This is a genomic window from Corynebacterium sp. HMSC064E08 (genome assembly GCF_001811805.1).
Lineage (GTDB): Bacteria > Actinomycetota > Actinomycetes > Mycobacteriales > Mycobacteriaceae > Corynebacterium > Corynebacterium jeikeium_D.
The window spans coordinates 485,084-542,754 of record NZ_KV806700.1; the positions used below are offsets into that span (position 1 = coordinate 485,084).

At 59.7% G+C, this 57,671-nt stretch carries 46 protein-coding genes and 1 tRNA gene (2 of these 47 running past the window's edge); 22 read left to right on the forward strand and 25 right to left on the reverse strand.

The annotated features are described in order from the left end of the window. On the forward strand, positions 1-153 hold the 3' end of the coding sequence (locus HMPREF2820_RS07815; protein ID WP_070439088.1) for a DUF3109 family protein. Its footprint begins 780 nt before the window's first position; the window shows 153 of its 933 coding nt (coding positions 781-933); its start codon lies beyond the left edge, outside the window; the stop codon is at positions 151-153. A gap of 51 nt (positions 154-204) precedes the next feature. On the opposite strand, the gene HMPREF2820_RS07820 is transcribed toward HMPREF2820_RS07815, so the two are convergent. The 5 genes from HMPREF2820_RS07820 to mshA all read right to left on the reverse strand — a co-directional run bounded on the left by HMPREF2820_RS07820 (position 205) and on the right by mshA (position 4,967). Next, complete coding sequence (locus HMPREF2820_RS07820) at positions 205-900, reverse strand: response regulator transcription factor (RefSeq protein WP_005510057.1); 696 nt, start codon at positions 898-900, stop codon at positions 205-207. Between the two features lie 3 nt (positions 901-903). After that, on the reverse strand, positions 904-2,211 hold the full coding sequence (locus HMPREF2820_RS07825; RefSeq protein WP_070603568.1) for a sensor histidine kinase: 1,308 nt from the start codon (positions 2,209-2,211) through the stop codon (positions 904-906). A gap of 131 nt (positions 2,212-2,342) precedes the next feature. After that, positions 2,343-3,089 (reverse strand): phosphoglyceromutase, encoded by a 747-nt coding sequence (locus HMPREF2820_RS07830; protein ID WP_016421977.1) that lies wholly within the window; start codon positions 3,087-3,089, stop codon positions 2,343-2,345. A 70-nt stretch (positions 3,090-3,159) separates the two neighbouring features. Beyond that, complete coding sequence (locus HMPREF2820_RS07835) at positions 3,160-3,645, reverse strand: type III secretion system chaperone family protein (RefSeq protein ID WP_049172367.1); 486 nt, start codon at positions 3,643-3,645, stop codon at positions 3,160-3,162. Between the two features lie 59 nt (positions 3,646-3,704). Beyond that, positions 3,705-4,967 (reverse strand): D-inositol-3-phosphate glycosyltransferase, encoded by a 1,263-nt coding sequence (mshA, locus tag HMPREF2820_RS07840; RefSeq protein WP_172620248.1) that lies wholly within the window; start codon positions 4,965-4,967, stop codon positions 3,705-3,707. Between the two features lie 259 nt (positions 4,968-5,226). On the opposite strand from mshA, the gene HMPREF2820_RS07845 reads away from it, so the two are divergent. Then, entirely contained in the window at positions 5,227-7,062 is a 1,836-nt protein-coding gene (locus HMPREF2820_RS07845) for a long-chain-fatty-acid--CoA ligase (RefSeq protein ID WP_083308455.1), read from the forward strand. A gap of 305 nt (positions 7,063-7,367) precedes the next feature. Here the strand turns inward: HMPREF2820_RS07845 and HMPREF2820_RS07850 are convergent, their stop codons facing one another. Beyond that, complete coding sequence (locus HMPREF2820_RS07850; RefSeq protein WP_070603666.1) at positions 7,368-8,543, reverse strand: UDP-N-acetylmuramate dehydrogenase; 1,176 nt, start codon at positions 8,541-8,543, stop codon at positions 7,368-7,370. Positions 8,544-8,628: 85 nt separating this feature from the next. Here HMPREF2820_RS07850 and HMPREF2820_RS07855 point away from each other — a divergent pair, with 85 nt between their 5' ends. The 3 genes from HMPREF2820_RS07855 (at position 8,629) to purU (ending at position 10,918) form a co-directional block, all read left to right on the forward strand. Then, the gene (locus HMPREF2820_RS07855) at positions 8,629-9,126 is read left to right on the forward strand and encodes a DUF2505 domain-containing protein (RefSeq protein WP_048732343.1); all 498 of its coding nucleotides are present in this window, start codon (positions 8,629-8,631) and stop codon (positions 9,124-9,126) included. Positions 9,127-9,224: 98 nt separating this feature from the next. Beyond that, the gene (locus HMPREF2820_RS07860) at positions 9,225-9,995 is read left to right on the forward strand and encodes an LmeA family phospholipid-binding protein (RefSeq protein WP_016421971.1); all 771 of its coding nucleotides are present in this window, start codon (positions 9,225-9,227) and stop codon (positions 9,993-9,995) included. 17 nt (positions 9,996-10,012) lie between these two features. Continuing rightward, positions 10,013-10,918 carry a formyltetrahydrofolate deformylase gene (gene purU, locus HMPREF2820_RS07865; protein ID WP_016421970.1) on the forward strand — a complete coding sequence of 302 codons (906 nt, stop codon included), beginning with the start codon at positions 10,013-10,015 and terminating at the stop codon, positions 10,916-10,918. Positions 10,919-11,100: 182 nt separating this feature from the next. Here purU and HMPREF2820_RS07870 read toward each other — a convergent pair whose 3' ends face one another. The 9 genes from HMPREF2820_RS07870 to HMPREF2820_RS07910 all read right to left on the reverse strand — a co-directional run bounded on the left by HMPREF2820_RS07870 (position 11,101) and on the right by HMPREF2820_RS07910 (position 23,330). After that, positions 11,101-11,457, reverse strand: a complete 357-nt coding sequence (locus HMPREF2820_RS07870) for a DUF2516 family protein (RefSeq protein WP_016421969.1) — start codon at positions 11,455-11,457, stop codon at positions 11,101-11,103. A gap of 79 nt (positions 11,458-11,536) precedes the next feature. Further along, entirely contained in the window at positions 11,537-12,886 is a 1,350-nt protein-coding gene (locus HMPREF2820_RS07875) for a DUF445 domain-containing protein (RefSeq protein ID WP_070429268.1), read from the reverse strand. 190 nt (positions 12,887-13,076) lie between these two features. Further along, a complete protein-coding gene (locus tag HMPREF2820_RS07880; protein WP_016421967.1) occupies positions 13,077-13,475 on the reverse strand; it encodes a hypothetical protein in 399 nt (132 codons plus the stop codon). Positions 13,476-13,515: 40 nt separating this feature from the next. Then, positions 13,516-14,265: a succinate dehydrogenase/fumarate reductase iron-sulfur subunit gene (locus HMPREF2820_RS07885; protein WP_016421966.1), complete on the reverse strand. Its 750-nt coding sequence runs from the start codon at positions 14,263-14,265 to the stop codon at positions 13,516-13,518. Further along, positions 14,265-16,283, reverse strand: coding sequence for a fumarate reductase/succinate dehydrogenase flavoprotein subunit (locus HMPREF2820_RS07890; RefSeq protein ID WP_070603569.1), 2,019 nt, complete (start codon positions 16,281-16,283; stop codon positions 14,265-14,267). Before HMPREF2820_RS07890 ends, HMPREF2820_RS07885 begins: the two co-directional genes overlap by 1 nt. Positions 16,284-16,302: 19 nt before the next feature. Next, positions 16,303-17,043: a succinate dehydrogenase cytochrome b subunit gene (locus HMPREF2820_RS07895; protein ID WP_070603570.1), complete on the reverse strand. Its 741-nt coding sequence runs from the start codon at positions 17,041-17,043 to the stop codon at positions 16,303-16,305. A gap of 413 nt (positions 17,044-17,456) precedes the next feature. Further along, the gene (locus tag HMPREF2820_RS07900) at positions 17,457-20,072 is read right to left on the reverse strand and encodes a glycoside hydrolase family 65 protein (protein WP_070603571.1); all 2,616 of its coding nucleotides are present in this window, start codon (positions 20,070-20,072) and stop codon (positions 17,457-17,459) included. A gap of 15 nt (positions 20,073-20,087) precedes the next feature. Beyond that, positions 20,088-20,861 (reverse strand): HAD family hydrolase, encoded by a 774-nt coding sequence (locus HMPREF2820_RS07905; protein WP_179078196.1) that lies wholly within the window; start codon positions 20,859-20,861, stop codon positions 20,088-20,090. A gap of 258 nt (positions 20,862-21,119) precedes the next feature. Further along, entirely contained in the window at positions 21,120-23,330 is a 2,211-nt protein-coding gene (locus tag HMPREF2820_RS07910) for a malate synthase G (protein ID WP_048732321.1), read from the reverse strand. Positions 23,331-24,347: 1,017 nt separating this feature from the next. On the opposite strand from HMPREF2820_RS07910, the gene aceA reads away from it, so the two are divergent. The 5 genes from aceA to ramB all read left to right on the forward strand — a co-directional run bounded on the left by aceA (position 24,348) and on the right by ramB (position 30,619). Next, positions 24,348-25,640 carry an isocitrate lyase gene (aceA, locus tag HMPREF2820_RS07915; protein ID WP_070603572.1) on the forward strand — a complete coding sequence of 431 codons (1,293 nt, stop codon included), beginning with the start codon at positions 24,348-24,350 and terminating at the stop codon, positions 25,638-25,640. 447 nt (positions 25,641-26,087) lie between these two features. Further along, on the forward strand, positions 26,088-26,867 hold the full coding sequence (locus HMPREF2820_RS07920) for a hypothetical protein (protein WP_141751991.1): 780 nt from the start codon (positions 26,088-26,090) through the stop codon (positions 26,865-26,867). Positions 26,868-26,935: 68 nt separating this feature from the next. Continuing rightward, positions 26,936-27,787: a hypothetical protein gene (locus tag HMPREF2820_RS07925; protein WP_048732315.1), complete on the forward strand. Its 852-nt coding sequence runs from the start codon at positions 26,936-26,938 to the stop codon at positions 27,785-27,787. 108 nt (positions 27,788-27,895) lie between these two features. Continuing rightward, positions 27,896-29,101 (forward strand): Ig-like domain-containing protein, encoded by a 1,206-nt coding sequence (locus tag HMPREF2820_RS07930; protein ID WP_048732312.1) that lies wholly within the window; start codon positions 27,896-27,898, stop codon positions 29,099-29,101. Positions 29,102-29,194: 93 nt separating this feature from the next. After that, positions 29,195-30,619 carry an acetate metabolism transcriptional regulator RamB gene (gene ramB, locus HMPREF2820_RS07935; protein ID WP_038629316.1) on the forward strand — a complete coding sequence of 475 codons (1,425 nt, stop codon included), beginning with the start codon at positions 29,195-29,197 and terminating at the stop codon, positions 30,617-30,619. 238 nt (positions 30,620-30,857) lie between these two features. Here the strand turns inward: ramB and lpdA are convergent, their stop codons facing one another. Next, positions 30,858-32,273, reverse strand: a complete 1,416-nt coding sequence (gene lpdA, locus HMPREF2820_RS07940) for a dihydrolipoyl dehydrogenase (protein ID WP_049189521.1) — start codon at positions 32,271-32,273, stop codon at positions 30,858-30,860. An 82-nt stretch (positions 32,274-32,355) separates the two neighbouring features. Here lpdA and HMPREF2820_RS07945 point away from each other — a divergent pair, with 82 nt between their 5' ends. The 7 genes from HMPREF2820_RS07945 (at position 32,356) to HMPREF2820_RS07975 (ending at position 40,457) form a co-directional block, all read left to right on the forward strand. Beyond that, positions 32,356-34,530 (forward strand): prolyl oligopeptidase family serine peptidase, encoded by a 2,175-nt coding sequence (locus HMPREF2820_RS07945; protein WP_083308456.1) that lies wholly within the window; start codon positions 32,356-32,358, stop codon positions 34,528-34,530. A gap of 10 nt (positions 34,531-34,540) precedes the next feature. Next, on the forward strand, positions 34,541-36,001 hold the full coding sequence (locus HMPREF2820_RS07950) for a M1 family metallopeptidase (RefSeq protein ID WP_070603574.1): 1,461 nt from the start codon (positions 34,541-34,543) through the stop codon (positions 35,999-36,001). An 18-nt stretch (positions 36,002-36,019) separates the two neighbouring features. Then, on the forward strand, positions 36,020-37,375 hold the full coding sequence (locus tag HMPREF2820_RS07955; protein ID WP_070603575.1) for a hypothetical protein: 1,356 nt from the start codon (positions 36,020-36,022) through the stop codon (positions 37,373-37,375). Positions 37,376-37,455: 80 nt separating this feature from the next. Next, positions 37,456-38,277: a glycosyltransferase gene (locus HMPREF2820_RS07960; RefSeq protein ID WP_049192969.1), complete on the forward strand. Its 822-nt coding sequence runs from the start codon at positions 37,456-37,458 to the stop codon at positions 38,275-38,277. A 23-nt stretch (positions 38,278-38,300) separates the two neighbouring features. Further along, positions 38,301-38,993 carry a glycosyltransferase family 2 protein gene (locus HMPREF2820_RS07965; protein WP_048732520.1) on the forward strand — a complete coding sequence of 231 codons (693 nt, stop codon included), beginning with the start codon at positions 38,301-38,303 and terminating at the stop codon, positions 38,991-38,993. Next, positions 38,990-39,412 (forward strand): DUF2304 domain-containing protein, encoded by a 423-nt coding sequence (locus tag HMPREF2820_RS07970; protein ID WP_070603576.1) that lies wholly within the window; start codon positions 38,990-38,992, stop codon positions 39,410-39,412. The genes HMPREF2820_RS07965 and HMPREF2820_RS07970 overlap by 4 nt, the downstream gene beginning before the upstream one ends. Before the next feature lie 49 nt (positions 39,413-39,461). Beyond that, on the forward strand, positions 39,462-40,457 hold the full coding sequence (locus tag HMPREF2820_RS07975; RefSeq protein ID WP_070603577.1) for a DsbA family protein: 996 nt from the start codon (positions 39,462-39,464) through the stop codon (positions 40,455-40,457). Positions 40,458-40,519: 62 nt separating this feature from the next. Here the strand turns inward: HMPREF2820_RS07975 and HMPREF2820_RS07980 are convergent, their stop codons facing one another. Both HMPREF2820_RS07980 and HMPREF2820_RS07985 read right to left on the reverse strand, forming a co-directional pair. Next, complete coding sequence (locus HMPREF2820_RS07980; protein WP_070603670.1) at positions 40,520-41,485, reverse strand: GDP-mannose 4,6-dehydratase; 966 nt, start codon at positions 41,483-41,485, stop codon at positions 40,520-40,522. A gap of 129 nt (positions 41,486-41,614) precedes the next feature. After that, positions 41,615-42,904, reverse strand: a complete 1,290-nt coding sequence (locus HMPREF2820_RS07985) for an MFS transporter (RefSeq protein ID WP_070603578.1) — start codon at positions 42,902-42,904, stop codon at positions 41,615-41,617. A 750-nt stretch (positions 42,905-43,654) separates the two neighbouring features. Here HMPREF2820_RS07985 and HMPREF2820_RS07990 point away from each other — a divergent pair. Together HMPREF2820_RS07990 and HMPREF2820_RS07995 are read left to right on the forward strand one after the other, a co-directional pair. Then, positions 43,655-44,998, forward strand: coding sequence for an MFS transporter (locus HMPREF2820_RS07990; RefSeq protein WP_070603579.1), 1,344 nt, complete (start codon positions 43,655-43,657; stop codon positions 44,996-44,998). Positions 44,999-45,215: 217 nt separating this feature from the next. Beyond that, positions 45,216-47,267: an acyl-CoA dehydrogenase family protein gene (locus tag HMPREF2820_RS07995; protein ID WP_070603580.1), complete on the forward strand. Its 2,052-nt coding sequence runs from the start codon at positions 45,216-45,218 to the stop codon at positions 47,265-47,267. Between the two features lie 16 nt (positions 47,268-47,283). On the opposite strand, the gene HMPREF2820_RS08000 is transcribed toward HMPREF2820_RS07995, so the two are convergent. The 3 genes from HMPREF2820_RS08000 to HMPREF2820_RS08010 all read right to left on the reverse strand — a co-directional run bounded on the left by HMPREF2820_RS08000 (position 47,284) and on the right by HMPREF2820_RS08010 (position 50,016). After that, the gene (locus HMPREF2820_RS08000) at positions 47,284-48,255 is read right to left on the reverse strand and encodes an N-acetylmuramoyl-L-alanine amidase (protein ID WP_070603581.1); all 972 of its coding nucleotides are present in this window, start codon (positions 48,253-48,255) and stop codon (positions 47,284-47,286) included. Between the two features lie 210 nt (positions 48,256-48,465). Next, positions 48,466-48,538, reverse strand: a tRNA-Thr gene (locus HMPREF2820_RS08005). 134 nt (positions 48,539-48,672) lie between these two features. Next, on the reverse strand, positions 48,673-50,016 hold the full coding sequence (locus HMPREF2820_RS08010; protein WP_070603582.1) for a DNA polymerase III subunit delta': 1,344 nt from the start codon (positions 50,014-50,016) through the stop codon (positions 48,673-48,675). Between the two features lie 82 nt (positions 50,017-50,098). On the opposite strand from HMPREF2820_RS08010, the gene HMPREF2820_RS08015 reads away from it, so the two are divergent. Beyond that, positions 50,099-51,625 (forward strand): adenylate/guanylate cyclase domain-containing protein, encoded by a 1,527-nt coding sequence (locus HMPREF2820_RS08015; protein WP_210398709.1) that lies wholly within the window; start codon positions 50,099-50,101, stop codon positions 51,623-51,625. Positions 51,626-51,674: 49 nt separating this feature from the next. Here the strand turns inward: HMPREF2820_RS08015 and HMPREF2820_RS08020 are convergent, their stop codons facing one another. Both HMPREF2820_RS08020 and HMPREF2820_RS08025 read right to left on the reverse strand, forming a co-directional pair. Continuing rightward, positions 51,675-51,878, reverse strand: a complete 204-nt coding sequence (locus tag HMPREF2820_RS08020; protein WP_005511351.1) for a helix-turn-helix domain-containing protein — start codon at positions 51,876-51,878, stop codon at positions 51,675-51,677. After that, positions 51,879-52,469 (reverse strand): hypothetical protein, encoded by a 591-nt coding sequence (locus tag HMPREF2820_RS08025; protein WP_070603584.1) that lies wholly within the window; start codon positions 52,467-52,469, stop codon positions 51,879-51,881. Between the two features lie 210 nt (positions 52,470-52,679). Between HMPREF2820_RS08025 and HMPREF2820_RS08030 the strand changes: the two genes are divergently transcribed. Then, the gene (locus tag HMPREF2820_RS08030) at positions 52,680-53,993 is read left to right on the forward strand and encodes a DUF418 domain-containing protein (protein WP_370546024.1); all 1,314 of its coding nucleotides are present in this window, start codon (positions 52,680-52,682) and stop codon (positions 53,991-53,993) included. Between the two features lie 3 nt (positions 53,994-53,996). On the opposite strand, the gene topA is transcribed toward HMPREF2820_RS08030, so the two are convergent. After that, positions 53,997-56,957, reverse strand: a complete 2,961-nt coding sequence (topA, locus tag HMPREF2820_RS08035) for a type I DNA topoisomerase (RefSeq protein WP_070603586.1) — start codon at positions 56,955-56,957, stop codon at positions 53,997-53,999. Positions 56,958-57,245: 288 nt separating this feature from the next. Between topA and HMPREF2820_RS11075 the strand changes: the two genes are divergently transcribed. After that, the gene (locus HMPREF2820_RS11075; RefSeq protein WP_255468755.1) at positions 57,246-57,377 is read left to right on the forward strand and encodes a hypothetical protein; all 132 of its coding nucleotides are present in this window, start codon (positions 57,246-57,248) and stop codon (positions 57,375-57,377) included. Between the two features lie 253 nt (positions 57,378-57,630). Here the strand turns inward: HMPREF2820_RS11075 and HMPREF2820_RS08040 are convergent, their stop codons facing one another. Continuing rightward, positions 57,631-57,671 carry the final stretch of a cold-shock protein gene (locus HMPREF2820_RS08040; RefSeq protein WP_005511370.1) on the reverse strand. Its footprint extends 163 nt past the window's final position, so only the last 41 of its 204 coding nucleotides appear in the window; its start codon lies off the right edge, out of view — the gene reads right to left on this strand; it ends in the stop codon at positions 57,631-57,633.

Here is a 57,671-nt window from a genome sequence, read left to right on the forward strand (position 1 = left end):
GGCGAAGAGTGCTACGAAATTCTCGCGGAGCACTGCCGTGCCCGAGAAGCAGCGGGCGCGGCCAAGGTTTTCGGGCCGAGTGGCTACCCACTGCTGGCGATTCACCCGGCCACACGCGCAGCGGCCGAGGGGCTGGCACCGGACGAGGTTTAAGTCGAGGTTTCTCAGACCGCCGGCGGAGATCGTCGGCAGCAGTCTGCTGAGCTAGTCCTCGAACTTGTAACCCAAGCCGCGAACGGTGACCAGGAATTCTGGCGAGGAAGGATTGCGCTCAATCTTGGAGCGCAGGCGCTTGATGTGTACGTCCAGCGTCTTGGTGTCGCCGACGTAGTCGGAGCCCCAGACGCGGTCGATGAGCTGGCCACGGGTGAGCACACGACCACGGTTGCGCAGCAAGTACTCCAGCAGGTCGAATTCCTTGAGCGGCATTGCGACATCATCACCGTCAACGGTGACTACGTGGCGCTCGACGTCCAGCACGACCGGGCCGCCGCGCAAGACCTCCTCGTAGAGATCCTCGACATCGTCGGAGTCGTCGTGACGACCGCGGCGCAGCACAGCGCGGATACGGGCAATAAGCTCGCGGGAGGAATACGGCTTGGTCACATAGTCATCCGCACCAATTTCGAGGCCGACGACCTTGTCAATCTCAGTGTCACGGGCGGTGACCATAATCACTGGGACAGAGGACTTTAAGCGGATGTTTTTGCAGACCTCGGTGCCACTCATACCTGGCAGCATGAGGTCCAGCAGCACAATGTCCGGTTCTGCCTTGGAGAATTCTGCAAGTGCTTCCTGGCCGTCAGCGGCCATCCGCACCTCGAATCCTTCGCGCTGCAGCAGAAACGCAAGCGGCTCCGCCAAAGCCGTCTCGTCTTCGACAATAAGTACCTCAGTCACGGATTAGTTCATTCCTTCCTTGGAATCCTTGTTCTGGGAATCCTTATCCTTGCCACGGGTTTTGCCCGTACCTCGCTGCGCGTTTTTCTTAGCCGCAATTTTACCCGCAGGCGGGGTGTGGCCGATTGGCAAACGTGCAGATACATCGCCATCATTCGACGTGGAACCGTTCTTTTCCATCAGCGGGAGCTCAATGGTGAAGGTCGATCCGGTGCCCAGCCGACTCCACAGCTTGACGGTTCCCTTGTGATTCGCTGCAACGTGCTTAACAATTGCCAAGCCCAGACCGGTACCGCCTGTCGCCCGCGAGCGTGCCTTATCCGCACGGAAGAAGCGCTCGAAGATACGCTTCTGATTCGCCTGGGAAATGCCGATACCGCGGTCAGTGACGCGGATAGCGACGGTGTCGTTATCCTCCTTGACCGCAGTCACAGATACTGGCGTGGCCTCTGGCGAGTAGTTGATCGCATTTGAAATCAGGTTGGACACTGCGGTGATCAGCAGGCTGCGTTCACCTTCAACCACCAAATCCGGTTCACAGTCAACGGTGATTTCAATACCCGCCTGCTCAGAGAGCATCTGGTTACGACGCACAGCTCCCTGGACAATCTCTTCAACCTTCACGGGAGACATGTCCGGCAGCGGCTCTGCCCCCTGCAGCTTCGACAGCGAGATGAGCTCCGTAATCATGGTCGACATCCGCTTAGACTCCTGCGTCAGGCTCTCACTAAAGTGACGCACGGCAACCGGGTCGTCGGTAGCTTCATTCAGCGCCTCGACCAAGAGACTGATGGCACCTACCGGCGTCTTGAGCTCGTGGGAAACGTTAGCCACAAAGTCACGTCGCGCGGCCTCCATACGGGCCTGTTCGGAGACATCCGCCGCATAAATCACCACAAAACGGTCGTCCACCAGTGACAACGGAGTTAGCTGACAGCGGACAATTGTGTCCGGCGCCCCCGCCCGGCGCGACGGCAGCACGAGTGTCAGCTCCTGGTCCTCCTGCGAGTCAAAGACCCTGAGCGCAGCTTCCCAGCCCACGTCATTGAGGCGGCGCTCATAGACCAGCCCCAACTTGTGCGCCATGGAGTTCGACAAAATCAAATCACGTGAGATGTCAACGACCACCACACCCGTCGGAGACTTCTGAATGGCCAGGTGCATGACCTGCGCCATGGTGGTTATTGAACTTTCCTCGTCGCTCTTCTGACGCCGAGCGGCGTTATAGGCACCCGAGACAACTCCACCAAGAATCAGCACAGCTGCCATAACCGCAGCACCTAATAGAGCGGCGATAATGATTTTTGACACGGGTCTTACCCTAAGCTCTTTTCACAGTCCGCGCGCGCTGAAAAATCATTGCGCTAGCTAGCTCTAAATAGACCAAGGAGCACAGCCTCACTTGGCTGCGCCCCTTATCGGCCTATCAAACACCTACATATTTACTTGTTGCCCTGAGCGGCAACAGCAGCAGCACCTGCAGCTGCAGCTTCCGGATCCAGGTAGGTGCCACCCGGGTTCAAAACCTTGCCCTCAGCATCAAAGTCGTAAACCAGCGGGATACCGGTCGGGATGTTCAGAGCGGCAATGTCCTCGTCCGAGATGTTGTCCAGGTGCTTGACCAGTGCACGCAGGGAGTTACCGTGAGCTGCCACCATGACAGTCTCACCGGCCTTCAGACGCGGCAGGATTTCCTCTTCAAAGTAAGGAATGAAACGCTTGACGACGTCCAGGAGGCACTCCGTGCGCGGAACCTCATCCAGGTTGGCGTAACGCGGGTCATTAGCCTGCGAGAACTCGCTGTCATCCGACAGCTCCGGCGGCGGAGTGTCGTAGGAGCGACGCCAGGACATGAACTGGTCCTCGCCGTACTTCTCCTTGGTCTCTGCCTTGTTCAGACCCTGCAGAGCACCGTAGTGGCGCTCGTTCAGACGCCAGTCACGGATAACCGGAATCCACAACAGGTCAGCGGTATCCAGGGCAATGTGTGCGGTGTTAATTGCGCGACGCAGCAGCGACGTGTAGAGAACCTGCGGCTTCAGGCCTGCCTCTACGAGCATCTCACCGGCACGTACTGCCTCAGCGCGGCCCTTGTCGGTCAGTGCAACGTCGACCCAGCCCGTGAACTGGTTGGATGCGTTCCACTCACTCTGGCCATGACGGACAAGAATCAGTTTTCCATTGCTCATACCCCTAATTGTGCCCCAAAACGGGAAAGCCCGCCGTTCGTTGCCCCGCTATGTGGGTTGCTACCCCCGGCTACTCAACCATGTGGCGGAACTGCTCCAGATTGGCCAGGTTTTCCCCACGGTCAACCCGCCACTCCCACTCGCGCTTAATTGCCGATGCAAAGCCGCGTTCGAGGATCTGGTTGAAGTCCCCATCGGCCGTCTCGAGCAGCTGACCGAGGAGGCGGTCGAGGTCATCGTCGGAAAGCTCAGCCGGCAGTTGACCGACCAGGTAGATGTCGCCGGCGGCGTCGATGGTGTAACCGATGCCGAACAGGCGGCGGTTGCGCTGCAGCAACCACTTGTAAACGGCCTCGTGGTTTTCTTCGACCGCGCGACAGACGAAGGCTTCAACACGCAGGGAGTCCGGTGCCGGGATGAGGCCGACGACAGTCTTGAGCTTCTTCTTACCAGGCAGGACCACCACGGCGGCATTGTCTGCAATACCATGCTCGACACCGAGGCGTTCCAGCTGCTCACCGAGGGATTTCAGCTGTACTTGGATGTCCGTGCTCATCGTGAATCATCTCCCTGCTTTTGTGGCTACGGCTCTGGCGGTACTGAAGCTAACGAAACCTACCGGGAGCCGCCCGCATCCCGGATAGAGCCGGGACAATTTTCCTTTTGGAGTTCGGTTCGATGATAGACATCGGCCAACCGATCCACGGTCTTTTGCCAGGAAAACTCCAAGGAGTGCTCACGCGCCTGGGTGGCCAATTTAATGCGTAGCTCGTCGTCCTCCACCAGGCGACCGAGGGCATCGGCCCAGGCTGCGGGCTCGTGACCGTCGACAAGCAAACCGCTGACCCCATCGTCGACAGCGATGGAGAGTCCGCCGACATTCGCCGCGACGACGGGAGTTCCGGTGGCTTGAGCCTCCATCGCCACCAACCCGAAAGTTTCGTTGTAACTGGGCACGGCGACAATATCTGCGGCCTGGTAGAGCTTCGCCAGATCCTGCGGCGGGCGCGGGGGCATGAACCGGACTAGGTGATCAATCCCCTCTTCCGCGGCGAGATTGGTGAATTCGTCGGGCGCGTGCAGCCCAGAACCGGACAGGCCACCGCAGATAATCACTCGGACATTAGTGGCGGGATGGCGACGCATGAGCTCACCGACACCCCGCAGCAATACCTGCGGGCCTTTCAGCCGCTGCAGCCTACCGACGAACAAAATGACCTTAGTGTGCAACGGGATGCCCAGCTCACGACGGGACCGCTCGGTGGCACGATCACTGCCCGGCGAAAAGAGCTCCACGTCCACCCCGGGCGGCACGACATTGATGCGCCACGGGTCGGCATCGTGGAGATCCGCGAGCTGCTTAGCCTCGGCATCGGTGTTGACGATGAGCCGGCACGCATTGTCCACAATCTGCTGCTCACAGATACGCCGAGACTCCGGCTCCGGCGTATCTCCCTCCGCCAGATGGAGATTCTTCACTGCCGCCAGCGTGTGCGCCGTGTGCACAAACGGAATGTCAAGCAAATCCGACAGCAGCCACCCCACCTGGCCAGAGAGCCAGTAGTGCGAATGGATCAGGTCGTATTCAATCCCCTGTTTGCGGGCGAATTCAATGACCCCACCGGCAAAGGCCGGCATCTGCGTAGCCAGGTCTGACTTCTCTAACCCCTCATAGGGACCAGCCACAATGTTGATGACGCGGAAGTTCTCACTGACCTGAATCACCGGCCCATCGCTGGAACGCGTGGCGCGGGTGAAAACATCCACCTTCACACCGCGTCGTGCCAGCTCCTCGCAGGTGCGCAGCACGTAGACATTCATGCCACCAGCGTCACCGATGCCCGGTTGCTCCAGCGGAGAGGTGTGCATGGAGATCATCGCGATGCGGTTCGGCCACGCCGGGGTGTTAGAGGTGGCTGCGTCTGCGCCCGCCGTTGCCGCCGGAAATGTTTCGCTCATACTGCCCAGAGTGCCTACGCCAGGGGCAACCCCGCAAATGAGTACCTCAAATACGTGTATCGGAATTCCGGCATCGCAGTGCGACGTACGGCACAATAGAGGTCGATACCTACTACGTCGTAGGTTATTATCACCTCACGACATATTCAGGTGCTAAACAAAAATTTAGGAGGACCCCATGGCCGATACATCCAGCTCACACGCTGCAAATGACTCTGCCCCAGCTCACGGTTCCGCACCCAACGCTGCGGTTTCCAAGGCCTGGCTGAACTTGTATCCGGAGTGGACCCCACCCCACATCGACTACAACTTCGACACCCTCCTAGACGTCTACCGCCACACTCTGAGCAACCACCCGCGCCGCAAGGCACTGACCTTCTTCGGTCGCTCCACCTCGTATGCGGAGCTGGATGCCAAGGTTCGCAGCGTTGCCGCCGGCCTGCGCGCACTTGGCGTACGCAAAGGCGATCGCGTGGCACTGCTCATGCCGAACTGCCCGCAGCACGTCATCGCCTACTGGGCAGTTCTGCACCTCGGCGCTGTTGCCGTAGAGCACAACCCCCTCTACACCGCCCACGAACTGCGCCACCCATTCAACGACCACGGCGCCCGCTTTGCCATCTGCTGGGACAAGATCGTCCCCGTACTTGAAGACCTCCGCAACAACACCCCGCTCGAGACCATCATCGCGGTCAATATGCTGCAGGACCTGCCGTTTGTCATGCGCACCGCCCTGTCGATCCCGCTGCCGAAGCTCCGCGCCGCCCGCGCTAAGCTGCACTCCTCCGCACCGCAGGTCATGGGTTTTGACGCTTTGCTTCACGACGCCGTCGGCGGAGATGGCCACGACCTCCAGGCCGATGAATCCATCACTGCCGATGACACTGCAGTGATGATGTACACCTCTGGCACCACGGGCTCGCCAAAGGGCGCACAGTTGAGTCACCAGGGGTTGGTAGCGAACATTCTGCAGGGTAAGGCCTGGGTGCCGGGCCTTGGCAAGGAGCGGGAAATCTCCCTCGGCATCCTGCCAATGTTCCATGCCTACGGCCTGACCATTGTCACCAACTTGTCCATGCTGATTGGCGCTGAACTGGTGCTGGTGCCGGCACCGGAGATTCCGCTGATTATGAAGGTGATGAAGAACAATCGCCCGACATGGGTGCCTGGTGTGCCGACTCTCTACGAGAAGATTGTCGAAGCAGCCGAGCGCGATAATGTCGATCTCTCCGGGGTAAAGTTTGCCTTCTGTGGCGCCGCTACCCTGCCGGTTTCCCTTGTACAGAAGTGGGAGAAACTCACTGGCGGGCGCCTTGTCGAAGGCTACGGCCTCACCGAAACGTCACCGATTATCGTCGGCAACCCGATGGACGGCAACCGCCGCCCGGGCTACGTTGGCCTGCCATTCCCCGACACCGAGGTTGCCATCGTTGACCCCGAAAATCCCACCAAACTCCGCGCTGACGGCGAGGAGGGCGAGGTCATCGTCCGAGGCCCACAGGTTTTCGCCGGTTATCTCAACCTCCCGGAGGCAACGGAGAAGTCCTTCACCGATGGGCCTGCTGAGCTTCCCGCTGGCGACCGTTGGTACCGCACCGGCGATGTCGGAGTCATGGAGTCGGACGGCTTCATCAAGCTGGTTGCCCGCATCAAGGAGGTCATCATCACCGGTGGCTTCAATGTCTACCCGGCCGAGGTCGAGGAAGTACTGCTCTCTCACCCGGACATCACCGATGCCACGGTCGTCGGCCTGCCGAAGAGTGACGGCTCCGAGATGGTCGTGGCCGCGATCACCCTTGCTGACTACGCCCGACTGGATTCCGACGCCTACCGCGACCACTGCTACGACAACCTGACCCGGTACAAGGTGCCGCGCGCATTCTTCCACCTGGAGGAACTTCCTCGCGACCAGATGGGCAAGGTCCGCCGCCGCGATGTCCGCGACGTGCTGCTCACACAGCTGGAGCAGAAGGGCCAGAGCGTCGATTCGCTTTCCCACCGCAAGTCCCATTAGTTCACGGTGGTTTTGTAGTTGGGATAGGGGCCTGAGTAGAGCGGGCTCCTATCCCTTTAAGGCGGACCCCGGCTCCCCCCCCCCCAGACTTAGTGACTAGGTTTATGACAAAAAACTAAGGGTGAATACTATTCACATGTCATAAACCTAGTCACTTTCTCTATCCCCGCCATTGGGAGAAGGCCCGGGAGCGCAAACTGAGGACTACCCGGCGGTTCTATCAGCCCCAGCACCCCCGTTAGTCCCATCAGGCACGCTAGCCTCTCCAGTCCGCCCCCACTGGCCATCAGCCACCCGCCGCGGGCCTAATCGATGCTCACGCCGACCCACACCGGCTCGGGCACCAGGGTCACGCCGAAGGCCTTTTCCACACCAGCGCGCACATCGCGCGCTAAAGCCACCAAGTCGGCGGCGGTCGTAGGCGTACCATCGCCGGACTCCCCGCGGTTGGTCAGGGCAAGAGTGTGCTTAGTCGACAGTCGCGCGGGCGCACCGTCACCGGGGTAGCCCTTGGGGAACCCGGCGCGCTCGATAAGCCACGCCGCCGAGAGCTTCACGGCTCCCTCGTGGCCGGGGCCAGCGGGGAATGCGGGCATATTCGCGGCCTCATCGGCCCCACGCAGCGCGGCAACCTTTGCACGCACAGCCTCCACCGAGTTCTCCGGAATGATCGGGTTGGTAAAGAAAGAACCCGCGGACCAGGTATCGCGGTCAGCATCTTCGAGCACCATGCCCTTGCTCCGGCGCAGCTCAAGCACCTTTTCACGCACCAACTCAGCCGGCCTGCGAATCTCGCCAGCCGCAGCCTCGGCCTCGTCGACGCCCAGGCGCCGCGCCAGTTCGCCATAGCGAAGTGGCACGGACATGCCATCCACACTGAGCTCGAACCGCACGGCCAGCACCACTGCCCGTGCGGTGAACTTCAGGTTCGAGTAGCGGTAGGAAAGGTCGAGAGACTCCGGTTCCACCCACTCGACCGAGCCGGTTGCGCGGTCGTAAAGCTGCACCGCGTCCAGGACCTGCGACACCTCAGCACCGTAGGCGCCCACGTTTTGCACCGGAGTGGCTCCGGCCGATCCCGGAATACCCGACAGGCATTCAAGGCCGCCAAAACCTGCGTCGACACTCATCTCCACGACCTCGTCCCAGACCGCACCGGCCTCGGCCTCCACGATTGCCGACACGGACTCCAGCCCGTGTCCGCGAGTGCTCATGGTCACGTTGTCGGCCTCGATCACCACGGCCACCAGCGGCTCGAGTTCATCGGCTACCACCAGGTTGGATCCGCCTCCCACGATGAGGAGGGGCACGTTAGCGTCGTCAAGCGCGCGTACAACATCGACCACAGCGTCCGTCGTGCTACACCGGACGACGGCACGCGGCATCCCGCCGAGGCGGAGCGTCGTCAAATCTGCGAAAGCGGTATGCGTGCTGAGCTCCACCCCCTCTAGCCCCGCAAGCCCATCGATGGCTTCTTCCATGTCGGAGGTCAGGTGAATTGGGTTCGGCGATTGGTCGAGATTTTCCACGCCCCTAGCGTAGTGCAAATTACGTATCATCAAGCGCATGACTACGACTAACACGCACACCGTCAACTTCGACCAGCCGATTGAGAAGGTTTACGAGGCCCTCACCGACGCCGGTTTCTGGGAGAAGGTCGCAAACCGTTTCTCGGCAGCTGACGGCAAGGTGGAAAAGTTCGAGACCACCGATGCTGGCACGACCGTCGTGATTCGCCAGACCGTCTCTGCTGACAAGATTCCGGCGCAGGCGCAGAAGTTCGTCAAGTCCGGGGTCGGCATGACGCGCACGTTCGTCATCAGCCCGCTTAACGACGACGGCGCGACCTCTACCGTGACCACAGAAGCTTCGGGCGTACCGGCGTCTTTCAGTGCGTCCCAGAAGCTCACCGCCCAGGGTGAAGGTTCCGTGCTGACCACCAACTCCGAGTTCGCCATCAACGTGCCGCTGCTCGGTGGCAAGCTCGAAGAGAAGGCAGCTCCGTACCTGGAACGCGTCCTCAACGCTGAGACCGCTGTGCTGGCGGACTACGTCGCTAAGTAGGTTGCGCAGCGGGGCACTCCGGGGCGACACCGAGGGGACGGATACCGGGCGAAGATAAGTGGTAGCGACGGAGCCGTCGTTAAGCAAGACTGGGAACCATGAGTTCTGCTAAACGCTCGTCGAGCGTCAAAGTCCTGCCCACCGTCCTCGGTGTCATCATCGTGGTGGCACTCATTGCGATTGCCGGCGAAATCGGCGTCCGGATGTTCGTGAGCAAGGAGATTTCCGACGGCTACCGCACCTCCGCCGAAGAGCGTGGTGCGACGGTCACTGAAGACCCCAAGGTTTCTTTCGGCACCCGCCCGATGCTGCTCGCCTTGGCCACCAAGTCAGTGCCCTCGATGGATCTGTCCACTCCGAACACACTGGAGGTCAAGAACCCGGAGGCGCTGGGTGGCGCACCGGAGATCAACGGTGACCCGGCAGCGGAAGTGCACCTGGAAAACGTGGATCTGAGCAATCGTGCGGATCCGACCGCAGAGTCGCTGCGAGTAGACGTCACAATCCCACCTCAACTGCTGCAGGCGCTAATTAACCGGGAAAGCGGTGTACGCGCTTCCACAATCACGCCGTTGCCGGACGAAGGCCTGTTCAACATTGAATTCGCCTCCGGATTTGCGACCTCCAAGTTCCGCCCGATTGCCAACGGCGGTCATATCGAAATCAACTTGGAGGGCGGCTCAATCCTCGGCTTAAACCTCGATGGCCTGGCCGGCTGGCTGGGAGAAGCGAGCGGTACGCTGTTGAGCTACGACATCGGCCACGGTATGCAGGTGGAGGAAGCACACGTCACAGGGGAGGGCCTGGCGTTGACGCTGACGGGCGCAAATCTGCCTTTGTCGACCGTGAGCGAACTTACCTTTAGCTAGCAGGTAAGATACCGAGAATGACTCGCTCTCTCATCACCGCAAATAGCGGTACTCCCACCGAGCGCCAGTACATCTTCTCGCTCGGCTGTCCAGACCGTACCGGTATCGTTTCCACCCTGTCGACCTTCCTGTCCGACATTGGTGCATGGATTACCGAGGCGGACTTCTTCTCCGACCCGGAGACCGGATGGTTTTTCACTCGCCAGGCGGTCCGCGCCGACGCTCTCGACCTGACGGTAGAAGAGCTGCGCGAGAAGTTCGCTGAGCTCGTCGGTGATTGGGGCCCTGAGGTCCGCTGGAAGGTCACCGACAACGCTGTCCCGAAGCGCGCTGTCATCCTGGTGACCAAGGAAGGCCACTGCCTGCAGGATCTGCTCGGCCGCGTCGCACAGTCCGACTATCCGATGGAAATCGCTGCAGTAATTGGTAACCACCGCGATCTGGAGCCACTGGTCGCAGCGTATGACATTCCCTTCCACCACGTGCCCTTCCCCAAGGATGCCGTCGGCAAGCGTAAGGCATTCGATGAGGTCGCCGAGATTGTCGATGCCGAAAACCCGGATGCCATCGTGCTCGCACGTTTCATGCAGATTCTGCCGCCGGATCTGTGCGAGAAGTGGGAAGGCCGCGCAATCAATATCCACCACAGCTTCCTGCCGTCGTTCATGGGCGCGCGCCCGTACCTGCAGGCTTATCGACGTGGTGTGAAGCTCATCGGTGCCACCTGCCACTACGCCACTGAGGACCTCGACGACGGCCCGATTATTGAGCAGGACGTCATGCGTGTCTCCCACAAGTACACCGCTGCGGACATGCAGCGTGAGGGTCGCGATGCGGAGAAGCAGGTCCTCGCCCGCGGTTTGCGCTGGCACCTGGAGGACCGTGTGCAGGTCTACGGCAACCGCACCGTGGTGTTCCAGTAGATTACCGTGGTGTTCCAGTAGGTTTTCGGGGAGCCAGACCTATCCCTATCCCCTCCCCCAGAAAGAAAGTGTCTGGGTTTATGACAAAATAACCGGGTTTTTCACCCAGAAACTGTCATAAACCCAGACACTTTCTCAGTTGTGCGGGCTAACACCCGCCCTGGGCTAGCACCCGCCCGGGACTAATACCCGCCCTGTGCGTTCGACAAAATGTCCTTGATCTGTGGGCGAACATCCAGCCAGTAAATACCCGTGATGACTAGTCCGGCAATCAGCGGGATGCCCAGCATTGCCCAGCCCAGCCACGGCAAGAGCAGGAAGATAGCCGAACCGACCAGCATGCCGGCCCAGACGTTGCGGCTCTTGCGGTCTGCAGCGTCAAAGGCATCCGCGCGGGTGGTGATGACAAGCACCGCACCGATTAGCGCCAAGATGCCGATGACAAACGGAATGGCGAACTGAAACAGGACGTCCACATAGACGGAAATTGCCATCAGCGGCGAATCCGCAAGACTGGGCAAAGATGGTAACAGGCGCACCGGGGGAACAACTCCTTTAACAGGGATGCATTGCTTTTTACATGCTAACGCACACGGTCTGATGTGCTGGGTTGTGCTGCTAAATAGCCCCAAACACCAAGGTCGACAGGGTGTAAATAGCCAAACCGGCCAGTGATCCGACAACGGTGCCGTTAACGCGAATGAACTGCAGATCGCGACCGACCATCAGCTCAATCTTGTCGGAAGCCTCATCGGCATCCCAACGCTCGACGGTCTCGGAAATGATCGACGTAATCTCGCCCGCGTAATTCTCAGCGATGAAGACGACAGCCGCTTCCAAACGGCGATCCATTCGCTTGCGCAACTCAGGATCGGACTGGATCCGCTCGCCGTAGCGAGCGGCCGTTTCCGAGACCTTCCGACGGAGCAGGGAGTCCGGGTCGCGGGCAGCGTCGACAAGCTTTGCGGATGTCGATGCCCAAATCTTCGCCGGTGCCTGTGTGACGGCAGCGGACGAAAGAATATCAGTCTTAATTTCTTCGACCTTGGCGATGGTTTTCTCGTCGTTCTGCAAATCAACGGCGAGCTGTGTGAGGAAGCGGTGGAGCGCCAGGCGCGCGTCGTGCTTAGGGTCATGCTGCACCTGCCAGGTCCAATCAACCAGCTCGCGATAGACCTTGTCGCCGATGAGATCGTTGACAAAGCTCGGCGCCCAGGATGGGGCACGCTCTCCGACGAGACGGTCGATAAGATTCTGCGAGCCCAGCGACTTCCGGTGCAGCCACTCAGCCATCTGCTGGACAATAGGCTCGGTGCGCCCCTCTTCGATGAGCTGCTCGAGAACCTTACCCGCTGGTGGCCCCCACTCCGGGGCTGCAACTTCGTCGATGACTGCTGACTTCAGCACTGCGGCGGCATCGTCAGGATTAATCGCCTCCAGCACATTTCCGGTGAACTTACCGACCTCTGCGGACACTTTGTCGGCGTTTCCCGGCGCTACCAGCCATTCGCCGATACGCTCAGGAATCTCGGCCTTACGCACCTTGTCCACAATCAAAGCGGGGTTCAGGAAGTTATCACCGACGAACTGCGCCAGGGACTCACCGACCTGGTCCTTCTTGCGGCGGACGATAGCGGTGTGTGGGATAGGAATGCCGAGCGGGTGGCGGAACAGGGCTACGACTGCGAACCAGTCGGCGAGGGCACCGACCATGCCAGCCTCAGAAGCAGCGCGAACGTAGCCCACCCACGCGGGCACAACTTCGCCTGCGGATAAGTGTGAAGACTCAATACCGCGGCATGTGAAATACACAGCGGTTGCGATGACCAGCAGCATCGTAGCGAAGGCCTTGGCCTTACGCAGTTGCGCACGTTTTTCCGCCTCAACCTCTGGTGATGGCCCGGGAACTTCGAGACGGCCCGAGACCGTATCTACAGCTGCCGGGAGCTTAGCGGGGTTGTTATCCATGTGTATAGATTAGGCGCCGAAAACGCGAAAATGCCACCGCGCCGCAGTCCGCTGTTGGTGAGAGAGGTACTTCTCAATACTTCCCTACCCCAGCGCACTGTGCACAGTGGCATCAACTGTGGAGGTGCTAGTTCAAAAGGCTAGCGTTGCATCCGCCTAGAGGCGAGCCCCTTTAAACTGGGGCAAGCCTTTAGTGGTGAGTGCCGAATTCCTTTCGGTAAGCCTTGTAGTCACGACGACCGATGGAGATGCAGGCCAGACCCGCAATAACCATAACCAGTCCGACTACCAGGCCAGCCCACATGAACACGCTGCCGTCGAAGTTCCAACCACCGGTGTAGTCGGTGTAGTTGGCGGCATCCTTAGCCAGGAAACCGTTGCTGTGAGAGGCAGCAGTCTGGTCGGCAAAAACGGTCGTTGCGAGACCGAAAATGAAGGTGCCCCAAGCCGCCAGAGAGGCGAGCATGAGTCCCATGCCAATCCAGGTAATGCTCTTGTGAAGCGAGGAGTATTCGGCATTCATGCTCTGAGGCACGTAACCGTCGACGAAGTGCTCTTCGCCCTGGTAACGCTTGACTGCATTCGCCATAATCTATGTCCCTTCTGGAAAACTCTAATCGAGAAAGAGTTTAGTCGTCCTTACCGCGGAAGAACGAACGAGCTCGTTCCTTGGTAACGGCGGCAACCGCAGTCAGCGGGATACCGGCCGGGCAGACATCAGCACATTCACCATAGAGGGAGCACGGACCGAAGGTGCCTTCGACCTCGTCAACCATCTTGCGAGCACGCTTGCCACGCTCTTCCTTACCCAGCGGGACCAGGGAGAGGTGAACCAGCTTTGCGCCGGTGAACAGGTGTGCAGCACCGTTCGGGCAAGCTGCCACACAAGCACCACAGCCGATGCAGGCTGCGTGGTCAAGTGCGAACTCAGCCGTCTCGTGGTTCAGGTGCAGAGTATCTGCATCCGGAGCGGTACCAGCGTTGATGGAGACGTAGCCACCCTGCTCGAGGACACGGTCCAGAGCGGAGCGGTCAACGACCATGTCCTTGATGACCGGGTATGCGGCGGAGCGCATCGGCTCGATCTTCAGGGTGTCACCATCGCTGAACTGGTGCAGACGCTGCTGACAGGTCGGGGTGTTCTGGCCCGGGCCGTGCGGACGACCGTTGACGTTCAGACCACAGGTACCACAGATACCCTCACGGCAGTCAGATGCGAACGCGAACGGCTCCTTGCCGGACTCGACGTACTTGGAGTTGACGTGGTCAAGCAGCTCCAGGATCGACATCTCTGCGACGGCGTCGTCAACGTCAACGGATTCAAAGTGTCCCTCGACGTTCGGACCTGCTTGGCGCCAGATTTCAAGGTGCAGTTTCATTACTTGTAGTTCCTTGTCATGAGCGGGACGGCTTCGAAGGTGAGCGGCTCGGCGTGGCGAATGAATTCGTAACCGGACTGATCCCATGCAGGACCGTTGTTGCCTCGCTCCCATGCGGAAACGAAGCACCAGTTAGCGTCATCGCGCTCTGCCTCGCCATCTTCGGAGATGTGGTCATCGCGGTAGTGAGCACCGCAGGACTCATCGCGGTCGAGGGCGTCGACACACATGAGCTCACCGAGGTCGATGTAGTCAGCAACGCGGTTAGCGTACTCGAGCTGCTGGTTCATCTCGTTCGGCTCACCCGGAATGAACAGGTCAGACCAGAATGCCTTACGCAGTTCGCGGATCTCCTCGATACCGCGAGCCAGGTCTTCCTTGTTACGGGCCACACCACAGTCGCGGTAGAGAATCTCACCGAGCTGGCGGTGGAAGTACTCAGCGCCGTGCTTACCCTGGATGCTCATCAGCTTGTCCAGGCGAGCCTGAGCGCGGTCCAGTGCTTCCTTGGCCTCCGGGGCATCCTCAGCCAGGCGGTCGGTACCGAGCAGTGGGCCAAGGTAGTTCGGAATGGTGAACGGCAGGGTGAACCAACCGTCGACCGAACCGGACAGCAGGGAGTTCGCACCCAGGCGGTTTGCACCGTGGTAGGTCCAGGATGCCTCGCCACCGGTGAACAGACCCGGGATGGAGGTCATCTGGTTGAAGTCAGACCACAGACCACCCATGGTGAAGTGGCAGGTCGGAGCAATACGCATCGGAACCTTGTACGGGTCCTCACCGATTGCCTCTTCGTACATCTGAATCAGGTTCGAGTAGCGTTCCTTGATGACCGGCTGGCCCAGGCGCTCAATTGCGTCACGCAGATCCAGGTAGACGGAGTTCTTCAGCGGGCCAACACCGTAGCCGGCGTTAATCTGCTGAGAGTTGGCACGGGAAGCGACGTCACGCGGGACGAGGTTACCGAATGCCGGGTAGCGACGCTCCAGGAAGTAGTCGCGCTCGTCCTCCGGGATGTCGTTGGCCGGGCGCTCGTCGCCCTTCTTCTTCGGGGTCCAAATACGTGCGTCGTTACGCAGGGACTCGGACATCAGAATGGTCTTCGACTGCCAGTGCGCGTTAACCGGAAGACCGGTCGGGTGGAACTGGATGAAGGACGGGGATGCGAAGTAAGCACCCTGGTCGTATGCACGCATGATGGCCGAAGCGTTGGAGTTCTTGGCCAGCGTGGACATGTGGTAGACGTTGCCGTAACCGCCGGTAGCCAGAATAACTGCGTGAGCAGTGTGAACGGTCAGCTCACCATTGATGAGGTTACGCATGATGGCACCCTGGCAACGGCCGTCGGCGACGATGATGTCAACCAGCTCGTTGTGGGTGAAGATCTCGACGTTGCCGAGACCAATCTGACGCTGCAGAGCCGAGGTAGTCGACAGCTGCAGCTGCTGACCCGTCTGACCACGGGTGTAGTACGTACGGGAGACCTGCACACCACCGAAGGAACGGGTTGCCAGGGTACCGCCGTACTCGCGAGCGAACGGAGCACCGATTGCATTCAGGTGGTCGATGACGCGGACGGACTCGACAGCCAGACGCCAGCAGTCGTTCTCGCGGCAGCGGTAGTCGCCGCCCTTAACGGTGTCCTTGACGTGGCGGTAAGCGCCGTCGTTGTCGACCTTCTTACCGCGAGCGGAGTTGACACCACCCTGTGCAGCAATGGAGTGCGCACGGCGCGGAGCGTCGTGGTAGGTGAAAACCTGCACGTCGTAACCGAGCTCGCCGAGGGCAGCAGCGGCAGCGCCACCAGCCAGGCCGGTACCGACGACCATGACGCGGAACTTACGACGGTTCAGCGGCGAAACCAGGTTGGCGTGATCCTTCTGGTACTGCCAGTGGTCCTTCATGGAGACCTTGTCACCCGGGGAGTTATCGGACAGAACCTTGCCGATCTTGACCCCGTCGACAACGCTTTCCGGCGCGCGGAAGTCCGCAGCGACGGTTGCTTCAGTGTTAGTCATAGTAAATTTCCTCCTCGACCTACGAGACCAGACCGGTCAGGACGGCGACTGGGATGAAGATGTTGCCGACAACAACCAGCAGCGGCAGCAGGCCGGACAGGAACAGCAGAACCTTGCGCCAGCGCTTACCGGTGATACCGAGGTCGGAAGTAGCAGTCCACAGACCGTGGGACAGGTGCAGCAGCAGAGCGAGCTGCGCAATGATGTACCAAACAACAACACCCGGACGCGAGAAGGACGCAATCACGTTCTGGTACGCCTCACCGTGCTCGAAAGAAGACGGAGCAACGCCAGCACCGATGGTCAGGTCCAGCAGGTGGAAGATGATGAAGGCCAGCAGCACGATGCCGGTGATCACCATCGAACGTGCAGTAAAGGTGTTCCAGCTGGACACCATGCCCTGACGGCGGAACTTGCCGCGGGACTGCTTAGCACGTGCAGCCAGGGTGAGGCCACCGAAAATGTGCAGGACAATAGCTACCAGCAGGACAATGCGGAAAACCCACAAAATGCCCTCGTTCGGAACTGCCGGAGCACCGACAGTGCGCAGGAAGGTCGCGTATGCGTTGAAGTCTTCCGCGCCAGCGAAAATTTTCAGGTTACCCAGCATGTGGACAATAACGAAGAGGCCAAACAGCACGCCAGTGACGGCCATGGTCAGCTTCAGAGCCCATGAGGGATATTTAGGCTGCTCGCGCAGCGGTTCTACATTAATTTTGCCGTGCGCGATTGCGTCACGGTTTGAACTTTTAACAGTCATGGCACCTCCAGTGTCATATTCACTCTAAAGTCACACAGCGCCTGGTAAACATTTTTCCCCCTTTTGGGTGGGGATTTTCACAGGTTACCTAGGTCTTTTCTCCGCCTTTTCTCAGGTTATCGCATTTTAGCCACTTCTGATGTCGTCGCTGTATAAATCCTCTTCCCCACCATAAAAACGCCCCTACCCCGACTTTTGCCGATTTTTTACCTGCCCAAACCAGCTAATAACGCAACATAAATAGCACGAAAATAAAAAACCGCCCACTTTTCTCAGGTGGACGGTTTTAATACTCAATAATTATGTTGCGAAATTCTTTATTTTTACCCCTGCCGAATTCCCCAAAGGCCCAAACAGCCACCCCCAACAGGCAATCCCCCCCCATTGGCACCGGTACGGCCGAAGCCGTCCGACTAATCCTCGCCCTGATCCGAGTTCGCCATCACCACGGTCAACGGCTCCGGGCCAATGATCACCTCATGGCCTGCGACCATAATCGGCCCAACCTGGTGGTCTCCCTCCTCCAGGACGACTTCCACCGTGCGGCCGCGCACCGTCACTCGGATACGACAACCACGAATAGTGACTCGGTACGTCAGACCACTCCAGTCCTCCGGCAGACGCGGGTCAATACTGTAGCGGCCGTCATGATCGCGGAAGCCACCGAAACCATAGACCAGGGACTGCCACACACCACCGGCAGATGCGACGTGGACACCATCGGCAGCGTTGCCATGCAAGTTCGCCAGGTCCACATAGAGTCCGCGTAGGAAGAAGTCCATTGCCTGATCCTGCAAGCCCAACTCGGCCGCAACAATGGACTGCACAACGGCGGACAGCGAGGAATCACCAGTGGTGAGCGGATCGTAATACATGTAGTCTGCGCGCTTTTGTTCCGTCGTAAAGCGATTGCCCATGAGGAACAGTGCGAGGACGACGTCCGCCTGCTTAATGACCTGGTGACGGTAAATCGTCAGCGGGTGGTAATGCAGCAGCAACGGACGCAGGGGTCCGACCTCGGGATCGTCGAGATTCCAGCGCTTACGCAGTAGGAATTGGTCATCCTGAGGGTGAATGCCGAGCTTCTCATCGAACGGGATGTACATCGCCTCAGCAGCCTGCTCCCATTCTTCAACCTCTCGCTCGGTGAGGTCGAAGCGGTTGGTCAGTTCGCGATAGGCAGCAGGGCGATCACGCTTCATCTGCTTGACGACGTCCGCAGCAACCCGCAGGTTATACTGCGCCATCACGTTGGTGTACAGGTTGTTGTTCACCACCGTGTTGTACTCATCTGGACCGGTGACGCTGTGAATCTGGAACTCTCGCTGTTCGGCATCGAAGAATCCCAGTGACATCCAAAACCTGGCCGTGCCGAGCAGCAGATCCGTGCCCTCCTTGAGCAGGAACTCCTCATCGCCGGAGGCATAGACGTACTTCATCATCGCGTACACGATGTCCGCATCGATGTGGTACTGCGCCGTGCCGGCCTCAAAGTAGGCCGAGGACTCCTGACCATTGATAGTGCGCCACGGGAAGAGGGCACCGTCGTGCGCCAGTTCGTCGGCACGCGCCCACGCGGCTTCGAGCATGTCCCAGCGGAAACGCATGGCATTGCGCGAGAATTGCGGCGACGTATAGGTAAGGAATGGGGTCACGTAGATTTCCGTGTCCCAGAAGTAGTGGCCGCCGTAGCCGGTGCCGGTCATTCCCTTGGCTGGGACGCCTTGGAATTCGGCGCGGGCGGCGGCCTGGATAATCTGCCAAATGTTCCAGCGCACTGCCTGCTGAATCTCCGGCTGATTGTAAATGACCACGTCAGAGCGCTCCCAGAAGCGTTCGAGCCACTCCTCCTGGTTCTCCATCAGCCCCAGCATGCCGATGCGACCGACGCGGTTCAGGGTGCGTTCACAGCGGAATGCCAGCTCTTCAGCACGCACCTTACGGGAGGAGTGGTACGCGACCAGCTTCTCCAGGCGTATGACAGTGCCGACTGGCGCATCCAGGTTGAACAGGGAGCTGGCCACATCCGGCTCGGTCGACTGCGAAATCTCTACGAACGGCTCCGTGCCGTCGGGAGTGCGGACAGTAAAGGTGTGGTCCATGGAGGTAGCCACGGTCATACCGGAGTTCGCGCAGCGGTAGCCCAGCGTCGAACGCTGCCCGTGCGCCGATTCCGACTGAAATGCCGGAATGAGAACGCGGTCTTCCAGCGCCTCGGCGCGACGGGGATCCAGTTCGGTGCCCTGCGCCTTAGCGGCATCGTGGTATTCGTCCTCGCCGTCCTGGCGGTTGAGGATCTGCGAGTTAATCATCACCGCAGCATCCGCATCCAGCAGCTCGACTTCCAGACTCATCGCGGCCACATGCTTTTCCTGGAAAGACACCATGCGCTCAGAGGTGACGCGAACGCGCTTGCCACCCGGGGTGCGCCAAATGAACCGACGACGCAGCACACCCTCGCGGAAATCCAGGCTACGTTCGTAGTCGCTGACCTCAGCATTGCCGAGACGCAGGGGCTCATCGTCAATGTAGAGACGCATTGCCTTGGCGTCCGGAGCATTGGCAATCGTCTGCCCCTGACGGGCTAGGCCGTAGGCGTCCTCGGCGTGCCTAATCGGCCAGGTCTCATGCAGACCGTTGATATAAGTGCCGTGCTCACTGGAGTCACGGCCCTCCGGCGGGTTGCCACGCATGCCGATGTACCCGTTCGACAGCGCAAACAGCGTCTCGCCCAAACCGAGCGGGAGGCCGTTCGGCTTCGTCTCAATCAGACGCCACTCATCGACCGGAGTGATGTCTCGGTCCATGAGTCCCTCGGCATTTACAAGGTGGTGGTGCTTATCCGCACGATCCGCCGGGAAGTTACGACGCTGCTTACGACGAACTGAGGACACCGTCTCCTCCTGTTTTTCAGCCTCTGCGGTCTCCGCGTCGTGACCCTGCCCCTGCGGAATCACACGCTCGGTCTCGTCGACTGCTGCCGTGGTCGAATCGTTGGCCATGATGCCTTCCGGTTTTGTCTCAGCCATTTGTCACGAGCCAGCCTAGACGAGTGCCGCCAAGTCACTGACCACAACGTCGGCGCCCGCTCGGCGCAGCGCTTCCGCACCAGCACCGCGGTCAACACCAATGACCAGACCAAATGCGCCGGCTGCACCCGCTTGCACACCACTGATGGCATCCTCGACCACCACAGCATCGCGCGGCGCCACCCCCAGATTCTTCGCCGCGTACACGAAAGTATCGGCGGCTGGCTTACCCGGCAGGTTGTTCTCATGCGCCACCACGCCGTCAACAATCTCCACGAACCGCTCACGCAGCCCAGCGGCCGTCAGCACCGGCACCGCGTTCTTCGACGAGCTAACCACCGCCAACTGCGGTTTTTCGCTTGCCGACGAGTCCCCCGCGCCCTGTAACTCGTCGAGCAGCGCAACCGACCCCGGGTAGGCCTCAATTCCCCTCTCGACTCGCGCCAAGAAGTCATCATTTTTGCGCTTCCCGAGCCCGACAATCGTCTCGTCTTTCGCTGTGTCCTCATCGCTACCGTGCGGCAGCGAAATGCCGCGAGATTCCAGGATTGCTGCGATGCCCTCATCGCGGCGGCGGCCATCGAGGTAGGTGAAGTAGTCCTCCTCTGTGTAGGCCGAGACGCCCTTGTGCTCGAAGTAGTCGCTAAACATGTCCGCCCACGCCTGCTCGTGCACATCGGCGGTAGGGGTAATCACTCCGTCGAGGTCAAAGAGGATTGCGCCCGCGCTATGGAGGAATTCTTTGGCCTTGGCGAGGTTGGTAGCACTGTCGGTCGTGGAATTAGTCATGGGGGGGTCGCAGCTCCTTGGACGTTGCAGACTGCATTTTCTCAATTAACTTCCCAATCAACGCTAGCAACGTTGCCCCTGCCCCGCTTGCGAACCCGGGTATCTCGAATCTGAGAATCATGGTGCGCTTCCCCAAAAACAAAACTGCCGGCGCGCATGCGGTATTGGCATCAGAGGTTAGCCAATACCACCTACACACCGGCAGTATGGATATCTATTTTGTTATTTCAGGCTCGGCAGCCGCAGCCCGACCAAGAATTAATCCTGGTCGATGCCCTCGCGCTTCTTGAACTCCAGGCGACGGCGGTGCAGAATCGGCTCGGTGTAACCGGACGGCTGGTTCACACCATCGAGGATGAGCTCCTTGGCGGCCTGGAAACCAATGGACTTGTCGAAGTCCGGAGCCATCGGCAGGTATGCCTCATCGCCCTCGTTCTGGCGGTCAACGACCTCGGCCATGCGCTCCAGCGAATCGATGATCTGTTCCTCGGTGACAACACCGTGCAGCAGCCAGTTAGCCAGAGTCTGGGAGGAAATACGCAGGGTAGCGCGGTCCTCCATCAGGTCAACATCGTTGATGTCCGGCACCTTGGAGCAGCCAACACCCTGCTCAACCCAGCGGATAACGTAGCCCAGGATGGACTGGCAGTTGTTGTCCAGCTCGTTGGCCTTGTCCTCATCGGACCAGTCAGCGCCCGGCTCGCCAGCCTTAGCTGCCGCTACCGGGATGGTGAGCAGGTCACCGAAGGTGTCACGGCGACCGTCGGTAAGCAGCTTGTCCTGAACGCCGAAGACGTCAACCTCGTGGTAGTGGGTAGCGTGCAGCACACCACCGGTCGGGGACGGAACCCATGCGGTGGAAGCACCCTGCTTCGGCTGACCGATCTTCTGCTCCAGCAGCTCGGCCATCTGCTCGGTCATGGCCCACATGCCCTTACCAATCTGAGCCTTGCCCTGCAGGCCGTGTGCCAGACCGGAGTCGACGTTGTTGTCCTCGTAAGCCAGCATCCATGGAGCGGTCTTCTGGACAGCCTTGCGGAACATCGGACCAGCCTGGATGGAGGTGTGGATCTCATCACCAGTGCGGTCCATGAAGCCGGTGTTAATGAAGACGACACGCTCGGAAACAGCCTTGATGGCGGCGTCCAGGTTGACGGAGGTACGACGCTCCTCGTCCATCAGGCCGACCTTCAGGGTGTTGTGCGGAAGACCCAGCAGCTTCTCAACGTCTGCGAACAGCTCGTTGGTGAATGCAGCCTCATCCGGGCCGTGCTGCTTCGGCTTCACGATGTAGATCGAACCGGTACGGGAGTTCTTACGTGCGTTGTCCTGGTCCAGGCCCGGGATTGCACACACAGCGGTGACGACGGCATCCATGATGCCCTCGAAAATCTCCTCGCCGTCGCGGTCGAGGATGGCCGGGTTCTGCATCAGGTGGCCGACGTTACGGACCAGGTTCAGGGAACGACCGTGCAGGGTGACCTCGGAACCGTCAAGAGCGGTGTAGGTGCGGTCGTCGTTGATGGTACGGGACAGCTTCTTGCCGCCACGGGTGAACTCGACTGCGAGGTCACCGACGTTCAGGCCCAGCCAGTTGGTGTAACCCAGGGTCTTGTCTGCAGCGTCAACTGCGGCGACAGAGTCCTCGAGGTCCATGATGTTGGTGACAGCGGCTTCCAGGATGATGTCCTTGACGCCAGCCTTGTCGGTCTTGCCAACCGGGGACTCCGGGTCAATCAGCAGCTGGATGTGCAGACCGTTGTGCTTGAAGTAAATGGACTCCGGCGCGTCCTTATCACCGGTGTAGCCGACCAGGGTCTCCGGCTCGCGCAGACCGGAGGTAGCGCCACCTTCCAGGGTTGCCTGCAGGTGACCGTCGACGATGTCGTAAGAGGTGACGTCCGCGTGGGAACCGTCAACCAGCGGCAGAGCCTTGTCCAGGAAGTTACGACCCCATGCGATAACGCGGTCACCGCGGACCTTGTTGTAGCCCGGGGTGTCCTTCTCCGCACCGCCATCTTCAGGAATAGCGTTGGTGCCGTACAGCGCGTCGTAAAGCGAGCCCCAGCGTGCGTTCGCAGCGTTGATGGCGAAACGGGCGTTGAGAACCGGCACAACCAGCTGCGGGCCAGCGGTGGAAGTGATCTCGGTGTCGACGTTAGCGGTAGTGACCTGGAAGTCACCCGGGTTGTCAACGAGGTAGCCAATTTCCTTCAGGAATGCGACGTACTCATCCTGATTCTGCTCGCCCGGGTGTTCCTTGTACCAAGCGTCGAGCTTTTCCTGCAGCTCATCGCGCTTGGCCAGCAGCTCGCGGTTGCGCGGAGTGTACTTAGCGACAATGTCACCGAAGCCGTTCCAGAACGCGTCCTTGTCCTCAATGCCGGCGGCGGGGAGTGCGGTGTCATTAACGAAGTCGTAAAGAACCTTCGCGACCTGCATTCCACCTGCCGAAATACGCTGTGCCATTGCTCTCCTCAAAACTATTGATTGCAATTTGCCCATCCAGCCACGGCCACGTCAGCGGCTCACACTGGATGCGTTGTTCCCCTACTGTATGTGATTCGGCGCACTTATGAACCGTCTTTTTCCATAACCGCCAACCGCCAGCCCGGTATAGCGCCGCTCACATTTGCCATTTCATTCGCTTTACGACGAGCACCCTGCGAACAGACCCCACCCCCTCCCCGATGACCATTCGGGCATTCAATCCTGACGCCACAACCAGCCCTCCCCCACCCGCATTGACTGCAGCATCCCCGGCACTCTTCCCTCCAGCCACAGAACACCACACACAATGGGAAAGTGTCGCGTCTCACAGACATTTACTATTGCGACCTGCGTATCAACGGCCAGCGACGAATCACGTCGCTACAGCCTCCGCCTTCAAACCAGACCATAAAAGCGAGATGACAACCGAGACCCTGGCCACTACCCAGGGATGCTCCGGCGGGGTACTGACGGTGTAACGGCAGTGTATTTAGAAGCCCGTTTCCACCTTTACGGCCGTAATTTCGGGGGTAGCGAAACACCCCCTAAACCCCAAACACTGTTAACGGCCAGCTTTGATAAATACCAAAATTTAAATCACCCCAAAGCGGGGGGAACATTATTCGCGAGCCCGCCACAGGGAAATAACAGTACAAATGTACCGGCCGGTCACAGGCGCAAATTGTTAAAGCCAAGCTACACATCACAATGTTTGCAATCTTCACAAGTGTTATCCGTATTACATACTTGAATTCACATCGGAAGCTGCTTGACGAACGTAGCGCTATGCCCCAAAATGTGAGACATGGCACGCGGAAGCGGACATTGTTTTTGTTCGCGTGTTTGCGTGCAGGGGTACAGCACTTTGCTAGCGCCCCCTGCATTCACGTGACACCGCGGTCACTATCGGGTCAGCCTGTAGATCGGTTCTGTCGGAATTGTTCTTAAGTCAGCACCCGGAGTTCAAAAAGCAAGCAAAAGGAAGTGACTCCGTTTATGTCTAACGTTGGTAAGGCACGTACCGCCGCCGAAATCCAGAAGGATTGGGACGAGAACCCGCGCTGGGAAGGTATCACCCGCGACTACACCGCTGAGCAGGTTGCTGAGCTCCAGGGCTCCGTCGTCGAGGAGAACACCCTCGCTCGCCGCGGCGCTGAGATCCTGTGGGAAGGCGTCAACGTTAAGGACGACTCCTACATCAACGCTCTGGGCGCACTGACCGGTAACATGGCCGTTCAGCAGGCTCGCGCTGGCCTGAAGGCTGTCTACCTCTCCGGTTGGCAGGTTGCTGGTGACGCTAACCTCTCCGGCCACACCTACCCGGACCAGTCCCTGTACCCGGCTAACTCTGTGCCGAACGTCGTTCGCCGCATCAACAACGCTCTGCTCCGCGCAGACGAAATCGCTCGCATCGAGGGCGACGACTCCGTCGACAACTGGCTGCTGCCAATTGTCGCTGACGGTGAGGCTGGCTTCGGTGGCGCTCTGAACGTCTACGAGCTGCAGAAGGCTATGATCAACGCTGGTGCCGCTGGTACCCACTGGGAGGACCAGCTCGCTTCCGAGAAGAAGTGTGGCCACCTGGGCGGCAAGGTCCTGATTCCGACCCAGCAGCACATCCGCACCCTGACCTCTGCTCGCCTGGCTGCTGACGTCTCCAACACCCCGACCGTCATCATCGCCCGCACCGACGCTGAGGCCGCTACCCTCATCACCTCCGATGTTGATGAGCGCGACCAGAAGTTCATCACCGGCGACCGCACCTCCGAGGGCTTCTACCACGTCCAGAACGGCCTGGAGCCGTGCATCGCTCGTGCGAAGTCCTACGCTCCGTACGCTGACATGATTTGGATGGAGACCGGTACTCCGGACCTCGAGCTGGCTAAGAAGTTCGCTGAGGGTGTCAAGGCTGAGTACCCGGATCAGCTCCTGGCTTACAACTGCTCCCCGTCCTTCAACTGGTCCGCTCACCTCGAGAAGGACGAGATCGCCAAGTTCCAGAACGAGCTGGGCAAGATGGGCTTCAAGTTCCAGTTCATCACCCTGGCTGGCTTCCACGCTCTGAACTACGGCATGTTCGACCTGGCTTACGGCTACGCTCGCGAGCAGATGTCCGCATTCGTCGACCTGCAGAACCGCGAGTTCGAGGCTGCCGAGAAGCGCGGCTTCACCGCTGTCAAGCACCAGCGCGAGGTTGGCGCTGGCTACTTCGACCGCATCGCCACCACCGTCGACCCGAACTCCTCCACCACCGCCCTGAAGGGCTCCACCGAGGAGGGTCAGTTCTAAGTCACTCGGCTTAGGGCTTAGGTCAAGGACCTAACTTCAACACCCAGCGAGGGTTGCACTTGTAGCCCTCGCTGGGTGCTTTTGTGTGTTCATCGACATGTCGACTCCGGGCCGTCGTGAAGCGTGCAACCCCTCAACGAGCTTGACTATTGCCAGCTACCCCGCAATGCATCTGATTTCATAAATGCCTTCCCACCTGGATTAATGTGGTTACCCCCGTGGCATTTTTACAACATGTGTCACGGTAGTCACACTGGTAACATCCGTATCACCCTTTGTGGTCATGGGTACAGCTCCCTGCACGTATTCCATGCCCCGTGGATAGTTTTCGGAGCTTTTCGATTCCTCCTCGCCAAACCTTCGGGATTTCAGTTGCGCGTGGTTGCCACGGGGAATGCTCACTTCTCCACGAAAGATACGTTTATGAAATCCAGACTCTTCTCACGCATGTCCAGCTCGGTTTCCCCCAAGAACTCAGTCAGGCCCGCCACTGTCATGGCAGTAGCTGCTGCCACGCTTTTCGGATCCACCTCCGTAGCCTCGGCGCAGGATATGAACAGCCTTCTGCCCGGCGCATCGTCTGACGGCAACGTTGTCGTCACCGACAGCCCACGAATCCAGGTCATTGTCGGGGAAAACAAGGGTGAAGACACCGTCACCGTCGAAATTAAGAACAACTACGACAGCAACTTCTCCTGTTTCGCTCCGGGTGTTTCTACCGATGCGAAGAAGCCAGCTCAACTGCCTAACACGGTGACTGAAGCCGAAATCGTCGCGCAGGCTGTGGATTACTACCGCACCTGGCCAAATGTCCCTTCCGATGGCATCAACGTACCTCTCCTGGGTGTCATCCCCACCAACGGACTGTTGGAATTTGTTCCGGACGGGCTGCTGGGCTCCGCCCTGGGCAAGCAGCTGAACACTCGCGCGCAGCTTTTCCGCGCCTGGGAGCAGGCAAAGTTGGCCGGCCATACTGGCGAGATTCCCGTCTTCGAGCTCAAGCCTTTCGGGACTTCCACTCACGAAGTCGTTCTGAATAAGCCAGGTTCTGGCGAGCGAACAGATTTCGAGGCCGCCGCTCTCGTCTACTGCACGGACAACGATGATCCGCATAAGCAGCAGTACGTCTTCGCAGGCTACGAATCCGGCAAGGCTCCCAGGGTCGGCGGCTTCGGCGGTTCACTCGGCTCGCCTGGCCTCCCTTCTCCCTCACTAAAGATGTCGTAGTGAACCACCGCTTTACGACGACCCCTCCCCGGCCCCCTTATCCCTTCGCCTCTAAGGACCTGGATTCCATGACTTTCTCTCTGTCTCGTGTAGCTAAGGCCGCCACTCCTGCAGTGGCTCTAGCCGCCACCGTTACCCTGCTTTCCACCACTCCCGTTCTTGCAGATACCCACAGCAATGTCGTGCCCGGCGCGGATCAATCCTCGATTGTCGTGCACACTGACACGAAGCTGCTGACCGTTACCGTGGATGCAGCTGATGCTGCCGCAACTGAAATTTCCGGAAAGGTCACCAACACCTCAGATAAGAAGTTCACCTGTGCTGGCCCACGTGGCTCCGGCAAGGTCGCAGGCGACGTCACCACGTCAAAACTGGTGGCGGAGTCTGAGGATTATTACCGCAAGAACACCTTCCGCGAACTGCCCAAGGTGCCAATCCAGATCGGTGGCATCCCCATCATTGGCAACATTCCGCTGGGACAGCTGGACCTGGGAATGCTCGGACCACTCCTACAGGGACTCGGTGGACTGCTTGGCGACCCGAATGCCCAGCGCAACCAGATTGCAAAGGACTACTCCACTGAGCGTGTGAAGGGTCACGCAGGTCTGATTGACGCGTTCACCATTGAGCCTGGTGCAACTCACGACTTCTCCGTCTATCTGAACAACCCGAGCTCAGGTCCGCGCACGGATTTCGATGCTGCCGCCTTCATCATGTGCACCGATGAGAGTAATGCCGCATACGCTTTCACCGGCTACGAGGAGGGAACTCGCACACCAGGCAGCGCATTCTTCGGCTCCCCAGGCCTGCCATCGCCACAGAGCCCGGGCTTCCAGAGCCCAGGCTCACAGGCCCCTGATAACCCCGAAACAGTACCGGCAGCAGAAACTGCCGGTACCGAGGCCGAGGCCTCAGAGTAATTCCGCTGCCCGGGTCTCCTCAGATCTCCCGGTCCCTTCTCCAGGTAACTGTCCTTGAGTGACCGCTCAGCGGACAGACGTACGACCCTTTCGATAGAAAGCAATGCCATGACCTCTCGCAAGACCCTGCGCATCACCACGGCAGTAGCCTGTGCCTCCGCATTTGCCCTCTTGTCTGCTCCGGCTGCTATGGCAGACAGCGCAACTGCGACCCATACCGACAGCCAATCCATTTACAGCCGCACTGTCAGCAACACGACACCGGCTCCAGGTGAAATCATCACCTACGCCCAAACCTTCACCACAACCTCTGGAAATGACTACATCTACGACTGGAAGAACAACGTAGACTCCTGCCTCGAGTACCAGTCGGGTTCTGCAACACTCCAGATCGGCAACGCTTCCGCAATCACACTCCCCGAGGACAAAGTGACTGCTACGCCAGGTGCCACCGCCATCAAGTCCAATGATGCCTCCGGCTACTGGACCTTTAACAAGGACGCCCCGCACACGTTTACTCTGCAGTACAAGGTGAGTGACGCATGCGCACAGGGCAAGGAACTCACTTCTGGGTTTTACTACAAGTACGGAAGCTTTCTGAGCTCAAAGACCTACGGCAGTGACAAGTTCAATGGCGGCCCAGGAATTACCGTTGTCGACGCTAGCCGCGTCCGCACGTCCGTAGAGCTGGTTGACACTCCGGACACAGCAGTGGTGGATCGCCCGCTCACCTTGAAAGCAAAGGTTACTGCCAGTGCAAACGACGGCGTGGACGCTCCTTCCCTGGCGGGTAAGAAGGTGAGCTTCGTCAGTGGCGGCAACACTCTCTGCACTGCCGATATCGCAGCCATCACCGATACAGCTACGTGTGACTGGACCCCAACCAGCGCTGGGAACTTCGATGTCAAGGCAGTTCTCGAGGCCTCCGATGAAATCCTCGGCAGCAGTTCGGCCACCAAGTCCATCACCGTTACCGTCGCTCCGCCCGGGGCCCCTTCGGAGCTGAAGGTCGAACCCGCCAACGCTTTTGGCAAGGCGCAAACAGTCATCAGCGGAAAAGCTGAGCCGGGCACCACTATCGAAGCCCTGGGCCCAGGTGGTACCCGCTGCGTAGCCAAGACCAATGATGAGGGAGCATTCTCATGCAATCTCGGATTCCTTCCGTCTATCCCGGGCACTGTCACCGTCACCGCAGCCCGAGGTGACGCAAAGTCGGAACCACGCCAGATGCTGGTCAATACACAACCTAGCTTCTTTGATTCCTTGAGCTCGCCTGGCCTGCCGAAGTTCGAGTTTCCGACCTCCGGCAACTAAGCATGCCCGAGAACCTCAGCACCTACACACGTAAGCAAAGGTTGCAACGGTTTTCTACACAAGTTCAGCAAAGCCCGCGATATGCTGGGCAGTATGTCGAAAACCTATGTCGGATCCCGTCTCCGCCAGCTGCGCCGCGAACGCGACCTCAGCCAGGCTGCGCTCGCGCAGGCGTTGGGCCTCTCGGCTAGTTACGTCAACCAGATTGAGCACGACGTCCGCCCGCTGACTGTGCCCGTGCTGCTCCGCATCACGGACACATTCGGCGTTGACGCGACTTTCTTCTCCCGCGATGACGATTCTCGCCTCCTCGCTGAGGTTCAGGACGTGGTGATGGACAAGGAGATCGCTAAGTCCCCCATGGACCTGCAGGAGATCTCGGAAATGGTTCGCGACCATCCCGACATCGCCCGCATCATGGTGGATATCCACCGCCGCTACCGCAACGTCACCGACAAACTCTCCCTGGCCACCGAGGAGCGCAACTTCGGCAACAGCACCGACACCGCCTCCGGCTCACAGGCGCTGACCATGCCACATGAGGAGGTCCGCGACTACTTCTACGCCCGCCAGAACTACATCGCTTCGGTCGACACCGCCGCTGAGGAGCTGGCCCGCGAGCTGCGCATCACCGACGAGACCACCGATGTGGTCTCTGTGCTGGCCGACAGGCTGTCCAACGACCATGGGATTCGGATTGCGCTGGAATCGTCGTTAGGCGATGTGCAGCACAGCCTTGATCGGCGGACGAAGACGCTCTACCTCGCGCGGCACCTCTCGCCGGGGCAGCGGGCCTTCCGCATGGCCACGGAGCTGGGGTTTTTGGAGCAGGGCGAGACCATTTCCGAGGCCGTCGCGTCCGGGCATTTCATGTCGGAGGAGTCGCGGAAGCTGGCGCAGCGCGGAGTCGCGACGTACTACGCGGCGGCGCTGATTCTGCCGTATGAGTCGTTCCATGCGATGGCTGAGTCGAAACGCTACGACATCGAGCTGTTGTCGCGCACTTACGGCGTCGGCTACGAGACCATCTGCCACCGATTGTCCACGATGCAACGCCCCAGCTTGCGCGGCATCCCGTGGACATTCGTGCGCGTCGACCGCGCGGGCAACATGTCCAAACGCCAATCCGCTACGGGCTTCCACTTCACGCATTCGGGCGGTACCTGCCCGCTGTGGAACGTCTACGAGACCTTCTCCTACCCCGGCAAGGTCATGCGGCAGGTCGCGCTCATGCCGGATGGTCGGCCGTACATGTGGATCTCGCGGACCGTGGAGCATCACGCGGCACGTTTCGGCAAGCCAGGTAAGGTTTTCGCCATCGGTTTGGGCTGCGAGGCCCGTCACGCTGAGCGCACCGTGTACGCCGATGGTCTCGATCTCGCGGACCTCGACGCCGCAACTCCAATCGGTGCCGGCTGCAGGGTCTGCTCCCGCGAGGCCTGTCCGCAGCGCGCGTTCCCGCCGATCCATCGCGACATCGACATCAACATGCACCGCTCCACCGTCTCGCCGTACTAGTTCGCTTTACGACGGGCGCAGGGTCGGCCTGTTTGCGGGGGCTTGGTTCGCGCAGGATGCCCCCCAAAAAAAAGGAAGACCCCAAAAAGAAAGTGCTTAAGTTTATGACACTTTCGCACCGATTTTCACGGTCAAACTGTCATAAACTTAAGCACTAACTCGTATTTGTCTGAACCGGGACCAGCCCAGTGAGAGCCAGGACCAGCGAAAACTGGCCCCAGGCCAAAGCCACAACCTCTTACAGGTTGATCATCTTGCCCATAACGCCCTCAGCTGCTTCCTTCATAGCCTCGGACATGGTCGGGTGAATGTGGACGGCGCGGCCGATTTCCTCAGTGGTCAGCTCGTACTTCTCAGCCAGAACCAGCTGCGGCATGAGCTCGGAAACGTTGGCACCCACCATATGGCCACCCAGCAGCTCGCCGTATTCGGCATCTGCAATGAGCTTCACGAAACCAGCCGGCTCCGCCAGACCCTGGGCCTTACCGTTTGCAGAGAACGGGAAGGTGGAGACCTTAATCTCGCGGCCGTTCTCCTCTGCCCACTTCTTGGCCTGCGCCTCGGTCTTACCGAAGGAACCAACCTGCGGGTTACAGAAGGTTGCGCGCGGCATCATGTTGTAGTCCGGGATGGTCTCGGTCTCGTGACCCGCCATGTGCTCAGCTGCGATAACGCCCTGTGCCTCAGCGACGTGTGCCAGCTGCAGCTTCATGGTGACGTCACCGATGGCGTAGATGTTGTCGACGTTGGTGCGCATGTACTCGTCGATGACAATCTCGCCGCGCTCGCCCAGCTCAACACCAGCCTTGTCCAGGCCGATGCCCTCGGTGCGCGGTGCGAAACCGATGGAGACCATAACGCGGTCGACGGTCAGAGTCTGCTCGTCTCCGCCATCCTTGGCCTCAACCTTGACCTCAACCGAGTCGCCGTTGTCCACGATGGAGGTGGTCTTGTGCCCGGTCATGAGCTTGACGCCCAGCTTCTTGTATTCCTTGGCAATAACCTTGGAGACGTCTGCGTCCTCGTTCGGCAGAACGTTGTCCATGAACTCGACGATGGTGACATCCACGCCGTAGTTAGCCAAGACGTACGCGAACTCCATACCGATGGCGCCAGCGCCGACGATGACCATGGAGTCCGGCAGCTCATCGGAGAGAATCTGCTCTTCGTAGGAAACGATGTTGCCGCCGACCTCAACACCCGGCAGAGAACGGACGACGGAGCCGGTCGCAATAATCGCCTTGTCGAAGGTGATTTCCTTGCCCTTGTCATCGCCATCAGTGATGGCCATGGAGGTCGGGCCAGTGAATTCACCGAAACCGTTGATTTCGGTGATCTTGTTCTTCTTCATCAGGAAATGAACACCCTTGACGATGCCCGCGGACACCTTGCGCGAACGCGCGTGTGCGGCACCGAAGTCAAAGGAGACATCGCCGGAGATACCGAAGGTCTTAGCCTCATGGTTGAAAATGTGCGCCACCTCGGCGTTCTTCAACAGAGACTTGGATGGAATACAGCCAACGTTGAGGCAGACACCGCCCCAGTATTGCTTCTCCACCACAGCAGTCTTCAGCCCCAGCTGGGATGCACGGATTGCTGCGACGTATCCGCCAGGACCGCCGCCGAGTACTACAAGATCAAAATGTTCAGCCACGTGCACAAGTCTACGCACGACTTGTCTTTACTTCACGCGCGAGTCCCGGTTTTACCTACTGCGGTCGGCTACGGTGGTGGGCATGGGCACCGACACGGACACCGACTTGGGCAACAATCCCTCCTTCCTCTCCACTGATCTTGTCCCCGATTGGCTGGACGATATCGACGGCTCCCAGGCGCTGGCGTGGGCCCGCGCGCAGTCGAAGGCCACCGTCGCAGGTGTCGATTCGCTTGCCGACGACACCAGCGACCGCACCAACTTGGAACAACGCATCCTGGCTGCGCTCAACACCGATGCCCGGATCGCATACCCGGTGCGGCGCGGCGAGTACCTCTATAACTTCTGGCGGGATGCCGAGCATCCGCGGGGCCTGTGGCGGCGGACGTCGTTGCAGAGCTATCTGGCTGGCCAGGAGGATCCGCAGGCGACCGAGTGGGAAACTCTCATCGACCTCGATGCGCTGGCGAAAGCCGAGGGAGAAAACTGGGTCTGGAAGGGCACGGTGTGCCGTTATCCGGAGTATGACCGCGCGTTGATTTTGCTCTCTCGCGGCGGCGCCGATGCCACTGTGGTGCGGGAGTTTGACCTCGTCAACTGCACTTTTGTGGAGGATGAGCCGTTCTACCTCCCGGAGGCGAAGTCCGATGTCTGTTGGTTGGGCCGTGACGAGATTCTCGTTGGCAGTGACTTTGGTCCGGGGTCACTGACGGATTCGGGCTACCCGCGGCAGGTGCGGAGGTGGCGGCGCGGCATGCCGTCGTCAAGCGCGGATGTGGTTTTCTCGGGCCACAGTGATGATGTGGCCGTGGGCGGCTGGTTCGATGCGACGGAGGGGTTTGAGCGGCTGTTTGTCGAGCGTGCGCATGATTTTTATAATTCGCAGCGGTTCGTGGCAGCGGAGCGTCCGGGCAAGTTGGCGGCGCAGCAAAACGGGGACTTTTCCCTGCAGATCCTGGAGGTGCCGCAGGACTGTCGGACAAGTGTCCATAGGCAGTGGTTGGTGCTGATGCCGCGCACGGAGTTCAATGGCATTCCGGCTGGTGGCGTGGCCGTTGTGGAGCTCGATAAGTGGCTGGCGGGCTCGCGTGAGGTGGAGGTGATTTTCACCCCTGATGCGCACACCTCGTTCCAGCAGCTGGCGTGGACGAAGAACTTCCTGGTGCTGACGCTGTTGGAGGATGTCGCGACGAAGTTGGCCGTGTTGCGGGAGGGCTCGTGGGAGCCGGTGGAGGCTTTCGGCGAGTTACCTGCGCAGGCCACTGTGAGCGTGATTGATACGGCCTCTGAACGCGACGATGAGATCTGGTTGGTGTCGACCTCGGCAACGCAGCCGGCAACCCTCTGGTACGGGCAAGTCGGCAGCCAGCTCACGGAAGTGCGGCGTGCTCCGGCGCTCTTCGACAGTGAGGGGATGGAGACGCGGCAGCACTGGGCGACCTCGGCCGATGGCACGCGGATTCCGTATCGCATCACCGGCCGCTTCAGCGCGGGCGTTGGTGCAAGTGCTGACGCAGGCGCTAGTGCAGAGACAACCACAGCCACACCCACTCCGAACCCAGCCCCTACCCTTGTGCACGCCTACGGCGGTTTCGAGGTCTCACTGGTCCCGCAGTACTCGGCGATTCGTGGCCTGACCTGGCTCGAGCGGGGCGGGTACTTCGTGGAGGCCAACCTGCGTGGCGGTGGCGAATTCGGCCCGACCTGGCACTCCTCGGTGGTCAAGACTGAGCGGATGAGGGTCTATGAGGATCATCAGGCCGTGCTGCGCGACCTGGTTGAACGCGGCTACTGCACGCGCGAGCAGCTGGGCGTGCGCGGTGGTTCCAACGGCGGGCTGCTGACCGCTGTCTGCCTCACCTCCTACCCGGAGTTAGTGGGAGCGGTGGTGTCCCAGGTGCCACTGGCGGACATGATGCGCTATCACAAGCTGTCCGCAGGAGCCTCCTGGATGGCCGAGTATGGAAACCCGGACGACCCCACCGAGCGGTCTGCGATTGCGCAGTATTCGCCGGTCCAGCGCGTCGTCAAGCGAGAGCAGCGCGCCTACCCACCAGCGTTGATTACGACGTCTACCAGGGACGACCGCGTCCACCCGGCACATGCGAGGAGCCTGGCGTGGCTGCTGGAGGAAGCGGGACAGCCGGTGGACTATCACGAAAACACAGAGGGCGGGCACGCGGGCGCGGCGGATAATTCGCAGGTCGCGTTCGTCGAGGCACTCATATCTACGTGGCTGTGGAACAAGCTCAAGTAAGGTAACAGCCGTGAGTAGCGCTGATTTCACTAATCCTTATACCGGTATTGCGTTCAACCTGGGTTTCCGGGTGAACAAATACGAGCTGGACCTCGATTATCGGGTCGGGCCGAATCGTCTGAAGGCGACGGCGACTCTGCATATCGAAATCAATGCTTGGACCTCACACATCACGCTCGACTTTGCGGATGCGCTGGGGGCCGATTCGGTGGATGCGATTTCCGATTCGCAGGCACACTCAATCGATGTAAAGCGCTGGCGCCATTCGGGACGCAAGCTGCGCGTCACCTTTGACCGCGAGTTGGCTCCCGACGAGACGCTGCGGCTGATTGTCACTTACTCGGGCACGCCACGTCCGGTGCGCTCGAAGTGGGGCGAAATTGGCTGGGAGGAACTCGAAAACGGTGCACTCGTGGCATCGCAGCCGGTGGGCGCGGCGTCGTGGTACCCCTGCGATGACGATCCCGAGGTCAAGGCGTTCTACGAGTTCACGATGGTCACCGACGCTCCCTACGAGGTCGTCGCACCAGGGCTTGCCGACGCTCCGGTGAACGTGGGCGGATCGCGCCGCCGCTGGCGGTTTGTCACCGAGGAGCCCATGGCCTCCTACCTGGCCACCATCAATGTCGGCCAGTTTAAGAAGGTCGAGCTGCCGTGCCAGACCTCGACCGTAGTGGCCTGGGTGCCCTCTGAGTTGGTGGCCAATGCCCGCCATGACTTCCGAGATCAGGGCCGCATGCTCGATGAATTCGCCAAGCTCTTTGGTCCTTACCCCTTCCGCGCCTACCAGGTGGTCATTTGTGAAGACGACCTGGAGATCCCCATCGAGGCACAGGGTCTGTCCATCTTCGGAGCCAACCACGCCGACGGCAAGGACACGTGGAATCGACTGATTGCCCACGAGTTGTCACACCAGTGGTTCGGCAACAGCGTCGGCATTTCGCAGTGGCGCGATATCTGGCTCAACGAGGGTTTTGCCTGCTATTCCGAGTGGGTGTGGTCCGAGGTCAGCGGCGGTGCCAGCGCGGATGTGCACGCCCGCAAGCACTACCTGGACCTGCTTGAAGATGATCAGGACATCATCATCGCCAACCCAGGGCCCAAGCTGATGTTCGACGACCGTCTGTACAAGCGCGGCGCGCTGACTGTGCACGCTCTGCGTCTGCTGCTGGGCGACGAGGTGTTCTTCGACCTGGTGCGCAAGTGGACCACCACCAACCGCCACAGTGTGGTCGATGCAGTGGACTTCCGCGCACTGGCCAACCGCGTATGCCGCGAGCGTGGCATCACCACCTCGCACCTGGATGTCATCTTTGACTCCTGGCTGTCACGCAGCTCCTTGCCGGACTTCCCCACTGATCCGACGCGCTCCCCTGCTGACCAGGGCATCGACGATAATGGTGCTCCAATCGTGGATGAGGAACTGGCCGCTCAGTTTGAAAAGCTCGGCTACTCGAAGGCCAAGGACTAGAGAGCTAGAGGCACGTCAATGTCCGGTTTCAAATGGTTGTCGCTGGCCACGATTGTCGCGGCGATAGGCAGCTTCGCGGTGCTGATTATCTCGGCTCGCGCACTTCCCAATGCTATAAACCTGCAGTTCGTGGCGTTCTGGGGGCTTTTCTTCGCGCTCACGGGTGTTCTCGGCGGGCTGATGCAGGAGACCACGCGCGCAATCGGCGCTGCGGAATCGCGGGAGCGGGAGCGAGAACAGGAGCAGAGGCAGGAGCAGGGAGCCTCGGAAGCAGGTCAAGTTCTCGGCGCTCGTCCCATCACAGTGTCCCTGGGCGTCGCCGCAGTTACTTTCGTCACCATGGCAGTGACGGGTCCGCTGTGGGCCCCACTGGTCGTGCAGGATGACGCCGGCACTGCAATTCTGCTTATGGCTTTTGGTCTGGCGCTGTACTCTATGCAGGCCACCACCTCGGGTCTGCTCAGCGGCCGCCAACTGTGGGGCCCCTACGCCGCGCTAATCATGATTGACATTCTCGTGCGCGTGGCTCTGGCACTCATCGCCTGGTACTTCGGCTGGGGCCTGCTGGCCTGGCTGATTATCACGGTATTCGGCACTGTCAGTTGGCTCATTCTCGCGCTGTTTTCCCCGGCAACCCGCTCGGTCATGTTCGCGCGTGCCGACGTCCCGGTGCGCCGCTTCATCACTCTCATGGTCACGGCCATGGGCGCATCCGGCGCATCTGCTGTGCTGGTCACAGGTTTTCCGACAATCGTCAAGATTGCCGGCGAAGCAGTCACCACTGGCGCCGGGATAGCCGAGTCGCTTACCCCGCCGCATGCCAACAACTTCACCGCAGCGGTGACCATTGCGGGTATCGCCTACGCCGTAACGCTGACCCGCGCTCCGCTGCTCATGCCCTTGGAGAAGTTCCAAAACGCCATCATTGTGAGCTTTGTCCGGCACCGCTCCGAGGGCGTGCTGGCAGCGCTGGCCAAGCCGTTGGGAGCGCTGGCTGCTTTCGGCGCCTTCGGCGCAGGCCTGGCATGGCTCATCGGCCCGTGGATTATGACTCTCATCCTGGACGATAGCTATCACGTGTCCGGGCCGGTGCTCGCAGCGCTGACGCTCGGTGCGACGTTGACCGCCATGTTGATGATTACCGGCTCGGTCACCTTGGCAGTGGAAAAGCACCATATGTATCTGATTGGTTGGTTGGCTGCGACCACGATCGCCGTTGCCATTCTTTTCCTCCCTGGGCACCTGTCGGTACGCACGGTCGCGGCTATCGCCGTAGGCTCTGCAGTAGGTGTCGTCATTCACCTGCTTGCGCTGCGCAAACTTTCCCCACGTGCTGCCAGGTCAGCCGTATCGGAGGCTTTTGCGGTGGAATAACACCACCCGCATCCAATACCGCCCCCCCCCCAAAAAAAACTGTCCAAATCCCCCTGCAACTCCCAAGGTTCGAGACTCACATGTCCACCATCACTAACCTCACGGTTCTCATGACCGTCTACCACCGCGTCGTCCCCGACCAGCTCGATGCTGCGCTGCAGTCGCTGTGGAACCAGACGCGTCCGGCCGCGCACGTCATTGTGGTCATCGATGGCCCGATCGGGCAGGAACTCGACCGGGTCGTCGTCAAGCATGAGCAGGCGCATTCGGAGATGACCGTGCTGCGTTGTGCAGAAAATGGCGGCTCGGGAGTGGCTTCGCAGGCGGGTCTTCAGTTGGTGGAAACGCCATGGGTGGCGCGGCTGGATGCGGACGATATTGCGCGTGCGGACCGCTTTGAAAAGCAGTGGGACGTGCTGACCGCTAATCCGGAGTTGGATGTGCTGGGCAGTGCAATGGCGGAGTTCGAGGGCACGCCGGACAACGTGGTGCGCGTGCGGACTCTGCCGCAGACGCACGCCGAGATTGCGCGTTATATCAAGATTAATTCACCCGTGAATAACCCCTCCTCGATGCTGCGAACGGCGAAGGTGCGTGAGGTCGGTGGGTATCGCGACATCCGTCTGATGGAGGACTACGACCTCTGGGTGCGCCTCATGGCCGCTGGCGCGAAGTTTGAGAATCTGCCCGAGCCGCTGGTGTACTTTCGCGCCGACGGCATGTTCGAGCGGCGAACCTCGCGCGGCATCATCCGCGGTGAACGTCAGCTCCAGCGCACGCTGGTAGCTGAGGGGCTGATTTCCAGGCCGCGGGCGGTGTTTAACTTGGCGGTGCGGACACTTTTCCGACTTTTGCCAACTCAGCTCATGTCACGCGCGTATCGACGATTGTTTGTGCGGTAGGCTTCGGAGCGATGACTGACAACATGGATTTCTCGGACACCTGGCTGATTGTGCCGTGCTACAACGAGGGCCAGGTTATTCGTGAGGTTCTCGAGCACGCTCGCGAGACCTTCCCCAACATTGTCGCGGTCAACGACGGCTCTTCGGATAACTCCAGCCTGGAGATCCACAGAGCTGGCGCTCACCTGGTCAACCACCCTGTCAATTTGGGTCAAGGGGCGGCTATCCAGACCGGCGTGGAATACGCTCGCGCGCAGGCTGGCTCGAAATACTTTGTCACCTTCGACGCCGATGGCCAGCACCAGGTCAAGGATGTCGTCGCCATGGTGCAGCGACTGCGCACCGAACCAATCGACATCATTGTGGGAACCCGTTTCGGCCGCCCTCGCGCCGAGGATGACCAGGTGCCGCTGATTAAGCGAATTGTCCTCAAGACGGTGGTCATGTTGTCACCACGCACGCGCCGGCTCGGTCTTACCGACGCCCACAACGGCCTGCGCGCCTTCAACCGCACGGTGGCAGAGCAACTGAACCTGCGCATGAACGGCATGAGCCATGCCTCCGAATTTGTCGAGGTCATGGACAACAGAGGCTGGCGTACCGCTGAGCAGCCGGTGGATATCCTCTACACGGAATACTCCATGTCCAAAGGGCAATCCTTGTTCAACGGTGTCAATATCCTTGCCGACTCCCTGATTTCGAAGAGGCTGCCATGACCGCATCCATCGTTCAAATTATGTTGCTGCTGGCGATGGTGGGCCTGGTGGCTTACTTCGTCGCTAACCGTCGTAAAGCACGCGCCAAGGCGGGCGTGAAGCTGGGATTCGTCCTTTTCGTCGTCGCGTGCCTGTGGGCAATCGTGCGTCCCGACGATCTGACCGTGGTGGCCAACTGGATTGGTGTGACCCGGGGCACCGATTTGCTGCTCTACGTACTGGTGTTGGCGTTCGTGTTTACCACGGTGTCGTCCTACATCCGCTTCCGCGAACAGGAGCTACGCTACGCGCGACTGGCTCGTGCAGTGGCCTTGAAGACCGCTGTGCGTCCGGAAGAAGAAATTGTGATTTCGGGCAGCCAACAGAACAGTCAAAAGGACAGCGCGACGAACGTTGAGAACAACGCTCCGTCCGACTAATCGACACGCTAAGCGCATGTGAATCTGAGGCTGTGGTTCCATAGAAGCCATGAGCGAAGAAAATAAGGACAACGCAGCCGCTGACAACAGCAGTGATTCGCAGCAGCCCCCGGCAGACACGGCGTGGCAGGCGACACCGCAGGAACCCCAGCAGGATTCTCAGCCGGTCCCCACTGAGCAGGATTTGGAGTCCTGGTCTGCCGACAGCGGTGGGAAAACTAAGTCGTGGTACTCGATTCCGAACGCCGCATGGGCGCTAGCTGTCGTCGCATTGATTGTTGTCGGTGCAGCGGGCTTCTTCGCTGGTTCGCGTTCGGCTAGCTTCAACGGCGTGAGCACCGTCAACATGGCGGGCGTTGCACCAGGCAAGGGCGAGATCGCGCCAGTGCCTGGCCCGAATGGCTCTTTCGACGCCAGCATCTACGGACCAAAGGCGGGAGCACAGCTGAAGTCCCCGGAGGACATGGACAATGTCCACCGCCGCAATGAAAATGATCCTTTTGCTCTCGGTGCAGTGGATGCGCCGGTCGTAATCTCGATCTACTCGGACTTCGAGTGCCCGTTCTGCGCGAAGTTCGCAAACGAAACCGAGCCTGACCTCGTGGAAAAGTACGTCAACGAGGGACTGGTCCGCCTGGAGTGGAACGACATGGCCATCAATGGCGAGAAGGCCATCAAGGACGCTGAGGCCGGCCGTGCCGCAGCAGCGCAGGGAAAGTTCTGGGAGTTCTCCCGTGCGCTGTTTAAGAAGGCCGGGGAAAAGGGCCAGGGCCACCCGGAGTTCACTGAGAAGGACCTGATTGCCGTCGCTCGCGAGGCCGGTGTGCCGGACATGAAGCGCTTTGAAAAGGAGCTGAAGGACGGCAAGTGGACCGAGGCAGTCAAGAATGCCACCCAGTTTGGCTCCATGCTGGGCATTTCCGGTACTCCGGGCTTCCTCGTTGGCACTCAGTTCGTCTCAGGCGCACAGCCTCTTGACGTGTTCGAGGACAATATCGAGCTGGCTCTCATCCACGCTAAGCGCATGGAAGAAGCTGGCAAGTAAGTTGCGCTGACTTGCTGCTAACTTATGCGGGCGAGTGCATGAAGCCGCCCGCGTAAGTTGTGCTAGCCCTGATTCCGGAAGTACTCCACAGTACGGGCAACGCCCTCCTGAATACTCATAGCCGGCTCCCAGCCGAGTACCTCACGCGCCCGCGTGGGATCCAACGCCGACCGCGCCACATCACCAGTGCGCGGCGGTGCAAACTCCGGGTTATCCTCGGCATCCGCAGCCTGCGCCACCAACGAGTGCAGCTGACGATCCGAAGTTTCGACACCGGTGCCAATGTTAAAGCGCATTCCGCCACCGACCTCGCCGGATGCGCGGTAGAAAGCATCCACCACATCGTCGACATACACATAGTCGCGGGTATTTCCGCCGTCACCGAACACCTTGGTCGACTCTCCCGCCAGCAGACGCTGGGAGAAAATAGCCACCACACCGGCCTCGCCGTGCGGATCCTGTCGCGGGCCGTACACATTTGCCGGCGCGATGTGCGAGCATTCGAGCCCGTAAAGATTGCGGAACATATTCAAGTACAGCTCGCCCGTCGCCTTTGAGGCGGCATAGGGGCTCATCGGATTGACCGGCACGCTTTCCGACACCGGAAGCTCCTCCGGCGTGCCGTAGATGGAACCGCCCGAAGATGTAAACACAACCTTGCGGACACCGTGCTTTCGGGCCGCATCGGCAAGTTTGATTGTGCCAATGATGTTCAGCGTCGCATCCCGCACCGGGTCGGCTACGGAAATCCGCACATCAATCTGCGCTGCGAGGTGGAAAATAACCTCCGGACGGCTTTGCTCGAGCAGCTCGTCCCAGTCCACCTCCAGCACATCGGCGGTTATGAACTCAAAGTCGTCGTTAAGCGATGCCTGCTGGAGGTTTTCCAGCTTTCCGTGGGAGAGATCGTCCAGCGCCGTGACCGCGTACCCTTCAGCCAGCAGCCGGTCAACCAGCGTCGAACCGATAAATCCCGCACCACCCGTCACCAGCGCACGCGGTTTCGCGCTTGCCGACGATTCTGTCATCGCGGTGGCCGGTGATTCGTTCTTGTGCTTCTCCATAGGAAGAACTATAGGCGCTTAGTAAGGAAAACCGCTTATACGTGTGCCAACCTCACATTGACGGGGTTGATTAATCTTCCGAGGAATGCGAGATTACTCAGCGCGCTGTGGCAGGTTGACAGTGGAATTGAAGAAAATAACCAAGCCCATCAGGATGGCGATGACCATACCGCCACCGAGCATGACCGGGTAGGTCATCCAGGAGATGGACTGGGAGAGCTTGGTCAGAATTGCCGGGAATGCGAAGCCGATGTAAGTCAGGCAGTAGAAGATACCGGTCAGCCCGGCCATGTCGCGCGGGCCGGCGATGCGCTGGACCTCGTTGAGGCCGGTAAACATGGCCAGGCCGTAGCCCGTGCCCAGCACCAGCGCTGCAATAAACGCCGTCACTGCGGTGGGGTTGGTGGACATCCATGCGGCCATTCCCATGCCGATGACCACAATGCCAATTGCGATTAGCGAACCGCGGGCGTTGTGCTCGGTTACAAAGCGTGGACCAATCTGCTGAATGCCAAAACCACAGAGTAGCGCAAACAGTGTGACCATCGCGGAGTAGAACACTGGCTGGGAGACGTGGTCCTGCAGCAACGACGGAATGATTGCGTAGGCAACACCGGCTGCACCGAAGACCCACGGCGCTCCCATCGCGGCGACGAGCAGGAAGCGACGGTTAGTTACCGAAGGGGTGTGTAGGGACTCCCAGACAGTCTCGTGCGGAGCGTTGCTGCCTCCCAGGTGCGGCGACTGGCGGGTCTCCGGCACAGCCACAAGACCGAAGATTGTCGGGATGGAGATCAGGATGTGGATGATATAAGCCAACTGCCCCGGCAGCGGTGCGAACTGCGCCAGCGTGCCGGCAATGCCCGCGCCTAGGCCAAAGCCCAAGGTCAACGCCATGGACTGACGCTTCGCTCCCGAGGTGGAGGTGGCCTTGGGGTCAAAGCGCGGATCGGAAAGCTCCTTTACCCACGAGCCGCCCACGGCCATGACAATGCCGACTGCCAAGCCCGAGATAAAACGACCAGTGAGGATGAGCGGGGCGATGGTCTCGCCCAGCGCGATGAGAGTCGAGCCCAGAATCGAGAGCACCGGCGCGGCGAGCATCACCGGCTTACGGCCGATACGGTCCGAGATTGGGCCAGAAATCAGCAGTGCCGGTGCGATGCCGAGGGCGTAGACCAGCAATAGAAGGTCAATGAACACCGGCGCCAGGTCGGCGTTTTCGCGGTACATCACCATCAGCGGTGTGAATTCATTGCCACCCCACGCGACGGCGAAAACTGCAATTGCGGCGAGCAGCCACAACGGCGTGCCTTTATTGGATTTGGCCCTGCCGTGAGGTACCTCATTTTCATTGCCGTTAGTTCCTGCGTGAGAAGACATGTCGTTTACTTTACGACGGTCCCCAGCGTCTTACGCGCAATGGTGGAAATTGAGTTACGGGGGCTAACCACAAAAGATGTGTCGGGGTGGTTTCGGCGCTTGGCGCTACCACCGCCCCAAAATGCCCCTGAAACCTGGGGCTCACACCCCCGTCTCGGGGTGGCATGTTGCCGACCTTGCGCCCCTGCCCCATCCGGGGGCAATGATCTTTTCGACACTACATCGTTATTATTCCGTTACTTCTTTCATATCTTGCGTCACGTTTGCCACACCATTCACATAACTTCTGATTATATAATTACAAATTAGTTCAATGTGGGGGTAGCCGAACAGCCATAAAACGCAGATTTCCCCTATTTAAGACAGTCTCACGCACAAACGGCCATCAGGTCGCACACATTAGGCCGAAAACGACCCATCGTTAAGCAGCGCCCTTTCCGCACCCTTTGCATACCCCCGATTCCACCTTTCCTAGACATTCAGGAAATGAATCCGGTCACAAACAAAGGAATTCGACCGCCATTCACCACCCCCTATTACCCCCGTTGTTCACTTTTTGTCATCGCTCGCTGAAGTTCAAACGCTGGTCGCTACCGACCTGGCTGTGTAAGAATTCGACACCGTCAAACAATCTGTCCATTCCCCAAACGCTGGCTGAGAAAAACCTGGGGCGATTTCTGCACGACCGCTGAGATCGCCAAGGTCCTCGATGGCCGTGCGGACGGGTATGTAAAGAAAGTCTTGTTATTTATGACTACTTCGATCATCGCGAATGATCCCAAGCAGCGCCGCAAGGTACTCACGGGAACTCTCGTGGGTACGACCATCGAGTTTTATGACTTCCTGATTTACGCTCAGGCCGCAGCTATCGTGCTCGCTCCGCACTTCATCGAGCCGGCTGCGAAGTCGAACCCACAGGTCGCTCAGGTGCTCGCCTGGGCAACCCTGGGTATTTCCTTCCTCTTCCGCCCGCTTGGCGCTATCGTCGCCGGCCATATCGGTGACCGCTACGGCCGCAAGATGATTCTGGTCTTCACCCTCATCGGCATGGGTGCAGCTACTTTCTGTATCGGTCTGCTGCCGACTTATGAGTCAATCGGCATCGCTGCACCTATCCTGCTGGTTCTGCTCCGTATCTTCCAGGGCCTTTCCGCGGGTGGCGAATGGGGCGGTGCAGCCCTGATGTCCGTGGAGTACGCACCGAAGGAAAAGCGCGGTATCTACGGCGCATTCCCGCAGGCCGGTGTTCCGCTGGGTCTGACCCTGGCTACCGGCACCATGCTGATTGTTATGGCAATCATCGGCGAGGAAGCCTACATGGACTGGGGTTGGCGTGTGCCATTCCTGCTGTCCTTCATCCTGGTTCTGATTGGTTACATGATTCGTCGCACCGTCGACGAGTCCCCTGTCTTCCAGGCTATGCAGGCTGAGTCTGCTGAGCGCTCCGCTCCGCTGCCGGAGCTCTTCCGCAACCACTGGGGCAAGGTCATCCAGGGCGCCCTGATCTTCGCTGCTCAGCAGGCTACCGGTTACCTCGTGATCGCATTCTTCGGCGCTTACGCACAGAAGACACTGGGCTACCCCGCAACCGTCGCTTGGACAGGCACTCTCGTCGCCGGTATCTGCTGGACCATCTTCATGTTCATGGCCGGCGCTTGGTCCGACCGTATCGGCCGCGCCAAGACCTTCATCATCGGCTACGTCCTGATCATGATTTGGGAAGCCGTCATGTGGAACATCCTGGATAAGGGCCCGTTCCTCTACGTCATGACCGTTGCAGTCCTCACCCTGCCGCTGGCGCTGACCTTCGGCCCGCAGCCGGCCATGTACTCCGAGATGTTCCCGGCTGAGGTTCGCTACTCCGGTGCTTCCATCGCTTACGCTATCGGCGCTGTCCTGGGTGGTGCATTCGCTCCGATGATTGCCCAGATGATCATGGACGCCACCGGCAACCCGTTCTACATTTCCATCTACCTGATGGTCATGGCTATCCCAGCCCTGATTGCCCTGTTCCTGCTGCCGAAGGGTCTTGAAGACCGAGACCTCATCGAGCACCCGGAAACTAACCTCGACGAAGTTAAGTCGCGCGTCTAGTTCTCAGAGCTAAGGGCTCTGCCCCACCGGGGCGGGCTGATTCCGCGAGCCGTCGTCAAGCACTGCACAACGCAGCATTTGCTTGACGACGGCTTTTGCGTTTCCGCCTTCCTTTTATCTCGGTAACTGGTTTTCTCTTGCCGCGGCCCCGATTTCCTCATGAGTTTCTCAGTCGAAAGCGGCTGACAAGCCCCAGATATCCCATTAACGTTGGGTTATGGCACAGACTTCTTCCAGCTCCGCGCGAATCCCCCGCCGTCGCTCGACCGACGGTCCGAAGACGCTCCCCTCCCGTCCTGAACCGGAAGTGGCAGGTGCACTGCAAAAGGCCCTGGACGGCTATTTCCCCGAGGCGCGCGCTGATGTCCGCGTCCTTCTAGAAGACCCCTCCCTGCGGCCCACCTCTGGGCTGACCGTGGAGGAGGCCAGGCAGCACACCACCGACGCGCTTTCCAAGGTGCTTAAGACCGGCATGCCCTATGGCGCTTTCCGCACTGACCAGGGCGGCACGGGAGATACCGGTAGCACTCTCTCCGGGATTGAAATGCTCGGCTGCACCGACTTGTCGTTGATGGTGAAGTCCGGCGTGCAGTGGGGCCTTTTCGGTGGCGCTGTCAGCAACCTGGGAACTGAGCGCCACGGCGAGTTGGTGCGTGACCTCATTGAGCTGCGGGCTCTCGGCTGCTTTGCGATGACCGAGCGCGGCCACGGCTCGGACGTCCAATCACTCGAGACCACGGCGCACTACGACCCCGAGACGGAAGAATTCATCCTCAATTCCCCTACGGCTTCCTCTGAGAAGTGGTTTTTGGGCAATGCCGCGCGCGATGGGCGCTGGGCTGCGGTCTTTTGCCAGCTCTACACACCAGGGCAGGAAGAATCCCATGGTGTGCACTGCATTGTCGCTCGAATCCGCAATGATGATGGTTCGCCTGTCGACGGAGTTGCTATCGGCGACCACGGCACCAAGGGCGGCCTCTTGGGCGTGGACAACGGCACTCTCATGTTCGATCACTACCGCGTGCCGCGGGAGAACCTGCTTAACCGTTTTGCAGATGTCTCGGCCACTGGCGAGTACAGCAGCGATATTGACAGCCCCAATGCACGGTTTTTCACAATGCTCGGTGCCCTCGTGCGCGGCCGCGTGACAGTCGGTGCGGCCGCTGGTGCGGCAACCCGCACCGCATTGACCATCGGCACCAAGTACGCACACTTGCGGCGCCAATTTGCTCCCGACGATTCGCTGCCGGAAAAGAAGCTCATTGAGCACCGCCAACACCGAATCCGACTACTCCCCCGCATTGCGCGTTCGTACGGTCTGCAATTTGCCACCAACCTGCTAATCAAGCGGATTCACGACCTCGAAGCGGAGGGGCTGGACCGTGCGAATCTCACCCCGGAGCAGGCTCGCGATTTGCGTGAAGTGGAGGCGCATGCCGCCGCATTGAAGGTCGCCAACACCGCACATGCCACCGACGCCATCCAGGAGATGCGTGAGGCCACCGGTGGAGCCGGCTACATGGCAGAGAACCTGTTGACCATTCTCAAAGAGGACTCCGACGTATTCACTACCTTTGAGGGCGACAACGTGGTGATGTTGCAGCTGGTCACCAAGGAACTCTTAGGTGGTTTTGCCCGGGAGGTACAGAGTTTTTCCAACCTGGAAATGGTGCGCTTCGGCCTCGACAATTTCAGTGGCATTTTGCGCCGTCGCACCGGTGCGGACGCCGTCGTTCAGAACCTCTTGGATGCGCTGACTGACGCTGATGAGTCCTCGCTCTTTGACCCCGCCAGCCAGATGCAACTGCTCATCGAGCGCGAAAATCGACTTCTCAAGTCCCTAGCTCGCAGGCTGCGCCCGGCGCGGAAACTGCCTGTGGAAGAAGCCGTGAAGCTGGTGGACAAAGTCCAGGACCACATGATTTCCTGCGCGTGGGCGCATATAGATCGCATGATCTTGGAAGCATTCTTCGAAGCCGAATCCACACTCACAGACGAGCGCTCTCAAGAAGTGCTCGAGCAGGTTCGTGATGTGTTCTTCCTGTCGGTCGTCTGCGATAACGCCGGCTGGTTCTTGGAGCAGTCACTGCTCACCGGTACTCGCACCAAGGGTGCGCGGGCGGGCTTGGCTGATCTGGTTGATTCCCTTGGCCCCTGGTCTGAGGTACTTGTCGACGCCTTTGGCACCCCCAGCACCATGCTGGATATCCCCATGATGGAGCCTTACGACGCAATGACGCCGAAGGCTAAGGCCAACCCGGCTAGTTAGCGGGTTGGCCGGTTGGCTACTGCGCCAAGAATCCTTCCAGCCCAGCCACAGTGGCCTCTGCCAAGCGCTGACGGCCTTCGTTGGAGTTTAAGAGGGCAATATCGCTGCTGTCGCGCATGTTGCCGTATTCGACCAGCGCCTTTGGCTTCGTCGATAGGTTGAGTCCGGTGAGGTCTGCGCGCGGATTCAGCCCCTGGCTGCCAAGGTAGTTGGATGGAGCAAAACCGGCTGCGACGAAAGCATCGCGCAGCGCGGTTGCCAGCGCGGTAGATCCCTGCTCGTCATTATTGGCGAGCGGCTGAGAGATCGCAGACACATGGAATCCGCGGTTGCCCTCTCCAGCACCATCTGCGTGGAGGCTCACCACGGCATCGGCGTTGGAGGCATTTTCCTTCTCCGCACGGGCATCGATGCAATCTGCACGACCGGTGTCATCCTCGCGGCTGAGTAGCACCTGGGCACCGCGCTGTTCGAGCAGTTGCTTGATTTCCTGTGCCATCAGCCAGTTGAACTCGTGCTCCGGGAAACCGTCGTTGGAAGCAGTTCCGGAGGTATTACACGGCTTCTGTCCACCACGACCATCAGTGACCATCATGTCCGCTGATGGTGGGGTGCCGGCGTGTCCCGGGTCGAGATAGATGACCTTGCCGGCTACAGCGCTGGAGCCGTCGGCACGCGAAGTAGCGCGATTAGCTTGCTGTTGTTGTGCATCGCCCGGAGCGACTGCGTCGGGGTTAGCAGAATCAGGCATTGCAGACTCCTCATTCGGCGGAGTGGGGTTCGGCATCTGCATGGCTTCTTCCTCAGCTGCCAACGACGTTTGCGTTTCTGTCGACGCAGCTTGCTGAGCGCTTCCTGCTTTGGAAGCCTCCGTGTCGATGGTGCAAGCTACAAGACCGGCTGGCAAAACTGCCGCAGCCACCAAAGCCACAGCTAGTCGTCCTGCTGATCGCTGCACTGCTAGTCGCTGGTGTCCGGACTGCCGCATAGTGCGTTCTCCTAGTTTCCGCGTACCTGCCTTGTGCTGAGTAACAGTACCAAACACTCGACTGAGAGTCCCCAGCTCCGAAAGTCCCTCCCCCTTCGTCTCGGAGAATCACCGCAGTCCTCGGCCTGCCGCTGGATTCACTCTACTCATGTTTGACCGATCCAAAAAATAAAAAACGGGACCCCTTTAGAAGGATCCCGGTTCCAACCGAGCCGCCTGCGAGAATCGAACTCGCGACCTTCTCATTACGAGTGAGACGCTCTACCGACTGAGCTAAGGCGGCACGCACATTGCGCCGAGCTTTCAAGCAAGCAGAAATAACCCTGCACAAAATGTACAAGCGGTAATACTACTGCACTGCCCCCATCGCTACCAAAATGGGGCCTACAGTCCGCTAAATTGGGAGCTTCTCCCGGATTACCTGCGGCCAACCTGCCCCGCGATCTGCAATTTAGCCATCAATTCATCCATCAAGACCGTCAACTTCACTGCAGTCACGAGCATGCCCCGCACCTCGGTGACAGCATCAATGGAGGCCAATATCGCCTCCGGCGGAAGGCGCCGGGCTAGCTCCGTGGCTGTCCGACGACGGTCGGGATTAATGAGGTAGACGGAGCCATCCCCAAACTCGGAATCAGCGTCAGAAGCCGACCCACCACGCTCGGCCCCAAACGCCAGCACCAGGGCGTCACGGTAAAGCCCCATAATGTCGGTCAACGACAGGTCGATCAGATCCGACTCCGCGCGCCTGCGTCGCCGCTTCTGATTTTCCTCCAGCTCCTTGATAACGCCCTTAGAGCCACGCAGTGCCGCCTGCGCTCCCTTACCGGACGCCCCGACGCCCAGCGAACGCTCGAGGTTCTCCAGCTCCTCAGCCTCTAGCGGCTCCATCCGCCGCTTGACCTCGCCTGCTACTTCGTTGGCTAGCTCACGCGCCGCCACGTACGACTTCGCCGGGTCGAACACGGCCTCCACGAAATCCAGAGCCTTGCCCCGCCAGGCACGCGAGCCCTCATCGGAGACAAAGCCGCGCGCACGCCCAATGTGACCATTGGACACCGTCGCGGCCCAGACCGCTTGCTCGTCGGTAAGCTCTGGCCGCTCGGCGCGCAGGAGGTTTGTGACATCGTCGATATGCGGCGTCGGCACATAGACATGGCGGCAGCGCGAACGGAGCGTGACGGAGAAATCCTCCGCGTTCGTCGTTGGTGCGCACATGATGATGACGGTGCGCAACGGCGGCTCTTCCACCACCTTGAGCAGCGCATTTGAGGCGGATTCGTTGAGACGGTCGGCGTCTTCGATGATCAGTACGCGGCAATCCGCCGTCGTGGGCATCTTGTAAGCCCAGGGCCGCAGCTCGTCCCTCACCGTCGCCACCGAGATAATGGTGCCCTCCGGGCGCACGATTTTGATGTCGCCATGCGTTCCCGCCAGCGCCGTCCGGCAGCCCTCGCACTCGCCGCATCCGGGGTTGTCATGCCTCGTGCACAGCAGTGCCGCCGCAAACGCCGTCGCCGTCACCGACCGCCCCGACCCCGCAGGACCAGTGAACAGCCAGGCGTGCGTCATGTCCGAGTCGCGTGGCACATCGCTTAACGACGACCCCGCGTCCCCACCTTCCGGCGAAACCTCCGCCCCATCGCCTGCCAGCGGTTGACCATTGGCAAAGCGATAATGCGCAGCGCGCACAGCAGCCTGCAGCCGCTGGCGTACCCCACCGGTTTCGGGCATACGAGAAAACACGCTGCGCTCTGTCATGGCCACAACTCTAGCGCGCCCCACAAGACTCTTGTGAGGTAACTACTCCCTGCAATCCGGGGTTGCCACTAAGGTAGTAGTCATGCAACGGCTCTGGCGAAATCTGAAATGGCTAAGTGGGACAATGTGGCCTGCTTATGCCTCATTTATCTTCGTCTGCAACCTTGTCGGAGCCATGATTGTCGGCTTGTTCCTCGGCATGCTGTTGCCACTGAACCAAGAAACTCACTTGCCACGGTTGGCTAATAGTGTCATTTATGCCCTGGCTGGGTACCTGGTTCTGGCAATTATCGCAGGTATCGGCACTACCTGGATCCTGTTCAAACCGCTGGTGAAATGGCAGCGTCATCCGGATATGCACGATCCGCGGCGGGTGCGCTATCTGGTCATGCGCGTGCCCGTCTACCAGGCACTTTTGGGTACCGTCATCTGGTCTTTGGGCGTGATTGTCTTCAGCGGAGTCGCGTTCGCCTATGACAGCAAGATTGGCATGATGGTGCTGCTCACCTCGGTACTCGGTGGCGCAATGGTGGCGCTGTTGACCTATCTGATTGCGGAGCGCATGGTGCGTCCGGTTGCTGTGGAGGCGCTGGCGCGTAGGGCTCCGGATTCCTCGCTGGAGCCACCGATTGGTCACCGCCTGCGCCAGACATGGGTGTTGACCAGTGGTGTTCCAGTGGTGGCAATCCTGCTTGTGCTGATTGGTCAGCGCCGTGGCCTATTCACAGATGATGCGGCAGATTTGCTGCCCACCATCACCGCGCTGGCAATTCTGGCTCTGATTACCGGCTATTTCGGCACGATGCTGGCCAGCATGTCCATCGTTGACCCGATTCGGGATCTCACGGGCGCAATTAACAAGGTCCGCCAGGGCCAGGTGGATACGCGCGTGCCTATTTACGACGGCTCCGAGATGGGCGTTCTCCAGGCGGGTTTCAATGAAATGATGCGTGGCCTGCAGGAGCGTCAGCGGGTCCGTGACCTCTTCGGCCGCTATGTCGGGTCTGAGGTCGCCCGTAAGGCTCTGGAAGAAAAGCCGACTTTGGGCGGCGAGAATCGCCTCGTCGCGGTGCTGTTTGTGGACGTGATTGGTTCGACCAACTTCGCGGAGAAGAACTCACCAGAAGTCGTTGTCCGTGAGCTCAATGCCTTCTTCGACCACGTTGTTGACTGTGTGCACCGCAATAAGGGCATTATCAACAAGTTCCAGGGTGACGCGGCTCTGGCTGTCTTCGGCGCTCCCCTGCCCCTCGATGACACTGCTGGGCACGCCCTCACAGCCGCCCGTGAACTGCGCGAGGAACTGCTCGACCTCCAGCTCACCGCAGGTATTGGCGTCTCCGCCGGGCACGTTGTCGCCGGCCACATCGGTGCCCGCGACCGCTTTGAGTACACGGTCATTGGTGACGCGGTTAACCAGGCTGCCCGTCTGACCGAGCTGGCCAAGGACACCCCGGGCCGCGTGCTCGCCACGGCTTCTACTATTCGCCTGGCTAACGAGGACGAGCAGGCTCGCTGGACCACCCTGAAGTCTGTGGAGCTGCGTGGCCGTACGCACATGACGCAGCTTGCACGCCCGGTGCGCCCGACGCTTGCCGACGAAGCCTAGGGCTCGTTGGGCGCCCAGTACCCCTAGACTTCTCAGACGGCGAGCACACTTACTCCACCGAGAATAAATCTCCTGGCTGGCAGTCCAACGCTTCGCACAACATAGTGAGCGTCGTGAATCGCACGGCCTTCGCCCTGTTGTTTTTCAGCACTGAGAGGTTGACCGGAGTGACCCCGACCTGTTCGGAAAGGGCTGCCAACGTCATTCCGCGGCTTTCAAGCAGCTCATCTAAGTGGCACACAACCTTCGCCATTTAAATGAGTCCTTCCTGATCTTCCTGCATTCGCGCAGCTCGGAACAACATAACTCCGAGAGTGGAGATGACTATCATAGGCACAAACCATATTCCCAGGTGCTCATTGAAATCGGCATGATCACGCTGGTACCACGTGCTCAGATTCAGGCTACTTGCGACCCAGTTTTCGCCCATATGCTGCAGGAAACTACTTGCCGGATACATCGCTACCAGCCAGGAGATAGCCATAACTCGTCGCGCAGTCTTAACTGTAAAAAACTCGCCTTTCAGGTACGAGAGTGAGAACAACACGCAGAGCACGGCAATCGCGGCGACGATAGCGCATCGAACAACAGTCGCAGCAATAAACAAGGAGAGGACTCCACCACTCATAACCTCGATAGGAACCCCTTTGTCACTTCCCAGCACTTCGGGCAAAAGCAGGGTCAGATCACTGGGGAACTGCTGATGAAGAACCGGATGGCGGAGCTGGAGCAAAATGTAAGCCAGTGCAAACACTCCGGCAAAAAGGCTCACGATTACATCCCGGCGCTCCTTAGTTTGATTGACATACGGGTCCTTTGGCTTCTTGGTCTGTGGAGATGCCATAGCTAACTTCCTTACTGCACCGTAATTGGCGCGGTTAGTGAGATTATTCTGCGGGACGCTTGGAGCTGCAGCCAAACCCCCCGACACATCGTTATTCGATGTATCGATTTTCGATACTATATCGCTTTTCGATATGCCGCAAGGCTCCTGCAACAATCGCCGTCCACCGCCAACCTGCGCACCCTCCCGCCAATCCTTTACGTTGGAGGAATGACTGACAACCGACCCAGTTCTAGCCCCAACCCCAGACCTCGCATGCTCGTCCCCGACGCTGCGCGCGGGTTCGCTCTCCTCGGCATCGCGATCGCGAACATTGCCACCGCCTGGCTGGTTGCAGATCCCGAACTGCCCGCAGCATTCTTCGGCGGCGTCATAAGCGACAGCATCGCCGACAAGGCCACCGTGCTGTTTACCGCCGTGACCGCACACAATCGCGGGTTGCCAATGTTCGCAACGCTGCTCGGCTTCGGTGTCGGACTCATTGTCCGCAGTTTGGCCAGGAGGAACTTTCCACGGTCGCGGGCGCGGGTGGTCGTCGTAAAGCGTTATGCGTTCCTGGGGCTGTTCGGCATCGCGCACATGCTGTTTCTGTTCTTTGGCGACATCATGTTTCTCTATGGCATCTGCGGCATCATCCTCGGGCTACTTATGGGCCTCAGCAACAAGGTGCTGACGATTCTCGCGTGGATTGCGCTGACGATCAACGCTGCACTGAGCCTGCTGTTTTTGGGATTCGTAATTGCGATGCCCGACGCCGAGTTCGTCGGCTCCGACATGAGCCAGTTCGTCAACGGCGGTGCGATTGAAACAAGTTACCTGGATATGCTCGCCGCGAATCTGCAGGTCCTGACAATGAGCATCACTACCCTGCCGCTGCAGCTGTTCCTCTACCTGCCGGTGATGATGATTGGCTTCGTGTGGGCTCGCAAGGGCGTGCTTGACGACGTTGACGCGCACCGCCCCCTGCTTATTCGGTGGCTCGTGGTGGCTGTGGTCGTGGCTTTCGGTATCGGCATCCCTATGGGGTTGGCAGCGATTGGTGTTCTTCCAGCCGGACAGCACATGGCCTTCGTGGTTATCAATAGCTTTGCTGGAGTCTTCACCGGCCCGGGAATTCTGGCCGGTTTGGCGCTGGCGCTGCAGCCGCTCCAGCGACGTCTGAACGCGGGCGCGGCTGTGCCTGGCTGGTTGGTGCCGATTGTGGCACTCGGTAAGCGTTCGATGACGGGCTACCTGATGCAGTCGGTCATCTTCTTTGTGCTGGTATACCCGTTTATGCTGGACATCCCGCGCGACATGGGCGCGTTCGTGCAAACTCTCATTGCTGTGGGCGTCTGGTTGGTGACATTGTTCGCCGCGTGGGCGATGGAGCGTCGCGGCATGCAGGGGCCGTTCGAGAAAGTGCATCGCCGGCTGTCGTACGGGCCGACAATGCGGGCGGAGTTGGCCGGGGTCGGCGGCCCCAAGCCTGCTCCGCAGGATGCGCCGGGTGCGCCGAGCGCGGCGGGCACGGCGGCCCCTTAAGCCCTACTTGCCCCGGCGGGTCGCCTTCACCACTCGCTTGGTGGTGCGCTTGACCGCCTTCCTGGTGGTCTTCTTCGCAGCCTTCTTCGTGGTCTTGCGAGTCGACTTCTTGGCAGCCTTCTTGGTGCCGCCATCAGCAGCTTCCTTCGCGCGACGCTCAGACAGCAGCTCGCAGGCGCGGGCATCAGTCAGCGTCTCAGGGGTATCCCCCTTGCGCAGCGAAGCATTGGTGACGCCATCGGTGACGTACGGACCGAAACGGCCATCCTTCACCGACATCGGGCGACCGGAGACATCGTTGTCACCCAACTGCTTCAGCGGTGGCTTCGCAGCAGCGCGACCGCGTCGCTTCGGCTCAGCGTAGATACGACGCGCCTCGTCCAAAGTCACGGTGAAAATCTGCTCTTCGTTGGCCAGTGAACGCGAGTCCGTGCCCTTCTTCAGGTACGGACCGTAACGGCCATTCTGAGCGGTAATAACCTCGTTATCGACCGGATCGACACCGACCTCGCGCGGCAGGCTCATCAGCTTCAGAGCCTCTTCCAGCGTGACAGTCGACGGCTCCATGGAGGAAAACAGCGAGGCCGTCTTCGGCTTCAGAGTTTCCTCGATGATTTCCGCGGTGCGCTTTTCCTTCTGCTTGGCGGCGGTCTTGGTTTCCCAGTTCTTCTTCCGCTTGCCCTCCGCAGCGCGCTGAGCGTCCTCTTCGGCGCGTTCAGCTGCGATGATCTCCTCAGCCTTGGCTACGACACTCTCGCGTTCTTCATCGGTGACCAGCTCGGTGACGTAGGGGCCGTAGCGGCCATCGCGAGCAACAATCATGCGGCCATTAGCCGGGTTAATGCCCAGTTCACGACCGCCCTGCGGCATCGCCAGCAGCTTCTCGGCAGCAGCCAGATCCAGCTCGTCCGGAGTCATGGCCTCCGGGATGTTGGCACGCTGCACCTCGTCGGCGCCGTTTTCACCGGCCCCCGGGCGCGTACGCTCCAGGTACGGCCCATAGCGGCCAACGCGAACGATGATCGGGTTGCCCTCGGCATCGTCGAAAAGGTGGAGCGAATTGACCTTCCGAGCATCAATCGATTCCAAGTTCACATCGATGATGTTCTTCAGACCACCGTGGGTCGCAATAGCGTCGGCTCCCTTGTGGCGGTGATCCTTGTCATCGCCGAAGTAGAAACCGGTCAGCCAGGTCGTGCGATCCTTATTGCCCGCAGCAATGCCGTCGAGCTCATCCTCCAGCTCGGAGGTGAAGTCGTAGTTGACCAAATCGGAGAACGCTTCCTCCATCAGCCCCACCACGGCAAAGGCCACCCACGAGGGCACCAGAGCGTTGCCGCGGGAGTAGACGTAGCCGCGATCCTGAATGGTCTTGATAATCGACGCGTAGGTCGACGGACGACCAATTCCCAGGTCCTCCATCTTCTTCACCAAGCTGGCCTCGGTGAAGCGCGCAGGCGGGTTGGTGGAGTGACTGTCGGCACTGAAGTCCGTGGCCGTCAGGCCCTGGCCTTCCGTCAACTGTGGCAGACGCTTCTCGGCGTTGTCGGCGACCTTGCGACCGTCGGAAAGCGCGGAGACCTCGACGTATGCCTTGAGGAAGCCCGGGAAACGAATCGTGCGTCCAGTGGAGGCGAACTCGACGGCGTGTGTGTCGGTAGCACCTGCGATGGTGACCTTCATGGACGTGCCGCGCGCGTCGGCCATCTGCGAGGCGACGGTGCGCTGCCAGATTAGTTCGTAGAGTTTGAACTCCTCGGCATCCAGCGAGCCAGCCAGCTGACCTGGCGTTGCGAATGTCTCACCAGCCGGGCGAATCGCCTCGTGCGCTTCCTGCGAGTTCTTCACCTTGCGCGAGTACTGGCGCGGCGCATCGGCGACGTATTCCGAGCCGTAAAGCTCCAACGCCTGCTTACGCGCGGCGTCGATGCCGGCCTTGGACAGCGTCGTGGAGTCGGTACGCATGTAGGTAATGTGACCGTTTTCGTACAGACGCTGCGCCACACGCATCGTGCGCTCAGAGGTGTAATGCAGCTTGCGGCCGGCCTCCTGCTGCAGCGTGGACGTCATAAACGGCGGGTACGGCCGGCGGGTGTACGGCTTCTCCTCCACCGACGCGACCTTGAGCTCAGAGCCCACGAGGTCCGCCGCCAGGGTTTCGGCGAGCTGCTTATCGACGACCCGAATGCCCTCAGACTTCTTCAACTGGCCACGGTCATCGAAGTCGCGGCCCTGCGCTACGCGCTGACCATCAACGCTGGTCAGGGTTGCGACAAATTCCTTCGGCTGGTTGGCATCAGCAGAAGCCGAGCCGGTGTCCAAAGTTGCGGCGACATCCCAGTACTCAGCGGAGATAAACGCCATGCGCTCACGCTCACGCTCGACGATGACGCGCGTTGCCACCGACTGCACACGGCCTGCCGACAGGCGCGGCATGACCTTCTTCCACAGCACCGGGGAGACCTCGTAACCGTAGAGGCGGTCGAGGATACGGCGACCTTCCTGGGCATCGACCAGGTTCTGGTCCAGCTCACGAGTGTTGGCGGCGGCCTCCAAGATGGCCTGCTTGGTGATTTCATGGAACACCATGCGGCGCACCGGCACCTTGGGCTTCAGAACCTCCAGCAAGTGCCAGGCAATAGCCTCGCCCTCACGGTCGGGGTCAGTTGCGAGATAGAGTTCGTCGACTTCCTTGAGCTTGGCCTTCAGGTCGGCGACTTTCTTCTTCTTATCAGCGCTGACGACATACAACGGAGCGAATCCGTTGTCGACATTAACGCCCAGACGAGCCCAGGGCTCCTTCTTGTAACGAGCCGGAACGTCGGCTGCGCCACGGGGCAAGTCGCGAATATGTCCCACCGACGCCTCCACGATGTAATCATCGCCGAGATACGGCTGAATCTTGCGAGCTTTCGTCGCCGACTCGACAATTACAAGGCGCTTGAGGCCGTCTGAATTCGCCATAGAAGTTTTTCTATCCTGCAACGTTGAATGTTTTTGACTGTTTAGATTCTGGTTTTCGTTTAAATCTTGGGGTTCTTGGCCGGACTCTGGCCGGGCTTCAACTGTGAGAAGCCCGCAATCGGTTCCAACCGGTTCCGATCAGTGCAAATCAGTTCCCGGCCGCGTTCTCCCCGGAAGATTATCTGGAAAGAATATGAAGAATATAAGGAATACCGTACACACAATCTAGTTTGTCGCGCGGATTCCTCAAGTATCGGGCGGATTTTGGGTGTGACTGAAGGGGCTGCTGTGGGGGATCCCCGGTGGCCGGCAGTTGCCGACCCGACGGCTGCTGTGCGGCTGGCCATGATCATCCCCGTGGCTGTCAGTGGCTGGCCACGACAGGCCGCAGCGGGCGCAGCCGCCGCAGCGGCCGCGTGATCGCGGGCTGCAAATGTGAAACTGTATGAGTTTATGACACTTTCAAGCCATTTTTCGGGCCATTTTTGTCATAAACGTAGTCAGTAACTCGGATTGACCCACTGCCACCAGAAATGCAAAAATCCCACGCAGAAATTACTTTCCGCGTGGGAGAATCAAGGCTCACCCCATGAACACAACATGGACCTTGAAAAGCCAAAAATTCCGTGCGCCAAACCAGACAATAGCCCAGTTCAACCCGGAAACGGTTGACTTACAGAGGCTTCACGTCCAGAGCCTGCGGACCCTTCTGGC

Excerpts from the sequence above, each read along its gene's own strand:
- HMPREF2820_RS08020 (WP_005511351.1), bottom strand. The coding sequence starts at position 51,878 with ATGGCGAAGGTTGTGTGCCACTTAGATGAGCTGCTTGAAAGCCGCGGA.
- HMPREF2820_RS07995 (WP_070603580.1), top strand. The coding sequence starts at position 45,216 with ATGGCACAGACTTCTTCCAGCTCCGCGCGAATCCCCCGCCGTCGCTCG.
- HMPREF2820_RS07970 (WP_070603576.1), top strand. The coding sequence starts at position 38,990 with ATGACCGCATCCATCGTTCAAATTATGTTGCTGCTGGCGATGGTGGGC.
- HMPREF2820_RS07860 (WP_016421971.1), top strand. The coding sequence starts at position 9,225 with ATGAGTTCTGCTAAACGCTCGTCGAGCGTCAAAGTCCTGCCCACCGTC.
- HMPREF2820_RS07920 (WP_141751991.1), top strand. The coding sequence starts at position 26,088 with ATGTCCAGCTCGGTTTCCCCCAAGAACTCAGTCAGGCCCGCCACTGTC.
- ramB (WP_038629316.1), top strand. The coding sequence starts at position 29,195 with ATGTCGAAAACCTATGTCGGATCCCGTCTCCGCCAGCTGCGCCGCGAA.
- HMPREF2820_RS07830 (WP_016421977.1), bottom strand. The coding sequence starts at position 3,089 with ATGAGCAATGGAAAACTGATTCTTGTCCGTCATGGCCAGAGTGAGTGG.
- aceA (WP_070603572.1), top strand. The coding sequence starts at position 24,348 with ATGTCTAACGTTGGTAAGGCACGTACCGCCGCCGAAATCCAGAAGGAT.
- HMPREF2820_RS07910 (WP_048732321.1), bottom strand. The coding sequence starts at position 23,330 with ATGGCACAGCGTATTTCGGCAGGTGGAATGCAGGTCGCGAAGGTTCTT.
- HMPREF2820_RS08015 (WP_210398709.1), top strand. The coding sequence starts at position 50,099 with ATGCAACGGCTCTGGCGAAATCTGAAATGGCTAAGTGGGACAATGTGG.
- HMPREF2820_RS07985 (WP_070603578.1), bottom strand. The coding sequence starts at position 42,904 with ATGTCTTCTCACGCAGGAACTAACGGCAATGAAAATGAGGTACCTCAC.
- topA (WP_070603586.1), bottom strand. The coding sequence starts at position 56,957 with ATGGCGAATTCAGACGGCCTCAAGCGCCTTGTAATTGTCGAGTCGGCG.
- purU (WP_016421970.1), top strand. The coding sequence starts at position 10,013 with ATGACTCGCTCTCTCATCACCGCAAATAGCGGTACTCCCACCGAGCGC.
- HMPREF2820_RS08025 (WP_070603584.1), bottom strand. The coding sequence starts at position 52,469 with ATGGCATCTCCACAGACCAAGAAGCCAAAGGACCCGTATGTCAATCAA.
- HMPREF2820_RS07975 (WP_070603577.1), top strand. The coding sequence starts at position 39,462 with ATGAGCGAAGAAAATAAGGACAACGCAGCCGCTGACAACAGCAGTGAT.
- HMPREF2820_RS08030 (WP_370546024.1), top strand. The coding sequence starts at position 52,680 with ATGACTGACAACCGACCCAGTTCTAGCCCCAACCCCAGACCTCGCATG.
- HMPREF2820_RS07955 (WP_070603575.1), top strand. The coding sequence starts at position 36,020 with ATGTCCGGTTTCAAATGGTTGTCGCTGGCCACGATTGTCGCGGCGATA.
- HMPREF2820_RS07960 (WP_049192969.1), top strand. The coding sequence starts at position 37,456 with ATGTCCACCATCACTAACCTCACGGTTCTCATGACCGTCTACCACCGC.
- HMPREF2820_RS07835 (WP_049172367.1), bottom strand. The coding sequence starts at position 3,645 with ATGAGCACGGACATCCAAGTACAGCTGAAATCCCTCGGTGAGCAGCTG.
- HMPREF2820_RS07855 (WP_048732343.1), top strand. The coding sequence starts at position 8,629 with ATGACTACGACTAACACGCACACCGTCAACTTCGACCAGCCGATTGAG.
- HMPREF2820_RS07850 (WP_070603666.1), bottom strand. The coding sequence starts at position 8,543 with ATGGAAGAAGCCATCGATGGGCTTGCGGGGCTAGAGGGGGTGGAGCTC.
- HMPREF2820_RS07990 (WP_070603579.1), top strand. The coding sequence starts at position 43,655 with ATGACTACTTCGATCATCGCGAATGATCCCAAGCAGCGCCGCAAGGTA.
- HMPREF2820_RS08010 (WP_070603582.1), bottom strand. The coding sequence starts at position 50,016 with ATGACAGAGCGCAGCGTGTTTTCTCGTATGCCCGAAACCGGTGGGGTA.
- mshA (WP_172620248.1), bottom strand. The coding sequence starts at position 4,967 with ATGATCTCCATGCACACCTCTCCGCTGGAGCAACCGGGCATCGGTGAC.
- HMPREF2820_RS07880 (WP_016421967.1), bottom strand. The coding sequence starts at position 13,475 with ATGGCGAATGCAGTCAAGCGTTACCAGGGCGAAGAGCACTTCGTCGAC.
- HMPREF2820_RS08000 (WP_070603581.1), bottom strand. The coding sequence starts at position 48,255 with ATGCGGCAGTCCGGACACCAGCGACTAGCAGTGCAGCGATCAGCAGGA.
- HMPREF2820_RS07930 (WP_048732312.1), top strand. The coding sequence starts at position 27,896 with ATGACCTCTCGCAAGACCCTGCGCATCACCACGGCAGTAGCCTGTGCC.
- HMPREF2820_RS07895 (WP_070603570.1), bottom strand. The coding sequence starts at position 17,043 with ATGACTGTTAAAAGTTCAAACCGTGACGCAATCGCGCACGGCAAAATT.
- HMPREF2820_RS07890 (WP_070603569.1), bottom strand. The coding sequence starts at position 16,283 with ATGACTAACACTGAAGCAACCGTCGCTGCGGACTTCCGCGCGCCGGAA.
- HMPREF2820_RS07875 (WP_070429268.1), bottom strand. The coding sequence starts at position 12,886 with ATGGATAACAACCCCGCTAAGCTCCCGGCAGCTGTAGATACGGTCTCG.
- HMPREF2820_RS07945 (WP_083308456.1), top strand. The coding sequence starts at position 32,356 with ATGGGCACCGACACGGACACCGACTTGGGCAACAATCCCTCCTTCCTC.
- HMPREF2820_RS07845 (WP_083308455.1), top strand. The coding sequence starts at position 5,227 with ATGGCCGATACATCCAGCTCACACGCTGCAAATGACTCTGCCCCAGCT.
- HMPREF2820_RS07980 (WP_070603670.1), bottom strand. The coding sequence starts at position 41,485 with ATGACAGAATCGTCGGCAAGCGCGAAACCGCGTGCGCTGGTGACGGGT.
- HMPREF2820_RS07885 (WP_016421966.1), bottom strand. The coding sequence starts at position 14,265 with ATGAAACTGCACCTTGAAATCTGGCGCCAAGCAGGTCCGAACGTCGAG.
- HMPREF2820_RS07905 (WP_179078196.1), bottom strand. The coding sequence starts at position 20,861 with ATGACTAATTCCACGACCGACAGTGCTACCAACCTCGCCAAGGCCAAA.
- HMPREF2820_RS07965 (WP_048732520.1), top strand. The coding sequence starts at position 38,301 with ATGGATTTCTCGGACACCTGGCTGATTGTGCCGTGCTACAACGAGGGC.
- HMPREF2820_RS07925 (WP_048732315.1), top strand. The coding sequence starts at position 26,936 with ATGACTTTCTCTCTGTCTCGTGTAGCTAAGGCCGCCACTCCTGCAGTG.
- HMPREF2820_RS07900 (WP_070603571.1), bottom strand. The coding sequence starts at position 20,072 with ATGGCTGAGACAAAACCGGAAGGCATCATGGCCAACGATTCGACCACG.